Source organism: Pseudolysinimonas yzui (genome assembly GCF_014653215.1).
Taxonomy (GTDB): Bacteria; Actinomycetota; Actinomycetes; order Actinomycetales; family Microbacteriaceae; genus Pseudolysinimonas_A; species Pseudolysinimonas_A yzui.
In genome coordinates, this window is sequence record NZ_BNAI01000005.1 from 110,177 (window position 1) to 163,282 (window position 53,106).

62 protein-coding genes (1 of these 62 running past the window's edge) are annotated in these 53,106 nt (G+C 70.5%); 28 read left to right on the forward strand and 34 right to left on the reverse strand.

Going from position 1 to position 53,106, the window contains the following annotated elements; genetic code table 11:
- The 3 genes in view from IE173_RS12015 to IE173_RS12025 are tightly spaced (each overlapping or abutting the next) and all read right to left on the reverse strand, a layout consistent with a single transcriptional unit that may run on beyond the window.
- Positions 1-252: the 5' portion of a glycosyltransferase family protein gene (locus IE173_RS12015; RefSeq protein ID WP_191283737.1), read on the reverse strand. The gene continues 912 nt to the left of window position 1, outside the view; 252 of the gene's 1,164 nt are visible here — the first part of the coding sequence; it begins with the start codon at positions 250-252; its stop codon lies off the left edge, out of view.
- On the reverse strand, positions 245-1,201 hold the full coding sequence (locus tag IE173_RS12020) for a glycosyltransferase family 2 protein (RefSeq protein WP_191283738.1): 957 nt from the start codon (positions 1,199-1,201) through the stop codon (positions 245-247). The genes IE173_RS12015 and IE173_RS12020 overlap by 8 nt, the downstream gene beginning before the upstream one ends.
- Positions 1,198-1,716, reverse strand: a complete 519-nt coding sequence (locus tag IE173_RS12025) for an acyltransferase (protein ID WP_229842073.1) — start codon at positions 1,714-1,716, stop codon at positions 1,198-1,200. The genes IE173_RS12020 and IE173_RS12025 overlap by 4 nt, the downstream gene beginning before the upstream one ends.
- Before the next feature lie 276 nt (positions 1,717-1,992).
- Between IE173_RS12025 and IE173_RS12030 the strand changes: the two genes are divergently transcribed.
- The 8 genes from IE173_RS12030 to IE173_RS12065 all read left to right on the forward strand — a co-directional run bounded on the left by IE173_RS12030 (position 1,993) and on the right by IE173_RS12065 (position 10,797).
- Positions 1,993-2,898: a YveK family protein gene (locus IE173_RS12030; RefSeq protein ID WP_191283740.1), complete on the forward strand. Its 906-nt coding sequence runs from the start codon at positions 1,993-1,995 to the stop codon at positions 2,896-2,898.
- Entirely contained in the window at positions 2,895-4,451 is a 1,557-nt protein-coding gene (locus tag IE173_RS12035) for an O-antigen ligase family protein (RefSeq protein ID WP_191283741.1), read from the forward strand. The genes IE173_RS12030 and IE173_RS12035 overlap by 4 nt, the downstream gene beginning before the upstream one ends.
- Before the next feature lie 8 nt (positions 4,452-4,459).
- Positions 4,460-5,278, forward strand: a complete 819-nt coding sequence (locus IE173_RS12040) for a glycosyltransferase (RefSeq protein ID WP_191283742.1) — start codon at positions 4,460-4,462, stop codon at positions 5,276-5,278.
- Positions 5,275-6,744: a lipopolysaccharide biosynthesis protein gene (locus IE173_RS12045; RefSeq protein ID WP_191283743.1), complete on the forward strand. Its 1,470-nt coding sequence runs from the start codon at positions 5,275-5,277 to the stop codon at positions 6,742-6,744. Before IE173_RS12040 ends, IE173_RS12045 begins: the two co-directional genes overlap by 4 nt.
- Positions 6,741-7,898 (forward strand): right-handed parallel beta-helix repeat-containing protein, encoded by a 1,158-nt coding sequence (locus IE173_RS12050; RefSeq protein WP_191283744.1) that lies wholly within the window; start codon positions 6,741-6,743, stop codon positions 7,896-7,898. The genes IE173_RS12045 and IE173_RS12050 overlap by 4 nt, the downstream gene beginning before the upstream one ends.
- On the forward strand, positions 7,895-8,788 hold the full coding sequence (locus IE173_RS12055) for a polysaccharide pyruvyl transferase family protein (RefSeq protein ID WP_191283745.1): 894 nt from the start codon (positions 7,895-7,897) through the stop codon (positions 8,786-8,788). Before IE173_RS12050 ends, IE173_RS12055 begins: the two co-directional genes overlap by 4 nt.
- A gap of 112 nt (positions 8,789-8,900) precedes the next feature.
- Positions 8,901-9,464 carry a hypothetical protein gene (locus tag IE173_RS12060; RefSeq protein ID WP_191283746.1) on the forward strand — a complete coding sequence of 188 codons (564 nt, stop codon included), beginning with the start codon at positions 8,901-8,903 and terminating at the stop codon, positions 9,462-9,464.
- A 46-nt stretch (positions 9,465-9,510) separates the two neighbouring features.
- Positions 9,511-10,797, forward strand: coding sequence for an adenylosuccinate synthase (locus IE173_RS12065; protein ID WP_191283747.1), 1,287 nt, complete (start codon positions 9,511-9,513; stop codon positions 10,795-10,797).
- Between the two features lie 212 nt (positions 10,798-11,009).
- On the opposite strand, the gene IE173_RS12070 is transcribed toward IE173_RS12065, so the two are convergent.
- Positions 11,010-11,420 carry a VOC family protein gene (locus IE173_RS12070; protein WP_191283748.1) on the reverse strand — a complete coding sequence of 137 codons (411 nt, stop codon included), beginning with the start codon at positions 11,418-11,420 and terminating at the stop codon, positions 11,010-11,012.
- A 10-nt stretch (positions 11,421-11,430) separates the two neighbouring features.
- Complete coding sequence (locus IE173_RS12075) at positions 11,431-11,883, reverse strand: helix-turn-helix transcriptional regulator (RefSeq protein WP_191283749.1); 453 nt, start codon at positions 11,881-11,883, stop codon at positions 11,431-11,433.
- A 41-nt stretch (positions 11,884-11,924) separates the two neighbouring features.
- Here IE173_RS12075 and IE173_RS12080 point away from each other — a divergent pair, with 41 nt between their 5' ends.
- Complete coding sequence (locus IE173_RS12080) at positions 11,925-12,188, forward strand: hypothetical protein (RefSeq protein ID WP_191283750.1); 264 nt, start codon at positions 11,925-11,927, stop codon at positions 12,186-12,188.
- Position 12,189: 1 nt separating this feature from the next.
- Here IE173_RS12080 and IE173_RS12085 read toward each other — a convergent pair whose 3' ends face one another.
- A complete protein-coding gene (locus tag IE173_RS12085; RefSeq protein WP_191283751.1) occupies positions 12,190-12,843 on the reverse strand; it encodes a hypothetical protein in 654 nt (217 codons plus the stop codon).
- A 32-nt stretch (positions 12,844-12,875) separates the two neighbouring features.
- On the opposite strand from IE173_RS12085, the gene IE173_RS12090 reads away from it, so the two are divergent.
- Genes IE173_RS12090 through IE173_RS12100 form a run of 3 tightly spaced genes read left to right on the forward strand, consistent with a single transcriptional unit; the run spans position 12,876 to position 14,777 of the window.
- Positions 12,876-13,505 carry a GNAT family N-acetyltransferase gene (locus IE173_RS12090; RefSeq protein WP_191283752.1) on the forward strand — a complete coding sequence of 210 codons (630 nt, stop codon included), beginning with the start codon at positions 12,876-12,878 and terminating at the stop codon, positions 13,503-13,505.
- Between the two features lie 10 nt (positions 13,506-13,515).
- Positions 13,516-13,839, forward strand: coding sequence for a chorismate mutase (locus IE173_RS12095; RefSeq protein ID WP_191283753.1), 324 nt, complete (start codon positions 13,516-13,518; stop codon positions 13,837-13,839).
- Positions 13,836-14,777 (forward strand): SDR family NAD(P)-dependent oxidoreductase, encoded by a 942-nt coding sequence (locus tag IE173_RS12100; protein WP_191283754.1) that lies wholly within the window; start codon positions 13,836-13,838, stop codon positions 14,775-14,777. The genes IE173_RS12095 and IE173_RS12100 overlap by 4 nt, the downstream gene beginning before the upstream one ends.
- Here the strand turns inward: IE173_RS12100 and IE173_RS12105 are convergent.
- Genes IE173_RS12105 through IE173_RS12130 form a run of 6 tightly spaced genes read right to left on the reverse strand, consistent with a single transcriptional unit; the run spans position 14,749 to position 21,740 of the window.
- Positions 14,749-17,121 carry an HAD-IC family P-type ATPase gene (locus IE173_RS12105; RefSeq protein ID WP_191283755.1) on the reverse strand — a complete coding sequence of 791 codons (2,373 nt, stop codon included), beginning with the start codon at positions 17,119-17,121 and terminating at the stop codon, positions 14,749-14,751. The genes IE173_RS12100 and IE173_RS12105 overlap by 29 nt on opposite strands.
- 18 nt (positions 17,122-17,139) lie before the next feature.
- Entirely contained in the window at positions 17,140-19,434 is a 2,295-nt protein-coding gene (gene purL, locus IE173_RS12110) for a phosphoribosylformylglycinamidine synthase subunit PurL (protein WP_191283756.1), read from the reverse strand.
- Between the two features lie 11 nt (positions 19,435-19,445).
- Positions 19,446-19,997: a TetR/AcrR family transcriptional regulator gene (locus IE173_RS12115; protein WP_191283757.1), complete on the reverse strand. Its 552-nt coding sequence runs from the start codon at positions 19,995-19,997 to the stop codon at positions 19,446-19,448.
- Positions 19,994-20,626 (reverse strand): GNAT family N-acetyltransferase, encoded by a 633-nt coding sequence (locus IE173_RS12120; protein WP_191283758.1) that lies wholly within the window; start codon positions 20,624-20,626, stop codon positions 19,994-19,996. Before IE173_RS12120 ends, IE173_RS12115 begins: the two co-directional genes overlap by 4 nt.
- Positions 20,623-21,165, reverse strand: coding sequence for a hypothetical protein (locus IE173_RS12125; RefSeq protein ID WP_191283759.1), 543 nt, complete (start codon positions 21,163-21,165; stop codon positions 20,623-20,625). The genes IE173_RS12120 and IE173_RS12125 overlap by 4 nt, the downstream gene beginning before the upstream one ends.
- Before the next feature lie 32 nt (positions 21,166-21,197).
- Positions 21,198-21,740 carry a PadR family transcriptional regulator gene (locus tag IE173_RS12130; RefSeq protein WP_191283760.1) on the reverse strand — a complete coding sequence of 181 codons (543 nt, stop codon included), beginning with the start codon at positions 21,738-21,740 and terminating at the stop codon, positions 21,198-21,200.
- A 53-nt stretch (positions 21,741-21,793) separates the two neighbouring features.
- Here IE173_RS12130 and IE173_RS12135 point away from each other — a divergent pair, with 53 nt between their 5' ends.
- From IE173_RS12135 to IE173_RS12145, 3 genes are read left to right on the forward strand one after another with little or no spacing between them, the layout of a single operon-like run.
- Positions 21,794-22,204 (forward strand): hypothetical protein, encoded by a 411-nt coding sequence (locus IE173_RS12135; RefSeq protein WP_191283761.1) that lies wholly within the window; start codon positions 21,794-21,796, stop codon positions 22,202-22,204.
- 9 nt (positions 22,205-22,213) lie between these two features.
- Positions 22,214-23,134, forward strand: a complete 921-nt coding sequence (locus IE173_RS12140) for an ATP-binding cassette domain-containing protein (protein WP_191283762.1) — start codon at positions 22,214-22,216, stop codon at positions 23,132-23,134.
- Positions 23,131-23,940 (forward strand): ABC transporter permease, encoded by an 810-nt coding sequence (locus tag IE173_RS12145; RefSeq protein ID WP_191283763.1) that lies wholly within the window; start codon positions 23,131-23,133, stop codon positions 23,938-23,940. The genes IE173_RS12140 and IE173_RS12145 overlap by 4 nt, the downstream gene beginning before the upstream one ends.
- A gap of 3 nt (positions 23,941-23,943) precedes the next feature.
- Here IE173_RS12145 and IE173_RS12150 read toward each other — a convergent pair whose 3' ends face one another.
- The gene (locus IE173_RS12150) at positions 23,944-24,255 is read right to left on the reverse strand and encodes a hypothetical protein (protein ID WP_191283764.1); all 312 of its coding nucleotides are present in this window, start codon (positions 24,253-24,255) and stop codon (positions 23,944-23,946) included.
- A 46-nt stretch (positions 24,256-24,301) separates the two neighbouring features.
- Between IE173_RS12150 and IE173_RS12155 the strand changes: the two genes are divergently transcribed.
- Positions 24,302-24,706: a DUF1801 domain-containing protein gene (locus IE173_RS12155; RefSeq protein ID WP_191283765.1), complete on the forward strand. Its 405-nt coding sequence runs from the start codon at positions 24,302-24,304 to the stop codon at positions 24,704-24,706.
- Positions 24,707-24,710: 4 nt separating this feature from the next.
- Here the strand turns inward: IE173_RS12155 and IE173_RS12160 are convergent, their stop codons facing one another.
- Positions 24,711-25,727: a LacI family DNA-binding transcriptional regulator gene (locus IE173_RS12160; protein ID WP_191283766.1), complete on the reverse strand. Its 1,017-nt coding sequence runs from the start codon at positions 25,725-25,727 to the stop codon at positions 24,711-24,713.
- Between the two features lie 153 nt (positions 25,728-25,880).
- Here IE173_RS12160 and IE173_RS12165 point away from each other — a divergent pair, with 153 nt between their 5' ends.
- From IE173_RS12165 to IE173_RS12180, 4 genes are all read left to right on the forward strand, one after another.
- Positions 25,881-27,227 carry an ABC transporter substrate-binding protein gene (locus tag IE173_RS12165; protein ID WP_191283767.1) on the forward strand — a complete coding sequence of 449 codons (1,347 nt, stop codon included), beginning with the start codon at positions 25,881-25,883 and terminating at the stop codon, positions 27,225-27,227.
- A 123-nt stretch (positions 27,228-27,350) separates the two neighbouring features.
- Positions 27,351-28,481: a carbohydrate ABC transporter permease gene (locus tag IE173_RS12170; RefSeq protein WP_191283768.1), complete on the forward strand. Its 1,131-nt coding sequence runs from the start codon at positions 27,351-27,353 to the stop codon at positions 28,479-28,481.
- A complete protein-coding gene (locus IE173_RS12175) occupies positions 28,478-29,413 on the forward strand; it encodes a carbohydrate ABC transporter permease (protein WP_191283769.1) in 936 nt (311 codons plus the stop codon). Before IE173_RS12170 ends, IE173_RS12175 begins: the two co-directional genes overlap by 4 nt.
- On the forward strand, positions 29,413-30,213 hold the full coding sequence (locus IE173_RS12180) for a hypothetical protein (RefSeq protein ID WP_191283770.1): 801 nt from the start codon (positions 29,413-29,415) through the stop codon (positions 30,211-30,213). The genes IE173_RS12175 and IE173_RS12180 overlap by 1 nt, the downstream gene beginning before the upstream one ends.
- 12 nt (positions 30,214-30,225) lie before the next feature.
- Here the strand turns inward: IE173_RS12180 and IE173_RS12185 are convergent, their stop codons facing one another.
- Genes IE173_RS12185 through purD form a run of 12 tightly spaced genes read right to left on the reverse strand, consistent with a single transcriptional unit; the run spans position 30,226 to position 38,330 of the window.
- On the reverse strand, positions 30,226-30,450 hold the full coding sequence (locus IE173_RS12185) for a hypothetical protein (RefSeq protein ID WP_229842075.1): 225 nt from the start codon (positions 30,448-30,450) through the stop codon (positions 30,226-30,228).
- A 21-nt stretch (positions 30,451-30,471) separates the two neighbouring features.
- Positions 30,472-30,927, reverse strand: a complete 456-nt coding sequence (locus IE173_RS12190; protein WP_191283772.1) for a DUF3817 domain-containing protein — start codon at positions 30,925-30,927, stop codon at positions 30,472-30,474.
- On the reverse strand, positions 30,924-31,622 hold the full coding sequence (gene purQ, locus IE173_RS12195; protein WP_191283773.1) for a phosphoribosylformylglycinamidine synthase subunit PurQ: 699 nt from the start codon (positions 31,620-31,622) through the stop codon (positions 30,924-30,926). Before purQ ends, IE173_RS12190 begins: the two co-directional genes overlap by 4 nt.
- A complete protein-coding gene (gene purS, locus IE173_RS12200; protein WP_191283774.1) occupies positions 31,619-31,864 on the reverse strand; it encodes a phosphoribosylformylglycinamidine synthase subunit PurS in 246 nt (81 codons plus the stop codon). The genes purQ and purS overlap by 4 nt, the downstream gene beginning before the upstream one ends.
- 42 nt (positions 31,865-31,906) lie before the next feature.
- The gene (locus IE173_RS12205; protein ID WP_191283775.1) at positions 31,907-32,482 is read right to left on the reverse strand and encodes a nucleoside/nucleotide kinase family protein; all 576 of its coding nucleotides are present in this window, start codon (positions 32,480-32,482) and stop codon (positions 31,907-31,909) included.
- Positions 32,479-33,141 (reverse strand): SGNH/GDSL hydrolase family protein, encoded by a 663-nt coding sequence (locus tag IE173_RS12210; protein ID WP_191283776.1) that lies wholly within the window; start codon positions 33,139-33,141, stop codon positions 32,479-32,481. Before IE173_RS12210 ends, IE173_RS12205 begins: the two co-directional genes overlap by 4 nt.
- Positions 33,138-34,265 (reverse strand): serine hydrolase domain-containing protein, encoded by a 1,128-nt coding sequence (locus tag IE173_RS12215; RefSeq protein WP_191283777.1) that lies wholly within the window; start codon positions 34,263-34,265, stop codon positions 33,138-33,140. The genes IE173_RS12210 and IE173_RS12215 overlap by 4 nt, the downstream gene beginning before the upstream one ends.
- A 48-nt stretch (positions 34,266-34,313) precedes the next feature.
- Positions 34,314-35,150, reverse strand: a complete 837-nt coding sequence (locus IE173_RS12220) for a VOC family protein (protein WP_191283801.1) — start codon at positions 35,148-35,150, stop codon at positions 34,314-34,316.
- A 43-nt stretch (positions 35,151-35,193) separates the two neighbouring features.
- Complete coding sequence (locus tag IE173_RS12225) at positions 35,194-35,709, reverse strand: GNAT family N-acetyltransferase (RefSeq protein WP_229842076.1); 516 nt, start codon at positions 35,707-35,709, stop codon at positions 35,194-35,196.
- 34 nt (positions 35,710-35,743) lie between these two features.
- Entirely contained in the window at positions 35,744-36,193 is a 450-nt protein-coding gene (locus IE173_RS12230) for a GNAT family N-acetyltransferase (protein ID WP_229842077.1), read from the reverse strand.
- Complete coding sequence (locus tag IE173_RS12235; protein WP_191283778.1) at positions 36,190-37,071, reverse strand: phosphoribosylaminoimidazolesuccinocarboxamide synthase; 882 nt, start codon at positions 37,069-37,071, stop codon at positions 36,190-36,192. Before IE173_RS12235 ends, IE173_RS12230 begins: the two co-directional genes overlap by 4 nt.
- Entirely contained in the window at positions 37,068-38,330 is a 1,263-nt protein-coding gene (gene purD / locus IE173_RS12240; protein ID WP_191283779.1) for a phosphoribosylamine--glycine ligase, read from the reverse strand. Before purD ends, IE173_RS12235 begins: the two co-directional genes overlap by 4 nt.
- A 52-nt stretch (positions 38,331-38,382) precedes the next feature.
- On the opposite strand from purD, the gene IE173_RS12245 reads away from it, so the two are divergent.
- Genes IE173_RS12245 through IE173_RS12255 form a run of 3 tightly spaced genes read left to right on the forward strand, consistent with a single transcriptional unit; the run spans position 38,383 to position 39,787 of the window.
- On the forward strand, positions 38,383-39,141 hold the full coding sequence (locus tag IE173_RS12245; RefSeq protein ID WP_191283780.1) for an HtaA domain-containing protein: 759 nt from the start codon (positions 38,383-38,385) through the stop codon (positions 39,139-39,141).
- Positions 39,138-39,512 (forward strand): sterol carrier family protein, encoded by a 375-nt coding sequence (locus IE173_RS12250; RefSeq protein WP_191283781.1) that lies wholly within the window; start codon positions 39,138-39,140, stop codon positions 39,510-39,512. Before IE173_RS12245 ends, IE173_RS12250 begins: the two co-directional genes overlap by 4 nt.
- Entirely contained in the window at positions 39,509-39,787 is a 279-nt protein-coding gene (locus IE173_RS12255) for a potassium transporter Trk (protein ID WP_191283782.1), read from the forward strand. Before IE173_RS12250 ends, IE173_RS12255 begins: the two co-directional genes overlap by 4 nt.
- Positions 39,788-39,796: 9 nt before the next feature.
- On the opposite strand, the gene purF is transcribed toward IE173_RS12255, so the two are convergent.
- Positions 39,797-41,254 carry an amidophosphoribosyltransferase gene (gene purF, locus IE173_RS12260; RefSeq protein WP_191283783.1) on the reverse strand — a complete coding sequence of 486 codons (1,458 nt, stop codon included), beginning with the start codon at positions 41,252-41,254 and terminating at the stop codon, positions 39,797-39,799.
- 118 nt (positions 41,255-41,372) lie between these two features.
- Between purF and purM the strand changes: the two genes are divergently transcribed.
- Positions 41,373-42,479 (forward strand): phosphoribosylformylglycinamidine cyclo-ligase, encoded by a 1,107-nt coding sequence (gene purM / locus IE173_RS12265; protein ID WP_191283784.1) that lies wholly within the window; start codon positions 41,373-41,375, stop codon positions 42,477-42,479.
- A 49-nt stretch (positions 42,480-42,528) separates the two neighbouring features.
- On the opposite strand, the gene IE173_RS12270 is transcribed toward purM, so the two are convergent.
- Positions 42,529-42,738 (reverse strand): DUF3073 domain-containing protein, encoded by a 210-nt coding sequence (locus IE173_RS12270; RefSeq protein WP_191283785.1) that lies wholly within the window; start codon positions 42,736-42,738, stop codon positions 42,529-42,531.
- 114 nt (positions 42,739-42,852) lie between these two features.
- On the opposite strand from IE173_RS12270, the gene IE173_RS12275 reads away from it, so the two are divergent.
- Both IE173_RS12275 and IE173_RS12280 read left to right on the forward strand, forming a co-directional pair.
- A complete protein-coding gene (locus tag IE173_RS12275) occupies positions 42,853-43,977 on the forward strand; it encodes an NAD(P)-binding domain-containing protein (RefSeq protein WP_191283786.1) in 1,125 nt (374 codons plus the stop codon).
- A gap of 90 nt (positions 43,978-44,067) precedes the next feature.
- A complete protein-coding gene (locus IE173_RS12280) occupies positions 44,068-45,222 on the forward strand; it encodes a glycosyltransferase family 4 protein (protein ID WP_191283787.1) in 1,155 nt (384 codons plus the stop codon).
- Here the strand turns inward: IE173_RS12280 and IE173_RS12285 are convergent.
- From IE173_RS12285 to IE173_RS12300, 4 genes are read right to left on the reverse strand one after another with little or no spacing between them, the layout of a single operon-like run.
- Complete coding sequence (locus tag IE173_RS12285) at positions 45,129-47,036, reverse strand: amylo-alpha-1,6-glucosidase (protein WP_191283788.1); 1,908 nt, start codon at positions 47,034-47,036, stop codon at positions 45,129-45,131. The genes IE173_RS12280 and IE173_RS12285 overlap by 94 nt on opposite strands.
- Positions 47,037-47,082: 46 nt before the next feature.
- Positions 47,083-47,433 carry a fluoride efflux transporter FluC gene (locus IE173_RS12290; RefSeq protein ID WP_191283789.1) on the reverse strand — a complete coding sequence of 117 codons (351 nt, stop codon included), beginning with the start codon at positions 47,431-47,433 and terminating at the stop codon, positions 47,083-47,085.
- Entirely contained in the window at positions 47,430-47,837 is a 408-nt protein-coding gene (locus IE173_RS12295) for a fluoride efflux transporter FluC (protein WP_191283790.1), read from the reverse strand. Before IE173_RS12295 ends, IE173_RS12290 begins: the two co-directional genes overlap by 4 nt.
- The gene (locus tag IE173_RS12300; protein ID WP_191283804.1) at positions 47,834-49,843 is read right to left on the reverse strand and encodes an APC family permease; all 2,010 of its coding nucleotides are present in this window, start codon (positions 49,841-49,843) and stop codon (positions 47,834-47,836) included. The genes IE173_RS12295 and IE173_RS12300 overlap by 4 nt, the downstream gene beginning before the upstream one ends.
- Positions 49,844-49,979: 136 nt before the next feature.
- Between IE173_RS12300 and IE173_RS12305 the strand changes: the two genes are divergently transcribed.
- The gene (locus IE173_RS12305) at positions 49,980-50,618 is read left to right on the forward strand and encodes a hypothetical protein (protein ID WP_229842078.1); all 639 of its coding nucleotides are present in this window, start codon (positions 49,980-49,982) and stop codon (positions 50,616-50,618) included.
- A gap of 11 nt (positions 50,619-50,629) precedes the next feature.
- On the opposite strand, the gene IE173_RS12310 is transcribed toward IE173_RS12305, so the two are convergent.
- Complete coding sequence (locus tag IE173_RS12310) at positions 50,630-51,256, reverse strand: PadR family transcriptional regulator (RefSeq protein WP_229842079.1); 627 nt, start codon at positions 51,254-51,256, stop codon at positions 50,630-50,632.
- Positions 51,253-52,086 (reverse strand): DUF4097 family beta strand repeat-containing protein, encoded by an 834-nt coding sequence (locus IE173_RS12315; RefSeq protein WP_191283792.1) that lies wholly within the window; start codon positions 52,084-52,086, stop codon positions 51,253-51,255. The genes IE173_RS12310 and IE173_RS12315 overlap by 4 nt, the downstream gene beginning before the upstream one ends.
- A 118-nt stretch (positions 52,087-52,204) precedes the next feature.
- Between IE173_RS12315 and IE173_RS12320 the strand changes: the two genes are divergently transcribed.
- Positions 52,205-52,978 (forward strand): MerR family transcriptional regulator, encoded by a 774-nt coding sequence (locus tag IE173_RS12320; RefSeq protein ID WP_191283793.1) that lies wholly within the window; start codon positions 52,205-52,207, stop codon positions 52,976-52,978.
- Positions 52,979-53,106: the final 128 nt, after the last annotated feature.

A 53,106-nucleotide genomic window follows, 5' to 3' on the forward strand; every position in this document is an offset into this window, starting at 1 on the left:
GTCGACGCTTCGCCAGCTGACCGGGGTGACGTGGGAGCGCCCCGGGCTGGCCGGGAACGGGGCATCGTGCCGGCCGAGCAGGCGCTTCGCGAGACGGCGCGCGGCGTTGCGGGGCGGGTCGGCGACGAGCAGCTTCCGCACGTCGGGGTGCTCGAGCAGCGTGAGGGCGAGCCGGTCGGGCGGGCGCGCCATGCCGCGGGCGACGGCATCCGACCAGGTCTCGAAGGTGAAGGTGAAGACCACGTCACGCATGGGTGGCCTCCTTGCCGAAGATGAGCTCTCGTGCCGCGGGGTAGCCGGGCAGCCACTGGTTGCGGTGCCGCCAGGCGTGGGCCCACATCCGGTCGCGCCGCCGCGTGAGGGTCTCGAGCCCGGCGCGCAGCAGCACGCCTGCCCCGAGCATCCCGACCCCGATGCGGGCGCGCAGCGGCGACCAGGCCGACCGCAGCAGGGTGACCTTGCCGGCGAGCACCATCGTCATCTTGCGGCCGCGGGCACCCGTCGACGCGCCGACCGCGTGCACGATCGCGGCGTCGGGCACGATCACCGGGCGCATGCCCGCGCGGGCTGCGCGCAACGAGAACTCGGCGTCCTCGCCGTACAGGAAGAAGCGCTCATCCATGCCGCCGATCCGCTCGAAGTCAGCGCGGCTGACGAGCAGTAGGCATCCGGTGACGACCGGCACCTCGCGCACCGTGTCGCGCGGCCAGCGGCCGAGCGACTCGGGGTCGAACACCGGCGAACCGGCGAATGCCGTCGAGAGTCCCGAGGCGAAGCAGGCGAGCGACCACAGGGTCGGGGCGCCCCAGCACGACGACGGGTCGAGCTCGCCGTCTTCGCGGAAGGTGCGCCCGCCGTAGACGCCGTGCTCGGGATGGGCCCGGGCGAACGCGAGCAGCGCGGGGAGGGCTCCGGGCCGCACCACGGTGTCGGGGTTGAGCAGCAGCAGGTAGTCGGCGGTACTCGCCTCCGCCCCGAGGTTCACCGCGCGCGCGAAGCCGAGGTTGCCGCCGGAGCGCAGCACCGTCACGGCGGGAAACTCGAGCTCGAGGGCATCCGCCGATCCATCGGCCGAGTCGTTGTCGACGACGACGATCTCGGTGTCGGCCGCGGGAGGATGCGCGAGCACCGACCGCACGCAGTCGAGGGTGCGCTCCCGGGTGTTGTAGCTGACGATCAGCACCGCCACGTCGGCGTTCATCCGCTGGTCTCCTCGGGTTCGGGCCGCATCCCGATCACCTTCGCGGGGATGCCGCCGGCGATGCAGTCGGGCGGCAGGTCGCGGGTGACGACCGCGCCGGCGCCGACGACCGCCCCCGCGCCGATCGTCACCCCCGCCGTCACGACGACGTTGGCGCCGAGCCAGACCCCGTCGCCGATCACGACGTCGCGTTCGACCTTCGGCTGGTCCATCACCGGGGTGCCGCGCACGATCCCGTAGTTCGACGCGGTCACGACGACCCCCGGGGCGAGCAGGCACTTCTCGCCGAAGACGATCCGCCCCGTGGAGTTGCCCGCCCAGATCACCGAGTGCTCGCCGATGTGGGTTCCGGCGCCGATCTCGATGCGCTCCGCGTTGCGGAACGAGACGTTCGGCGCGAAGGTGACCCCCGGCCCGCGCCGCAGCAGGGTGCGGGGCCGGGTGTGGCTGTACGCCGTGAAGTGCGCAAGGCGCAGTTGATGCAGCCACGTTCTCGGATCGAGAACTGAGCGCACGGCTCTTCCGAGCGACGCCATGAAGGACCCCCATCACCCCATGCCGCTCGCTGCGGCCGTCGTCTCTAGCGTCACCCGTTCGGGGGGTCTGCGCACACCTGATGGGGTGGATGTCCAGCAAGTTCCCAGTTGACATCGCACCCGCCCGCCTGCCTACGGTGAGTGCAGGGGTGGCCCCCGTCCGGGGGATAGGGGCCTGCCGGCAAGGACGCCGATTCGCTGAAAAGTCCAGGGGTGCATCGCACTCGAATCGACAGTTCAACCGGGGGTAACACCATGAATCTCACCAACATGTTCCGCGTCATCGGACGGCATAAGGCTCTTCTGATCTTCGGAATCCTCATCGCGCTGGCTGCGGCGATGTTCACCGCATTCAAGCTGGAGACCGGCACGTTCCTGCAGGGAACGCTCGAGCCGCGCACCCAGATCGAGTACCGCGCCTCGACGAACATCCTCGTCAGCGACCCGGTCTCGGTCTTCTCGTCGCGCAACGCGACGCAGGTCGTCCCCGATGGCGCGACCGCCGCGAGCGCTCGTGATCTGGCATCGCTCACCGTCGTCTACGCGTACCTCGCGTCGAGCGACGAGCTGCTCGCCCAGGTCGAGGAGCAGGTCGGCCCGCTCGGCCCCGACGAGTCGCTCACCGCGCAACAGCGCACCACCCAGCCGACCGCCCAGACGAACACCGGCACCTACCGGCTGCCGATTCTCGACATCATGGGCACCTCGTCCGACCCGGCGCGCGCCGAAGAGATCTCGCGCACCGCGGCGGCCCTGTTCCAGGAGTACGCGGCGGCGCAGCAGGATGCCGCCGGAGTCGCGCCGGAGTCGCGGGTGCAGCTGCCCATCATCGATGAGCGGTCGGCGCAGCCGGTCGACGGCACCAACCCGGCCCTGCCGGTCGTCGCCGTCGGCATCGGCGTGCTGCTCGGATTCCTCGCCCTGATCTTCGCGGTCGACAACGCCCAGGCCGGCCGCCGCGACGCCGCAACGGTGTCGCCGGCGCGCGAGCCGATCCCGTCGCCGATGCCCGCATCGGCCGTGCGCCCCGGACCGACGCCCGTGTTGCAGCCGACTCCGGTCGCGCAGCAGTCGACACCCGTCGGCGCCGGTCAGGTGGCCTATCGCCCGGCACCGCAGCCGCAGGCACAGCAGGCGCAACAGGCTCCCCAGCGCTGGTGAGCACGCGACCCGAGCGCGTCGACGACCGCCGTGCCGAACAGCGGGTGCGGGCGATCGCCGGCACCGCGCTGCTGCTGATCGCGGCGGGGGCGGGGATCTTCTTCGCCGACCCCCTCACCGCGGGTGCCCTCATCGGCATCGTCGCGTGCCTCTACCTGTTCCGGGCCACGGTCTTCAGCTGGCCGGGTGCGGTCGTCGCGCTCGTCGTCGTGATCTGTCTCGTGCCCGCCCGTCGGTACACGCTGCCGGTCAGTCTGCCGTTCGCCGCCGAGCCCTACCGGATCGTCATCGTGCTGCTGCTCGTGATCGTCGTGCTGGCCCTGTTGCTCGACCCGGCGTTCCGCTGGCGCCGCCTCGAGTTCGGAGGCCCTGTCGGCTTCTTCTTCGCGACGCAACTCGTGTCGATCGCCGTCAACGTGCCCGGTCTCGTCGACCTCGGGCTCGCCCCGAACGCGGTCATCAGCCTGTTCAGCCTGCTCGTCATCTGCGCCGTGTTCGTCGTCGCGCGCCAGATCTTCCGCTCCCGCGCGATCGTGCGGTTCACCCTCATGGTGACGGTCGGATGCGGTGCGCTCGTCGGTGCGCTGGCGAGCGTCGAGCGCGTGACGCGGCAGAACTGGTTCCTCGACTTCTTCTCGGCGTTGCCGCTTCAACGGCTCTCCGAAGAGGACTCGCTGTTCGTCAAGGAGGGCACCGCGCGGGCGTTCGCGTCGGCGCAGCATCCGATCGCCCTCGCCGTGTTCCTGTGCCTGCTGATCCCGCTCGGCATCTATCTCGCCCGCCACGCGAACTGGCCGCGCAACCCGGTGTCGCGCGAATTCTTCTGGATGGGCTGCACGATGCTCATCGGGCTCGGGATGGTGTCGGCCGTATCGCGCACGGCGTTCGTCTCGCTCGCCGTGATGCTCGTCATCGCGATCCTGCTGCGTCCCCGGCTGCTGCCGAAGGTGGCGCTCTACGGTGCCGTCGCGGTCTGCGCGGCGCTGCTGGTGTCGGCACGCAACGTGCTCGCGATGATCACCGAGCTGCTCGACCCGCAGGCCCTCATCGAGTCGCAGATGACGTCGCCCGGCTGGACCGGCTCGGGGCGGCTCGCCGACCTCGGCCCGAGCCTGGAGGAGGCGGCGGCCCGGCCGTTCACCGGCAGCGGGCTGGGCAGCCGGGTGACGATGGGCGAAGGCGCGAACGCCTTCATCCTCGACAACCAGTACCTCTCGACGCTGCTCGAGTCGGGAGCGCTCGGCGTGCTCGGGATGCTCGTGCTGTTGCTCGTGCCGGCGGTGCGGCTCGCCCTGTTCTCGCGGTGGCCGGCCGAGCGGATCGGCGGGGTCGCACCCGACGAGCGCCGTGACCTCGCGGCCGCCGTCGCGGTGTCGATCAGCGGCTACGTCGTCGCGCTGCTCTTCTTCGACGGCTTCTCGTTCATCCAGACCCTGCTCACCTTCTTCCTGCTGCTCGCCGCCGGGTCGTGGGCGCTCGCCGGGGAACGCCTGCCGCGCTGGGAGGAGCGCCGCGCCCGGCGCGTGCTCGAACGCGAGGTGGAGCCGGTATGAGCGCCGAGATGAGTGTCGTGATTCCGGCCCACAACGAGGAGCGGGTGCTGCCGCGCCTGCTGGCGAGCCTCGCCGACGAGCGGCTCGAGATCATCGTGGTCGCCAACGGCTGCTCGGATGCCACGGCCGACGTCGCGCGCGCGGCCGGGGTGCGGGTCGTCGAACTCGCGGAGGGCTCGAAGGTCGCGGCGCTCGACGCCGGTGACGAGGCCGCCTCGGTGTTCCCGCGCGCCTACGTCGATGCCGACATCGAGATCGACGCGGCAGGCTTGCTCGCCGTCGCCGCCCGGCTGCGCGACGGGCCGGAGCTCGTCGCTTCCCCCGGGCTGCGCCTCGACCTGAGCGGAGCGTCGTGGCCGGTGCGGGCCTACTACGCCGTATGGGAGGTCAGCTCGTTCCGACGACGTGGCCACATCGGTTCCGGCGTCTACGTGCTGTCGGCCGAGGGCCGTCGCCGCTTCGGCGCGTTCCCGCCGGTGATCGGTGACGACCGCTTCGTGCAGGGGCTGTTCGGGCACGCCGAGCGTGCCACCGTCGACGATGCCGAGTTCGTCGTGCGGCCGCCGCGTACCCTTCGGGCGCTGCTCGCCCGCGGTGCACGGATCGCGGCGGGGAACCGTCAGCTGCAACGGGCCGGACTCGCCGGGCACGCCCCCACCCGGGGCGCGTCGCTGGGCGAGCTCGTCGGCACCGTCGCGCGACGCCCCGCCCTGTGGGGCCCCTTCCTGATCTACGTCGGGGTGCAGCTGCGCACCGCCGCGCTCGCCGACCGCAAACTCCGGATCTCCGACGAGGTCTGGGACCGCGACGAGACGAGTCGGCGATGACCACGACGACCGCGACCCCGGATCTCGCGCACCGCGCCAGCCGCGGCACCCTGATGACCGTCGGGGCGCAGTGGTCGCGCACCGCGCTGCAGCTCGTCTCGACGGTCGTGCTCGCCCGGCTGCTCGCGCCCGCCGACTTCGGCCTGATCGCGATGGTCATGGCGATCGTCGGTGTCGCCGACCTCATCCGGGAGTTCGGGCTGAGCGGCGCGATCGTGCGGCTGCGTGAGATCGACGCGGGGATGTGGGCCGCCATCCACCGCTTCTCGCTCGCCCTCGGCATCCTCGCCGGCGGACTCGCCGCGGCATCCGCCCCCCTCGTCGCGATGCTGTACGGCGAGGAGCGGCTCATCGCCCTGACGCTCGCGATCGCACCGCTCGTGCTCGTCAACAGCGTGGCCATGCCGCTGCAGGCGGCCCTGCAGCGCGACCTGCGCTTCGGCACGATCGCGATCGTCGAGATCGTCGCCGCGGTGGTCGGCGTCGCCGCCGCGATCACGGCGGCCGCGCTCGGCGCCGGGGTCTGGTCGCTCGTGCTGCTGCCGGGCGTCTCGGCCCTCGTGCGGCTCGTCGGCTTCGTCATCATCCGCCGCCCGCCGCTCGCGCACGCCCGGCCGTGGCGGGAACTGCGCCCGGTCATCGGCACCGGCGGCAGCATCTTCGGCGTCGAGTTACTCAACTACGCGGCCCGCAACCTCGACAACGTGCTCGTCGGCCGCGCCCTCGGCCCCGCCGTGCTCGGCGTCTACACCCGCGCCTACGCGCTGCTCATGCTGCCGATCAGCCAGCTCAACGGGCCGCTCGCCCGCGTCGGGCTGCCGGTGCTGTCGCGGCTGCGGGATGACGAGGATGCCTACCGCCGTTACGTGCGCGCGGCGATGCTGATGATCGCGTACGCGGCCATCCCGACCTTCGCGCTGCTCGCCGCCCTCGCCGGGCCGCTCGTGCTCGTGCTGCTCGGCGACGCGTGGACCGAGGCGGCGCCGATCTTCGCCCTCCTCGCGATCGCCGGAGCCGCCCAGGCCCTCGGAAACGTGTCGGGCTGGCTGTACGTGTCGCTCGGGCGCGCCCACCGCCAGCTCGCGTACTTCGCCGCGACGAAGCCGCTCGTGATCGCCGCCTTCGTCGTCGGCTTGATGTGGAACGGGGTGCACGGGCTCGCCCTGCTCTACGGCCTCGTCTCGTGCGCGTTGCTCGTGCCCGGTTTCCTGCTGGCGATCCGTGGCACGTTCGTCACCGCCGCGGATGTGTTCCTCCCCGTGCTGCGGCCGGTGTTGCTCGCGCCGTTCGCGTTTGCGGCGGCGGCCGCGGTGTCTGCGCTGCTCGATCCCACCCCGTTCCTGGCTCTCGGGGCGGGGGCGCTCGCTGGGGTCGCGGTGTTCGCGGCGGCTCTGCTCATTCCTGCGTATCGGCGTGACGCCGCACGGATCGTCCATGTGATCTCCCGGGCGAGGAGGACTCGATGAACCCGACTGCTGCGCTTCTCGCCCTGCCCGTGACGCTCGGGGTGGTGGTGCTCGCCGGCTGCGCCGCGCCGCCCGCGCCCCGCGACGACGCGCCGGGCGTCACCCGGTATGCCGCCGTCGACGGAAGCGGGTCGACCTGCTCGGCCGAGGAACCGTGCGCGGTCGCCGACGCCATCGCCCGGGCCGAGGGGGGCACGGTGCTGCTCACGGCCGGCGACTACGGCGACCTCGAACTCGGGGGTGGCAGCTCTCAGGCGGTCGTGCGCACCGACGAGGTGGTGCTGGAACCGGCGGACGGGGCCGAGGTCGTCGTCGGCAAGCTCACGCTCGACCTGCCCGCGACGACCTGGCGCGGGGTGACCTTCACCGGCGGGATCTACCTCGACACCGCGGCGGGTCGCACCGTGCTCGACGGCATCCACGTCGACGGCTCGGGCGTGTTCGTGCACGCCGTCGACGTGACGATCAGCGACTCGGTCATCGAGAACGGCACGTCGATCGACGGCATCCAGATCGCCGGGGCACGGAAGGTGACGATCGAGAACTCCACAATCCGCGGCTTCGGGCAGGGCCCGGGCAGCGATGTGCACTCCGACTGCGTGCAGATCTTCGACAGCTCGGAGGTGGTGCTGCGCGGCAACTACCTGGGCAACTGCGACAACGCCGGCCTCATCTTCTCGCCGGGGGGCGGCGACGGCATCAGCGACGTTCTCGTCGAGGCCAACCGCATCCAGGGTTGCGTCGTCGAGACGGAGCGCTGCAGCGGCGGCACCGCCTTCGATCTGCGCGACGTGACGACGATCACCGACGTCGTGGTGCGCAACAACACGATGCTCGACGGGTCGGTCATGGTCGACCCGCTCGACGGTCTCGTGTTCGACCGCAACATCGTCGACTACGTGTCGAACTGCGCGATGCCGATGACGAACTCGATCGTCGCGTCCTGGAACACCGGGAACTGCGACCGTCCCGACGCGCTCGGACGGGACGGAAACCGTCAGGGGGAGGTGCGAGTGCGGGATCGACAGAGCGGTGATCTCGCACTGGTGGATCCCCAGGACGCGGCGATCGACCCCACGGGAGCCGGGGCTCCTGCCTCGGTCGGGTTCGATGGGGAACCCCTGCCCGCCGATCAGGCGGGAGCCGGCGGGTGACCCGCCGCGACGGGCAGCTCGAACTCGTGGACGTCGCGGGCGTCGAGGTCGCCGCGTGGAATCCGGTGCGCGACACCGGACGCTGGGGCCGACGGGCGCTCGTGTCGCGGCCGGTCGGCAACTTCGGTGACCTGCTCGGCCCGGTGATCGTACGAGAACTGGTCGCGCAGCTCGGGCTCGGGGCCGCTCGCGTCCCGGGGCGACGGCTGCTCGCGGTGGGGTCGGTGCTGCACTTCGGCCGCCCGGGCGATGTCGTCTGGGGCGCCGGCCGCAACGCGAAGGCCGGCCCGCCGCCGGACGGCCTCGACGTGCGCGCCGTGCGCGGGCCGCGCACGGGGGTCGACTACCCCGGCGCGGTCGTGGGCGGCGACCCGGCTCTGCTGCTCGGCGGCCTGCGCCCCGACCTGCTCGTCGAACCGGCCGCGCGATCCGGGGTGGTGGTCGTGCCGAACCTCAACGAACTCGCCCGGCTGCGCGATCGCCGCGGGGTGTTGTCGCCGCGCGCCCCGCTCGCCCGGGTGCTGCGCACCATCGCGCGCAGCACGCTGGTCGTCGGCTCGTCGTTGCACGGGGTCATCGTCGCCGAAGCGCTCGGCGTGCCGGCCCGCGCGGTGCGCGCGGTCGAGGAGCCCCCGCTGAAGTACGAGGACTACTACCTGGCGACGGGGCGTGACCCCGACGAGGTCGTCGCGGCCAGCGTCGAGGAGGCGCTCGAGCGCGGGGGTGCGCCCGCGCCCGCATGGGATCCGAATCCGCTGCTGGGGGCGTTCCCGGCGGAACTGTGGGCCGGGGTTCCGGTCACGGGCGCGGTCGAAGGGGTCGCGCAGCGAACCCGTGAGGCGGCTGGGCATTGGCGGCGTGACCCCCGAACAGGGGTGATCGCCGGATGAACCGGGCGTAGCGTCGAAGACAGGTTTCGATACGCGTCCGCCGACCGGCGGGCGCTACTCAACCCAAGGGTTTCACGAACGACGGGGGAGGTCACTCGTGGGAAAGCATGTATTGACGGGTCCGCGCCGCCGCGCGCGGGCACTCGCGCCGGCCGCGACGGCGCTCGCGATCGGGATCGCGGTCACCGGTGCCGCCGCGGCACCGGTGTTCGCGCACGGTCCCGGCGACGGCGGCGACATCTACGGCGACGGCGGCTACGACGACGGGTGGGACCGCGGCGGCTGGGATGGCGGCGGCTGGGGCGACGGCAACTGGGGAGACCACAAGGACGATCCGCCGGTCGCGCCCGCCCCTCCGGCACCCGAGCCGGCAGCGCCCGCACCGGCACCTCCGGCACCTCCCGCACCAGCGCCCCCGGCACCTCCCGCGCCGGCACCGGCGGAACCCGCCGCACCGGCGCCCGCCCCGGCCGCGCCGACCACCGTCGTCGAGCCCGCGGTGGCACCGCTGCAGCCGACCACGGTCAGCGCGGTGAAGAGCGCCTCGCCCTCGACGGCGGCCCCCACCCAGGACGAGACGGATGCCGCCGCAGCGATCGCCACGGGCGTCGGCCTCGCGGCCGCGGCCGGCTTCGGTCTGCTGCTGGTGCGTTCGCGTCGCGGCGGTGTCGCCTAGATAGGATGGGGTGTAATCCCTCCGTTACTTTCTAGGGAGTTCCCGCATGCCCGCCATCGTGATCGTCGGCGCCCAATGGGGCGACGAAGGCAAGGGCAAGGCGACCGACCTGCTCAGCAGCCGGCTCGACTACGTCGTCAAGTTCAACGGCGGCAACAACGCCGGTCACACCGTCGTCATCGGCGACGAGAAGTACGCGCTGCACCTGCTGCCGTCCGGCATCCTCACCCCCGGCGTCGTGCCGGTGATCTCCAATGGAGTCGTCGTCGACATCGAGGTGCTGTTCGAAGAGCTCGACGCCCTCACCGCGCGCGGGCTCGACGTGTCGAAGCTCGTCGTGAGCGCGAACGCCCACGTCATCACCTCCTACCACCGCACGATCGACAAGGTCACCGAGCGGTTCCTCGGCAAACGCCAGATCGGCACCACCGGCCGCGGCATCGGACCGGCGTACGCCGACAAGATCAACCGCGTCGGCATCCGCATTCAAGACCTCTTCGACGCGAACATCCTGCGCCAGAAGGTCGAAGGCGCCCTGCACCAGAAGAACCACCTGCTGGTGAAGGTCTACAACCGCCGCGCGATCGCCGTCAACGAGGTCGTCGACGAACTGCTCTCGTACGCCGAGCGGCTGCGCCCGATGGTCGCCGACACCTCGCTGCTGCTGCACCAGGCGCTCGAGGCCGGCAAGACGGTGCTGTTCGAGGGCGGCCAGGCGACCATGCTGGATGTCGACCACGGCACCTACCCGTTCGTCACCTCCTCGTCGGCGACTGCCGGCGGCGCCGCGACCGGATCGGGCATCGGCCCGGCCAGGCTCGAGCGCATCATCGGCATCGTGAAGGCCTACACGACCCGCGTCGGGTCGGGGCCGTTCCCGACCGAGCTGTTCGACGCGAACGGCGACTTCCTGCGCGAGACCGGCAACGAGTTCGGCACCACCACGGGCCGCCCGCGCCGCGTCGGCTGGTACGACGCCCCGATCGCCCGGTACGCCGCGCGCATCAACGGCATCACCGACTTCGTGCTCACCAAGCTCGACATCCTCACCGGTCTCGAGCAGATCCCGGTGTGCGTCGCCTACGACGTCGACGGGGTGCGCTTCGACGAACTGCCGGTCAACCAGAGCGACTTCCACCACGCCACCCCGATCTACGAGACCTTCCCCGGCTGGGCCGAAGACATCACCGGCGCCCGCACCTTCGACGACCTGCCGAAGAACGCGCAGGACTACGTGCTCGCCCTCGAGAAGATCAGCGGCTCGCGCATCTCGGCGATCGGCGTCGGCCCCGCCCGCGACGCCATCGTCGTCCGCCACGATCTCATCGGCTGACCCCGCCTTCGGTGGTCGAGTAGCCCGCGCAGCGGGCGTGTCGAGACCACTCTCGGGGTTGTTCCGGGGCGACGTGTCGTCGATGGGTGACGGATGCTGCGCCGTGCCGATGACGCACCGTCGCCTCCGGCATCCGTCATCCCAAAGCGACGACGGCGACACCCCGCTCGGTCTCGACACGCGCCTTCGGCGCTACTCGACCGACGAGGGAGTCAGGCGGCCTTCTCGCCGACGCGCACCATGTTGCCGGCGGGGTCGCGGAACGCGCAGTCGCGCACGCCCCAGCCCTGATCCATCGGCTCCTGCAGCACCTCGCCGAGGCCCGACGCGCGGGCCTTCTCGAACGCGGCGTCGAGGTCGTCGGTGTCGAACACGATCGGGCCGAACGCCCCGAGGGCGACGAGGGATGCGATCTGGTCGCCCTCCTGTTCGCTCCGGCCGGCGTGCGGCTGGCTGATCACGATCTGCCCGACGCTCGAGCCGGGGGTGGCGAGGGTCACCCAGCGGAACTCGCCGTAGGGCACGTCGTTCACCACCTCGAGGCCGAGGGCGTCGCGGTAGAAGGCGACGGCCGCATCGACGTCGGGGGCGGTCACGGGGAAATGGGAAATGGAGATCGTCATGCCGAAAACGCTACGCGCGGCCGGCATCCATCGCTTCTCGAATCCTGCTCGGCTGCGACGCGGGTTGGCGACTCGGGCGCGTGCCGACCATCACCGTCTTCGGCGGCAGGTTCTCCCAGCCGGAGTGGTCGAGCGCGCGATAGGCGGATGGCGTCATCCCGACGATCTCGGTGAAGCGCGAGCTGAACGAGCCGAGTGACGTACAGCCGACCGCGAGGCACACCTCGGTCACCGACAGGTCACCGCGGCGCAGCAGGTCCTGCGCCCGCTCGATGCGCCGCGTCATCAGGTAGGAGTAGGGCGTCTCGCCGTAGGCCGCGCGGAACCGGCGGGCGAAATGCGACGGCGACATGAGCGCTCGCTGGGCCATCTCGGGCACGTCGAGCGGCCGGGCGTACTCGCGGTCGATGAGGTCGCGGGCTCGGCGCAGATGCGCGAGGTCGGCGAGCTCCTCCGGGGTCATGCGGCCTCCCCGTTCATGCACAGAAGCGTACGCTGCTGCTCATGCCCGACCTCCTGTGCCGCTCCTGCGGTTCGAGCAACGTCATCCCCGACGCCGTCGTCAACGATCACGACGCGGTGTCGTGGCGTCCGCTGGGGGTCACCGTGAGACTCGCGCATCCCGAGCAGACCGACATCCTCGGGCTGGTGACCGCGACGCGCGACTCGGTGACCGTGCCGCTGCACGCGCGGGTGTGCGGCGACTGCGGTGCCGCCGACCTCTACGCCGACGACCCCGCAGCGCTCTGGGCGGCGTACCGGGGCTGACTCAGGCCGAGGTCGCGAGCGCGTTGAACGCCGTGACCGACAGCCATGAGCCGAGGGCGACCGACAGCACCCACAGCCCGAGGGCGATCGCCCAGTCGGTCGGGGTCGGCGCCGTCACCTCTTCGGCTTCGGTCGGGGTGAGTCCGAAGTAGCGACGTGCCTTCCCCTCGTAGGCGAACCGCGCGCCGACGACGTTCACCGAGCCGACGAGCGTCGGGGTGAGGGCTTTGCTGCTGATCACGAACCAGACCGGCACGAGACCCATCACGATGAACATCACGCCGACGACGATGTTGCTGATGATGCCGACCCCACCGACCGCGCCGAGGATGAACTGGATGCCGAGGCCGACGAACAGGATCGGCCAGGCCCAGGCGACGAGCGACACCCCGAACCCGCGGGCGAAGAACAGCGCGACGCCGGCGGCGGCGAACATCCCGAAGATGCCGATCGGGGCGAACACGATCACCGCCTCGGGGCACTCGGTCTCGATCACATAGGGCCCGCCCGACGCGCAATACCCGCCGAGCCCGATGACGACGGCCGCGGCCTGGTAGAGCCCGAGGAAGAAGAAGGCGAACATCGCCCACGAGACGATGGCGCCGGCGAACCGCCAGCCGGGCGCGTCGAAACGACCGGATCCGTGCGAAGTCATGGCGACAACGTAGCGCCTGGGAGGATGTCGGGGTGACTGCCACTCGCCCCGAACGTCGTGTGCTCGACGGCCGGTTCATCCGCCTCGAGCCGTTCACGCCCGAGCACCTGCCCGGGCTCTGGGCCGCGCTCGGGCATCCCGAGGTGTTCGCGGGCGGGTACGGCGGCGGCCCGGCGGGTCTGCCCGCCGACGAAGCCGCTTTCGCCGAATGGGCGCCGAGTCACTTCCCGCACGAGCACGGCATCACCTACGTCGCTCGGCTGGTGGCGGGCCCGGACGCGGGCACGATCGTCGGCGCATCGAGCCTCGCCGATCTCGACCTCGAGAACGAGCACGCGCACATCGGCTGGACCGGCTGGGACCCGCGGGTGTGGGCGAGCCCGGTGAACCCGGAGGCGAAGCTGCTCATGCTCGGCACGGCGTTCGACCACGGGTTCGGGCGGGTGAGGTTGCAGGCGGATGCCCGCAACGAGCGGTCGCGCGGGGCGATCCTGAAACTCGGGGCGACGTTCGAGGGGATCAACCGTCGCGACAAGCGTCGAGCCGACGGGAGCTGGCGCGACACGGCGGTCTACTCGATCCTCATCGACGAGTGGCCGGGCGTGCGGGCGGGGCTGGAAGCGCGGCTCGCGACCGCTGTGCCGCCGATTCTCGCTCGGTAGGCTGTGGCCCATGGCCGAGATGGATGACGAGACCCGTGCGGAGCTCGCCGAGCTGCGGCAGAGCATCGACAACATCGACGCCGCTCTCACGCATCTGCTCGCGGAGCGGTTCAAGGCGACGCAGCGGGTCGGGCGCCTCAAGGCGAAGCGCGGGCTGCCGCCGTCGGATCCGGAACGCGAACGGGTGCAGACGGCCCGGCTGAAGGCGCTCGCGATCGAGGCGCAACTCGATCCGGCCTTCGCCGAGAAGTGGTTCAACTTCGTCGTCGCCGAAGTCATCCACCACCACGAGCAGATCGCGTCCACCGGAACGATCACGACGCCCCAGCCGTGAGCTGGGATCCGCGCAACCTGCCGTCGCAGGCGGGTCGCACCGTCGTCGTGACGGGCGGCAGCACGGGCATCGGCTACTGGGCCTCGGAGCAGCTGGCGCGCGCCGGGGCGCGAGTCATCATCGCCGCCCGCTACGCCCCGAAGGCGGCGGAGGCGATCGCCTCTATTCGCGCCCACGTTCCGGGCGCCGACGTCACGCACGTTCCGTTCGACCTCACCTCCATCGCCGCCGTGCGAAAGACGGCCACCACGATCGCCGAACTCGGCGGCGCCGACGTGCTCGTCAACAACGCCGGACTCGTCTTCCCACCGCCGCGCCGGAAGACCACCGAAGACGGACTCGAGTTGCTCGTCGGCGGCAACTTCGTCGGACACTTCGCCCTCACAGCCCTCGTCTTCCCCGTGCTGCGTGACCGGGTCGTCGGCCTCGGCTCGTACTCGACGAGGATGGTGCGTGTCGACCTCGACGACCTCATGTCCGTGAAGAAGTACCGCCCGTTCCGCGCGTACGCGTTCTCGAAGCACGCGGTGCACGGGTTCGCATTCGAACTCGATCGACGGCTGCGTGCCGCGGGGGATGCCCGCAAGTCGTTGCTCGCCCATCCCGGGTATGCGATGAACGAACTCTCCGAGAAGCGGCCCGGCGTGATCACCGACTCCTCGTGGTGGGTGCGCCTCGGCGGGCACCTGTCGGCACCCGTCGGGCAGGGCAAAGACCACGGCGCGTGGCCGGTGGTGCGCGCGGCGATCGATGCGGATGCCGAATCCGGCGAGTTCTACGGCCCGCGCGACATGTTCGGGTTGCGTGGCGCTCCCGTGGTCGGCCCCGCCGTCGCGTCGAGTGCCTCCCCCGAGTTCGGCGCCAAGCTGTGGGCGCTCGCCGAACAGTGGTCGGGCATCCCGTTCTCCCTCACCCAGCGGGGCGGGGCGGTTTCGTGAGGCGGTGGATGAGCTCCAGCGTCAGGGTGCCCGCTGCGGCGGCGCCGAGTGCCACGACGAGCGAGCCGGGTGAGGGCAGGGCGATCGCGAAGAAGTCGGTGACCAGGGGCACGGCGAACAGGATGCCGAGCCCGAGGTAGCCGGCGATCACCACGAGCAGCCGCGGGAGGTCGAGCGGCCGGCTGAGGATCGCGAGCACCCACAGGCCGACGAGAGTCAGGGTGATGACGGCGGCGGAGGGTACTTCGGCGTCGCGTCCCGATGCTCGCAGGACGAGCACGACGACGGCGACCGTCGCCGCGACGACGAGGCCGGAGGGGATGCAGAAGCGCGCCGCACGGGCGAGGAACCCCTCCCGGTAACGGCTGGTGTCGGGGAGCAGGGCCAGCACGAGGGCGGGCAGTCCGATGGTCAGGCCGTCGACGGCGGAGAGCTGCCGGGGCAGGAACGGGTAGGGCCAGAGCAGGCTTCCGAACAGCACGGCGAAGGCGACGGCGTAGACCGTCTTGGTGAGGAACAGTTTGGCGAGCCGTTCGACGTTGGCGATGACCCGGCGCCCTTCGGCGACGACGAGCGGCAGCTCGGCGAACTGCCCGTCGAGCAGGATGACGTCGGCGGCGGCGCGGGTGATCGCCGCGCCGGAGCCCATCGCGATGCCGAGGTCGGCGTGCTTGAGGGCGGGGGCGTCGTTGATGCCGTCCCCGGTCATCGCCACGACGCGGCCGCGCGCCCGCAGCGCCTGGATCATGAGGTTCTTCTGGTCGGGACGCACCCGGCCGAAGACGGAGTGCGTCTCGAGCACGGCATCCAGTTCCGCCGGATCCTCGGGCAGCCGGGTGGCGTCGTATCCGTCGCCGTCGGCGATGCCGGCCTCGCGGGCGATGGCGGCCACCGTCGCCGGGTGGTCTCCCGACAGCACCCAGAGCCGCACGCCTTCCGCGTGGAAGTAGGCGACGGTGTCGGCGGCGTCGGGCCGCAGATGCTCCTGGAATTCCAGCAGCGCGACGGGGGAGAGGCCGTCGGGGGGCGGGCCGCCCGCATCCTCGTCGGCGGTGAGCGGTCGGGCGCGGTGGGTCAGCACGAGGGTGCGACGACCGGCCACGGCCGAGATCTCGGCACGACCCCGCACGGGGGAACCAGGCGGCAACAGGGTGTCGGGCGCCCCGAGCACCCAGGCGCCCGCGGCGGGACCTGCCGCGAAACTCGCCGCGCTCCACCGGAACGACGATGAGAATCCGACGGTGCGCTCGGGAGCCTCCTCCGGGGCGCCGGTGAAGCGCTCCCGAAGCGCCCGGGCGGTCGCGTTGGCGCCAGCTTGCTCGCCGAACCAGGCGAGCACGGCGGCCCACCCCGGGCGCTCCTCGATGGGCGACACCTCGCGCAGCACGATCGACCCGTCGGTGAGGGTCCCGGTCTTGTCGAAGCACAGGGCATCGACGCGGGCCAGCACCTCGACGGCCGGCAGCTCTTGCACGAGCACCCGGCGGCGGGTGAGGGTGAGCGCCCCGACCGCAAGGGCGACGCTCGTCATGAACACGAGCCCCTGCGGCACCATGCTGACGATGCCGGCGACGGTGAGCAGCGCCCCCTCGCGCCAGGTACCGGTCGAGAAGGCGTGCTGCCATCCGCCGAGCGCCTGCAACTGCCCGTTGAACACCAGGAGCGCGACCGGCAGCAGGATCCAGCTGATCCAGCGGATGACGCGCGCGAGCCCTCGCCGCAGTTCGGAGTGCACGAGGGTGTACGACCGCAGATCCGACGCGACCCGGTTGGCGTACGAGTCGGCTCCGACACGGGTCACCCGGGCGAGCCCCTGCCCGCCGATGACGAACGACCCCGACAGCAGCTCGCGGCCGGGCTCGGCGTTCACGGCCTCCGCCTCGCCGGTGAGGAGGGATTCGTCGATGCCGAGTCCGGTGGTCTCCAGCACGACGGCGTCGGCGACGAGTTCGTCACCCGCCCCGAGCACCAGGATGTCGTCGAGCACGACGTCGGTCACCGGCACGGTTCTGACCGAGCCATCCCGCAACACCCGGGCTCCGGGGGCGGTCAGCACAGTGAGCCGGTCGAGGGTGCGCTTGGCCCGCACCTCCTGCACGATGCCGATGGTGACGTTGGCGATCACGAACACGCCGAACATCGCGTCCTGCCAGTAGCCGAGCACGAGCAGCAGGGTGAAGGCGCCGCCGACGATGAGGTTGAACAGGGTCAGCAGGTTGGCCCGCAGGATGTCGACGAGCGCGCGGCTGACCGGCGGGTGGTAGCCGTTCCCGAGCCCGGCGGCCAACCGCTCCGCAGCCTCGGCGGTGCTGAGGCCGGCGGAGGCGGGCGGAAGCCGGTTCATCGATCCGGACGCCGTCGATCAGACGGCGGGATACCCGACGACGGGGCCGAAGTGGGCGGCGAGGGTGTCGCGCGAGGTGCTCTGCAGCTCCTCGAGCGGGATCGCGAACTGGTCCTGCACCTCGAGCGCACCGCCGGTGTCGGTGACCCCGATGCGCAGCACCGGATAGCCGCGACCTTCGCACAGGCGCATGAACTTCACGTCTTCTTCGCGCGGCACGGCGACGAGCACGCGGCCGGTCGACTCCGAGAACAGCGCGGTGGCGAGGTCGACCCCGTCGCGCTCGAGCACCTCGTCGAGGAACACCCGGGCACCGACGCCGAACCGCAGCACCGCGTCGGTGAGGGCCGTCGCGAGTCCGCCGTCGGCGAGGTCGTGGGCCGCGTTGAGCAGCCCTTCGTGCGCGGCGGCGGCGAGCAGCTCACCGAGCGCCTTCTCGCGCCCGAGGTCGACGGCAGGAGGGCGCCCGCCGAGGTGGCCGTGGATGACGCCGGCCCAGGCGGAGCCGTCGAGTTCGAGCGCAGTCGTGCCGAGCAGGTACAGGTTGTCGCCGGCATCCTGCCAGCCCGACGGCACGCGCCGGGCGACGTCGTCGATCACGCCGAGCACCGCGACGACGGGGGTCGGGTGGATCGGCACCTCGCCCGTCTGGTTGTAGAACGACACGTTGCCGCCGGTGACCGGGATGCCGATCTCGAGGCAGCCGTCGGCGAGGCCGGTGACCGCGCGTTCGAACTGCCACATCACCTCGGGGTTCTCGGGGCTGCCGAAGTTGAGGCAGTCCGAGACGGCGACCGGGGTCGCACCGGTGACGGCGACGTTGCGGTACGCCTCTGCGAGGGCGAGCTGCGCCCCGTGGTACGGGTCGAGGTAGCAGTAGCGGCCGTTGGCATCCGTCGCCACCGCGAAGCCGAGCCCGCTCGTCTCGTCGACGCGCACCATGCCGCCGTCGTCGGGGTACGAGAGCGCGGTGTTGCCGAGCACGTACTTGTCGTACTGGTTGGTGATCCAGCTCTTGTCGGAGAGGTTCGCACTGCCGACGAGCTTCAGCAGGTCGGCGCGCAACTCGTCACCCGACGACGGGCGGGAGAGAGCGGATGCCGTGTCGGCGTTGAGCGCATCGATCCATGCCGGTCGCGACATGGGTCGGTCGTAGACGGGCCCGTCGATCGCGACCGTGGCGGGGTCGACATCCACGATCGTCTCGCCGCGCCAGGTGATCGTGAGTCGGCCCGAGTCGTTGACCTCGCCGAGCACGCTGGTCTCGACGTCCCACTTCGCGGTCACCGCGAGGAACCCCTCGAGCTTCGACGGGTGCACGATCGCCATCATGCGTTCCTGGCTCTCGCTCATCAGGATCTCTTCGGGCGTGAGCGTCGAATCGCGCAGCAGCACGGCATCCAGCTCGATCGCCATGCCGCCGTCGCCGTTGCTCGCGAGTTCCGAGGTGGCGCACGAGATGCCCGCGGCGCCGAGATCCTGGATGCCCTCCACGAGGTCGCCCGCGAAGAGTTCGAGGCAGCACTCGATGAGCACCTTCTCGGCGAACGGGTCGCCGACCTGCACGGCGGGGCGCTTCGTCGGGCCGCCCTCGGCGAAGGTGTCGGAGGCGAGGATGGATGCCCCGCCGATGCCGTCGCCGCCGGTGCGGGCGCCGAACAGCACGACCTTGTTGCCGGCGCCGCGGGCGTTCGCGAGGTGGAGGTCCTCGTGGCGGAGCACGCCGACCGCGAGCGCGTTGACGAGCGGGTTCGCCTGATACACCGGGTCGAACCAGGTCTCGCCGCCGATGTTCGGAAGTCCCAGGCAGTTGGCGTAGAACGAGATGCCGCTCACCACGCCGGGCACGACGCGGGCGGTGTCGTGGTGGTCGATCGCGCCGAAGCGCAGGGCGTCCATGACGGCGACGGGACGCGCGCCCATCGAGATGATGTCGCGCACGATGCCGCCGACGCCGGTCGCGGCGCCCTGGAACGGCTCGATGTACGACGGGTGGTTGTGGCTCTCGATCTTGAAGGTGACCGCCCAGCCCTCGCCGATGTCGACGACGCCGGCGTTCTCGCCCATGCCGACCATGAGGTTCTTCTTCATGTCGGCGGAGACCTTCTCGCCGAACTGGCGCAGGTGCACCTTGCTCGACTTGTAGGAGCAGTGCTCGCTCCACATCACCGAATACATGGCGAGTTCACCCGACGTGGGGCGACGGCCGAGGATGTCGCGGATGCGCTGATACTCGTCGGCCTTCAGGCCGAGGGCCGCGTAGGGCTGCTCTCGCTCGGGAGTGGTGGCGGCGTTCTCAACCGAGTCGATCATCACGGTCGAGTTTAGCCGCGAGCGGGCGGGCGGAGCGTCCGGTCGACGGCAGCGCGCAGCTCCCCACCGTCGGGGTGTTCACCGCGCAGGACGGCGAGCATCCCGTGACCTTCGACGAGCGCGACCACGTCGGCGGCGCAGGCCACGGGGTCGGGGTGTCCTTCGCGCTCGAGGGCGTCGGCGAGCAGCGTCGTCGCGGCGGAATAGGCCGCGCGCAGGGCGTCGCGAGCACGCGGGGCGACGGCAGTGAGGAAGGCGTAGTACGCGCCGGGCGACGCGAACGGGGAGATGGCGTCGAGCCCGGCCAGGTAGTCGCCGACGAGCGCGTGTGCGAGGTCGCTGGAGCTCGCCGCAGGGTCGGGCTCGGTCGAGATGGGGGCGGTGAAGAACCGGTGGATGACGGCGTCGAGCACCGCCTCTTTGCTCGCGAAGTGGTGGTAGAAGGCGCCCTTCGAGTAGGGCACCTCCGCGAGGATGCGCGCGACGCTGGTGCCGTCGTACCCGCGTTCGATGAACAGGCGGAAGGCGGCGTCGAGGATGACGTCGCGGGCGTCGGAACTCACGGCGTCTCGCCGCTGGGGATCGTCGGTCGGAACATCCCCCACACGGTAACGCTCCCCAGCTGCTGGATGCCGCGCTCGAGGAAGCCCCAGCGGCGGTAGCGCTCGACATTCCCCTCGTTCTCGGTCTCCAGCCGCACCCCGGCGGAGGTCGAGGCGCGGGCGATCGTCGCGTCGACGAGCAGCCTTCCGATGCCCGCACCGCGCAGCTGTGCGGCGACCCCGACGACCAGCAGCACGTGGTGGCGCTCGCTCGGAGCGAATCGTCGACCCACGAGATCGGCGTCGTTGAGCAGCCGCATCCCGTTGACCCCGACTGCCGTGAGGAGCGGCAGGAAGCGCACTCCGTCGACGACGCGGCGAACGATCCCGTGAACGGCGGAGGGTAGGGGGTCGTCGATCAGCGCGGCGCCGACGATCCGCCCGTCGAGTTCCGCCACGAGCACTGCGCCGTGCGCGTGCGCCGACCGTGCCGTGATGGCGAAGATCGCGCGGCGGGCCGCGGCGGCATCCGCTGCGTCGGCCACCGCCGCGACGACGAGCGGGTCGTGCTCGAACGCGTTGCCGAGCAGCTCCGCGACGGCCGGCAGCTCGGTGAGGTGCGCGGCGCGCACGGTGGCGGGCGTCGTCATGAGGCGCGGGTGTGGTCGACCGCGAACGCGTAGACGACCTTGAAGGCGAAGAGGATGCCGACGATGGCGAGCGCCCGGACATCGGTCACCAGCACCGCGGCGGCGGCGATGGCGATGAAGAACGTTCCGCCGATCACCCGCTGTTCGGGATGCGTCCGTAGCAGGTTGACGACGACCGCCCCTCCGATCGTCGCCGTCCACACGATGAGGGCCGGCACGAGCGGCAGGTCGAGCAACAGCGCCACCGCAACGAGGTGCAGGTGCACCGCGATGAACACCCAGCGAGCCGTGGGACGTGTCGAGTAGTGGTCGTTCGTGCCCGCCGTCAGGTTGGCGACCGCTCCGGCGGCGATGTCGGCGACGAGCAGCGCGGCGATCGCCACCCGCCACGGGGCGACGGCGGTCACCAGCTGCGGTTCGGCCGTCGCCACCGCGATCGGCACCGCGAGCGCTGCCGCCACGATGAGCACGATGGCGAGTGGACGTTGTCGGGCACCGAACACATCGTGCAAGGGCGAGGGGATGTCGAGGAGGACCATCTAGAAACCATACCAACCGGTCGGTCTGGTTCTCAATCCGGAAGCGCGTCAAGCGTCGCGAGGGTCTCGTCGGCCCAGGCGATCGCGGCGCGGGCGGAGTGCTCCCCGGCGGAGATGGTCATCAGCCAGTAGGGCCGCTGCGGCAGGTGATCGGGCTCCGCCTCGGTCGCGCGACGGGCGGTCGCCAGGTGGTCGAGCATCGCGAGGGCCTGGCTGCGGGCGTCGGCGACGAGCTCGCGGCAGGCCGCCGCCCCGAGCACGCTGCCGAAGAACAGCCGCAACAGCATCCCGTTGCGGGGCGGCGTCGATGTGGGGGTTTCGCGCATCAGCTCGACGAGACGCGCGCGGCCTGCGGCGGTGAGGGAGTGCACGTTCGACCCGCTGCGGTCGCCCTCGTCGGCAGCGACCAGGCCGTCGGCGCGCAGCCGGGCGAGCGCGGGATAGATCTGCCCGAAGCTCTCGCTCCAGAAGGCGCCGAGATGCACGCGGATCGCGTCGCGCAGGGCGTATCCGGTCATCGGCTCGATGCTCAGCGCCGCGAGCACCGCGAGGTCGGTCTGGGTCGAACGTGGCATTCCGCCATCATATCTGGTAGAGATAGTCATATATCTCCCAGAGAGGCCCCGTCATGTCTGACCCCACCGCCATCACGCGCGTCGCGGCGACCGTCGCGCTCGTGCTCTTCGCCCTGCTCATCGTCTTCCAGCTCGCGCTCGCGCTTGGCGCGCCGTGGGGCCGCGCCGCTTACGGCGGGCAGAACACCGGGGTGCTGCCGATGCAGTTCCGCGTCGCGAGCGCCGTCGCAGTCGTCGTCTGGGCCGCCATCGCCCTCGTCGTCGCCCGGCGGGCGGGGCTGCCGGTCTGGTCGCCGCTCCCCGTCGCGTGGCTGCCGGTCGTCGTGTGGATCGTTGTCGGGCTGCTCGTAGTCGCGGTCGTGATGAACGCCATCACCCCGAGCGGGCTCGAACGCGCGATCTGGCTGCCCTTCACGCTGCTGCTGCTCGCTTCCACCCTGACGGTGGCCATCACCGCCCGCTAGCGTGGGCCTGTGAGCACAGGACAAACCCTCGTCTTCGACGGGGTGACCAAGCACTTCGGGCCGGTCGCGGCCGTCGAAGGTCTCGACTTCACCGTCGAGCCGGGGCGGGTCACCGGATTCCTCGGACCGAACGGCGCCGGCAAGACCACGACGCTGCGGATGCTGCTGGGCCTGGTCGCGGCGACGAGCGGCACGGCGACCATCGGCGGCAAGGCCTACCGCGACCTCGAGAACCCGATGCGCGTCGTCGGCGCTTCCCTCGAAGCCGCGTTCCACCCCGGCCGCTCGGGCCGCGCCCACCTCGCGGTCACCGCGGCGGCGGCCGGCATCCCGCGCGACCGGGTCACCGCGGTGCTCGAACAGACCGGCATGGCGCCGTACGCCGACCGCCGGGTGGGTGGGTACTCGATGGGGATGCGGCAGCGGCTCGGGCTCGCGACCGCGCTGCTCGGTGATCCGGGCGTGCTCGTGCTCGACGAGCCCATCAACGGCCTCGACCCGGAAGGCATCCGCTGGATCCGTTCCTTCCTGCAGGCGCTCGCCGCCGAGGGACGCACCGTCCTCGTGAGCTCGCACCTGCTCAGCGAGGTGCAGCAGACCGTGGATGACGTTGTCGTCATCGCCGGCGGAAAGCTGCGCTACGTCGGCACGCTCGCCGCCCTCGAAGGCACGTCGACCGCCAACGGAAGCGTCGTCGACACCCCTGACCGGGCCGTGTTGATCGCCGCGCTCGAGGCCGCCGGGCACGACGTTCGCGTCGAGGCCGAGGGTCTCGTCGTCGAACTGGCCCCGGTCGAGGTCGGCCGGATCGCCCTCGCCGCCGGCGTCGCGCTGAGTGCCCTCGCGGCATCCGGTGCCGGACTCGAGGACGAGTTCCTCGCGCTCGTCGCCGATCCCGAGCGCGCCGCGGAAGGAGGGCGGCAGCGATGACCTTACTGCGCGCCGTCTCGGCCGAGTTCCTCAAGATCCTCACCACGCGCCTGTGGTGGGTGCTCGCGCTCATCCTGTTCGGATACGTCGGCTTCAGTGCCGCCGCGATCGCCTTCTTCCTCAGCATCACACCGGAACAGCCGGGCATGGTGATCCCCGACGACTTCCTCGCCCCGCTCGTGTACAGCATGGCCACGGCGACCGGATACGTGTTCCCGATCATCTTCGGGGCCATGTCGATCACCTCCGAGGTGCGTCATCGCACGATCGGCACGGTGTTCCTGGCGACGCCGACCCGTTCGGTCGTGCTCGCCGCGAAGGCGGTTGCGGGCCTCGTGCTCGGCGCGGTGTACGGCGTCGTCGGGCTCGCCGCCTCGGTCGGTCTGGGCGCACCGGTACTCGCCGCGACCGGTCAGGAGACCCTGCTCGCCGACGGCGACACCTGGCTCATGCTGGGTCGCATCGTGCTCGCGATGGCCCTCTGGGGCCTGGTCGGCGTCGCGCTCGGCGTGCTGATCCCGAGTCAGATCGGCTCGATCGTCACGATCATCGCCTTCACCCAGTTCGTGGAACCGATCCTGCGCACGGCCGCCGCGTTCGCCGACTGGCTCGGCGAGGTCGCCAAGTTCCTGCCGGGATCCGCGGGAGACGCCCTGGTCGGGGCCAGCTTCTTCTCGGTGTTCGCCGGCACGAGCGGGGGTGTCGCTCCGCTCGAGTGGTGGCAGGGCGGCCTGGTGCTCGCCGGCTACGCCGTGCTGTTGGGCGCGATCGGCGCGGCGACCACGTGGCGGCGCGACGTCACCTGAGCGTCAGAACGGGATGCGCACCGTGACCGCGACCGGTCCCGAGCCCGCGGGTTCGACCGGATCGACGGCGACGACCTCGAAGTCGACGAGGGTCGGAGGCGTCGCCTCGAACTCCGCGTCGGTCATCTCCCAAACGAACTTGCCCTCGAAGGCATCCATGAAGTCGAACGCGTCGCCCGCCTTCGGATACACGCCCTTCTGATCCTCGAGTTGGCCGAGACGGTAGGCGATCACCGTGGCGAAGCGCTCCCGCAGCCCGGGTTCGGGGCCGCCGTCCTCGGCGGCGACGTCGACGGTGTACGCGTAGGCAGACATGACGACGAGGGTACCGACGCGCGGCGCTCGCGGGTACCCTCCGAGCATGGCGATCCAGACGAAGCCGACGGATGCCGACGTCACCGCCTTCCTCGACGCGGTGCCCGATGAGCGACGCCGGGCCGAAGGCCACGCGATGCGCGACCTCTTCGAGCGGGTCACCGGCGAGAAGGCCGTGATGTGGGGCCCGTCGATGGTGGGATTCGGCTCGTACCACTACCAGGGCAAGTCGAGCAGCGGAGACTGGTTCGTCGTGGGGTTCTCGCCCCGCAAGGCCGCGCTCACGATCTACGGCGTGTACGACGACTACGGCCCCGTCGAGCCGCTGTTCGCCGACCTCGGCCCGCACGAGACCGGCAAGGGATGTCTCTACCTGAAGCGTCTCGACGCGGTCGACGGCGACGTTCTCGAACAGCTCGTGCGTCGAGCCTGGGAGAAGCGCACGGCCTGAGACGTCAGGACGGCGGTGGGGCGGTGGTACTCGTGCGCACCACCAGATCGATCGGGATGTCGATCGCGCGCGGTGGCAGGTCGGCGTCGACATCCGTCATCGCCCGCATCACGAGGTCGACGGCCTGCTCACCCTGTTCGCCGGGCCGCTGGCGCACCGTGGTGAGACCGAACATCGCGGCGTAGGGGTGATCGTCGATGCCGACGACCGACAGTCCGGACGGCACCACGATGCCGAGTTGACGCGCGGCGGTGATCGCCCCGATCGCGATCTCGTCGCACCCCGCCACGATCGCCGTGGGGCGAGACTCCGGATCGGCCAGCAGAGCCATCGCCGCCTCGTAGCCGCCAGGCACGCTGAAGGTGGTCGGTCGGAAGTCGTCGGGATGCTCGATCCCCGCGTCATCCAGCGCGGCCCGGAAGCCGGCGAGCCGACGGGCGTGGACGTGGAAGTCCAGCTGGGCGTCGAGGTCGCCGCCGACGTGCACGATGCGGGTGTGGCCGAGACCGATGAGGTGCCGGGTGGCGAGCCTGCTGGCCTGCTCGTCGTCGATGCACATCGTGGTGATGCCGGGGATCGCTCCGCCGATGCCGACCGCCGGCCGCCGGAGGGCCTGGATCAGTTGCACCTCGCTGGGGGCCAGCTCGACGCCGACGCAGACGATCGCGTCGACGCGTTTGCGCACCAGGAAGTAGTGGAACAGTCGGCTGCGTTGTTCCGGTTCCGAGGGGAGACGGAACAGGGTGAGGTCGTAGCCGGCCTTGATCAGCGCGCCCTCGATCCCTTCGAGCACCTCGGCGAAGAACCAGCGGTTGATGAACGGGGTGATCACTCCGACGTTCTTGGTGCGTCCGGTGACGAGGCTGGCCGCGGTCGACGAGACGACGTAACCGAGTTCGGCCGCGGCCGCGGCCACCCGTTCTTTGGCCGCGGGTGAGACGTGGGCCGCTCCGCTGAGCGCGCGCGAGGCGGTCGCCTTCGACACGCCGGCGCGTCGTGCGACTTCTGCGAGCGAACTCATGGTCTCTTCCCGATGCGGGTTGGAATCGATTGCAGCATAGCGGACACCCGCAACCGAATCGAGAGCAGAAAACGCTTGCACCGGGCTCACATGTCGCTTACCGTGGTGCTGGAATCGGTTGCGAAGCCGGTTTCACATCCCAGCACCACTTCAATGTCAACCCTCAATGAGGAGGAAACAGTGCGTTCACTTTCGAACCGTCGTTTGCTCGCCACCGCTGTCGCCCTCGGCACCACGAGCCTCGTGCTCGCCGGCTGTTCGGGCGGCGGAGGCACGGCGACTGGCCCCGGCGACTACGGCGATGCCGACGGCGTCGTCACCATCTACGGCACCATCGCCGACACCGAGGCCGACCTTCTCAACGAGTCCTGGGCGGACTGGGAAGAAGAGAACGGCATCGACATCCAGTACGAATCCTCGAAGGAGTTCGAGGCTCAGATCGGAAGCCTGGCGCAGGCGGGCAACCCGCCGGACCTCGCGATCTTCCCGCAGCCCGGTCTGCTCGGCGATCTCGCCAGCCGCGGCTATGTGCAGCCCGCGCCCGACAGCGTCGCCGACAACGTGGCCGAGGGCTGGAACGAAGACTGGGCCGCCTACGGCACCGTTGACGACGTGCTGTACGGCGCGCCGCTCATGGCCAGCGTCAAGGGCTTCATCTGGTACTCGCCGTCGCTCTTCGAGACGAACGGATGGGAGATTCCCGAGACGTGGGACGACCTGCTCGCTCTGACGCAGACGATCGCCGACTCGGGTGTCACCCCGTGGTGTGCGGGCTTCGGCTCGGATGCCGCAACCGGCTGGCCGGGAACCGACTGGGTGGAGGACCTCGTCCTGCGCCAGGCCGGCCCCGAGGTCTACGACCAGTGGGTCGCGCACGAGATCCCGTTCAACGACCCGGCGATCGCTGCGGCGTTCGACTCGGTCGGTGACATCCTGCTCAACCCGGAGTACGTCAACGCCGGCTTCGGCGACGTCGTCACCATCAACAGCACCCCGTTCGCCGACCCGGCGACGGCGCTCGTTGACGGCAGCTGCGTCCTGCACCACCAGGCCTCCTTCTATGACGGCTTCATCACCGACGCGGGTGGCACGGTCGCCGAGGATGGCGACATCTGGGCCTTCATCACCCCGGCCGAAGAGGCCGGCGGAACGGCTGTCACCGGTGGTGGCGAGATCGTCGCCGCCTTCAGCAACGACGAAGACACCATCAAGGTGCAGGAGTACCTCTCGAGCGCCGACTGGGCCAACAGCCGGGTCTCGCTCGGCGGTGTGATCAGCGCCAACAAGGGCCTCGACCCTGACAACGCGTCGAGCCTCATCCTGACTCAGGCGATCGGCCTGCTTCAGGACCCGAACACCACCTTCCGTTTCGACGCTTCGGACCTCATGCCCGGCGCCGTGGGAGCTGGAACGTTCTGGACCGGCATGGTCGACTGGATCAACGGCACGCCCACCGAAGAGGTGCTCGACGCCATCGAAGCCAGTTGGCCGAGCGAGTAATCGCTTGACCGTGGCGGGCTGCTCGGTGCAAGCCGGGCAGCCCGCCCCTGTACCCGTGTGCCCGCGAGGCGCACCCGAGTACTGTCGAAACACCGTCGTCAGCGTTGACCACGAAAGGCGATCATGAAAGATCTGCTCGGCTGGATCGGCACTCTCCCGCCACTGGCACAGATCCCCATCGTCGTGGGGCTCTTCCTGGCGGCCGCCGTCGCCATCGTTCTGTTGATCGAGGTCGCACCCCGACCCGGTCGCAAGTTCACCATCATCCGGTTCGCGGCCTGCCTCGTGATCCCGGCCATCGTCTTCCTGCTGCTGGGCTCCGTGTGGTGGGCGGTCGCCGCCGCGGTCGTGCTCGGCGGGCTGTTCTTCCTGCTCGACTACCGCAGCCGCCAGGGCAAGGGCTACCTCTTCGCGTTGGTCGGCTTCCTCGCCCCGGCGGTCGTGCTCCTGCTGATCGGCCTGGTCTACCCCTCGATCCAGACGATCTTGCTGTCGTTCCAGAGCAACCGCGGCAACTGGATCGGGTTCGACAACTTCGTCTGGATCTTCAGCCAACCCCACAACCTCGTGGTCATCCGCAACACGATCATCTGGGTGCTCGTCGTTCCCGCGTTCTCGACGGCGCTGGGTCTCGCCTACGCCGTCTTCATCGACAAGTCGCGCGGTGAGAAGTACTTCAAGATCCTCGTGTTCATGCCGATGGCCATCTCGTTCGTCGGGGCGAGCATCATCTGGCGCTTCGTCTACGCCTACCGCCCCGAGGGCGAGAGCCAGATCGGCGTGCTGAACGGCATCGTGACACTGTTCGGCGGCGAGCCGGTCAACTGGCTGCAACAGGTGCCGCTCAACAGCTTCCTGCTCATGGTGGTCTTGATCTGGGTGCAGACCGGTTTCGCGATGGTGATCCTCTCCGCCGCGATCAAGGGCGTTCCCATCGAGCAGGTCGAGGCAGCGCAGCTGGATGGCACCAACGCCTGGCAGCGGTTCACGAACGTCACCATCCCGGCCATCCGGCCCTCGATCATCGTGGTGCTGACGACGATCTCGATCGCGTCGTTGAAGGTCTTCGACATCGTGCGCACGATGGGCCTGGCCTATCCCGATACCGGCGTCATCGCCAACGAGATGGTCACACTTCTGCAGAAGTTCGAGTCGGGCCGGTCGGCGGCATTCGCCGTCGTGCTGTTCCTTCTCGTGCTGCCGATCGTGATCTACAACGCACGTCAGATCCAGAAGACACGGGAGATCCGATGACCACCTCCATGACGGCCAATCCCGCACTCCCCGAGTCGGCCGTGAAGGCGGTCGCCCGGCGCACCAAGCAGCGGCTCACCAGCCGCGGCGCGACGATCGCCGCCCTCGTCATCGCCGTGCTGTGGACGGTGCCGACGGTGGGGCTGTTCATCACCTCGATCCGGCCCGAGGTGGAGACGCAGCGCTCCGGCTGGTGGGAGATCTTCATCAACCCCACCGTGACGCTCGAGAACTACGAGGCGGTGCTGTTCGGCCGCGACAGCCTGCTCGGGCCGTTCTTCAACTCGATCGCGATCTCGATCCCGGCAACCGTCTTCCCGCTGGTCATCGCCTCGTTGGCCGGGTATGCGTTCGCCTGGATGAAGTTCAAAGGCCGCGACGTCATCTTCGTGCTGGTGTTCGCCCTGCAGATCGTGCCGATCCAGATGGCGCTCGTTCCGCTGCTCTCGCTGTTCTCGCGGGGCATCACGGTCGGCGACGGTGTGCTCTACGAGGGTCTGCGCAACGCCGGCCAGTTCTCGCAGGTGTGGATCGCGCACACCATCTTCGCGCTGCCGTTGGCGATCTTCCTGCTGCACAACTTCATCAGCGAGATCCCCTCCGACGTCATCGAGGCGGCACGGGTCGACGGCGCGAGCCACGGGCAGATCTTCTTCCGCATCGTGTTGCCGTTGTCGATGCCGGCGATCGCGTCGTTCGCGATCTTCCAGTTCCTCTGGGTCTGGAACGATCTGCTCGTCGCATTGATCTTCGCCAACGGGGCGGCGGCTCCCATCACGAGGGCCTTGGCCGAGCTCACGGGTGAGTTCGGGCAGAACGCCGAGCTGTTGCCGGCGGGAGCTTTCATCTCGATCCTGGTTCCGCTCATCGTCTTCTTCGCCCTGCAGCGCTACTTCGTGCGTGGACTCCTCGCGGGGTCGACCAAGGGCTGATGGCGATCGACCTGGCGGCATTCGCGCAAGAGCGCGGATGGCAGTACCTGGCGACCGCGCCGCCACCGACGATCGAGGGGGCGGTGTTCGGGGCCCTGCTGGATGCCGTGGTCACCGACAACGTCGTCGCGTCCGGGCCGATCCCCTTCGAGGTCGGCAACGTCGCAGGCCAGGTCGGCGGCACCCGCACCGAGAAGTTCGGCAAGGTCACCGTCACGATGAGACGACGCACGAGCGCCCGCAGTGACCACGGGTATGTCGGCATCCGCCTGCCGCGCGCGCTGCCGCACTTCGTCGTCGACGCTCACGCCAACGGCTCGAGCCTGCCGATCCCGCTCGACCGCAAGCAGCGGGTCTCCCTCGAGGGCGACTTCGATGAGCACTTCGCGCTCTACGCTCCGGCCGGCTATGAACGGGATGCCCTCTATCTGTTCACCCCCGACGTCATGGCGCTGCTCATCGACGAGACGGGTGACCTCGATGTCGAGGTGGTCGGGGATCGACTGACCATCTACTCACCGCACCTCTTCGACCTGCGCGACCCGGCGGTCTGGGAGCGGCTCGAGCAGATCGTGCGGGTGCTCGGTGCGAAGGCGATCGATCAGGCGGAGAACTACTCCGACCCCCGTGCCGCCGGAACCGACAGCAACGTCGCCCCCGCCGGTCGCCGCCTCGACCAGGGCTTCCTCAGCCGGCGAGGCGTGTGGTGGTCGCTCGTGCTGCTCGTCGCGATCCTCATCGTGAGCCTGGTGATCACCATCGCCGGCATCTTCGGGTCGTTCGCCCTCGGGATGATGTGACGCCGACCGGCGTCAGCCCCGGTCGAGACCGAAGGTGTGCTTGACGAGAGCCTGCACGCCGCGGTCGAGCCCGTCGACGCGCTGCTCGAGCAGGTCGAAGCGGCCGAGCATCTCGCTCCGCAGCCCCCCGATCTCGGAGCGGATCACGCGAATGAAGAGCGTCGAGACGATCGTGAACATCCCGAAGAGTGCCGCCGCGAAGACGCCGATGAGGACCCATACCTGTGGCTCGGTCACGGTCAGCACCCTCCCAGTATCTCAGCGACCGCCGGGCGGGCCGAGGGCGAGCAGGGTCGCGAAGATCGCGACGAGCAGCACCGCGAAGACGGCGATGAGCACCGCGGGGCGCCGCACGAACCAGCGCACGAGCGCGTCGAGCGGGGTGCGATCCGGGGATGCCGGATCGGGCTCGCGCCGCCACGCGCCGTCGAGCTTGCCGCGGCGATCGAGGGCGAGGTCGACCGGAACGGTGGCGTAGGGCACGATCGCGCTCGCGACGGCGAGCACGACCAGACCCGGCTGCCAGCGCCGGTCGATGCCGACGAGCAGCGCGACGCCGGCGTAGGCGAGGAAGACGAACCCGTGGATGCCGCCGCCGATCGTCACCCCGAGCGCCCATCCGGTGGTGGCGCGCAGGATGAGCCCGGCGATCAGCAGCGTCCAGGTGACGGCCTCCGCGATCGCGACGACGCGGAACAGCAGACGAGGCGTCACGCGCGAGCGAGGGTGTGCTGCAGAACGCTCGTGAAGAACGTCAACCCGTCGACGCCCGACCGCATCGCCTCGTCGGTGTCGGGGCCGAAGCCCGGCTCGACCGCGTGCTCCGGGTGCGGCATCAGCCCGACGACGTTGCCGCGCTCGTTCGTCAGGCCCGCGATGTCGTTCAGGGAGCCGTTCGGGTTGAGCCCGGTGTAGCGGAACGCGACGAGCCCCTCGCCTTCGAGGCGCGCCAGCGTCTCGGCGTCGGCGATGAACCCGCCTTCACCGTTCTTGAGCGGCACGGTGATCTCCTGACCCTGCGTGAACCCGTTGGTCCACGCGGTCGAGGCGTTCTCGACGCGCAGCCCTTGGTCGCGGCAGATGAAGTCGCCGTGGTCGTTGCGGATGAGACCGCCGGGCAGCAGGTGCGCCTCGACGAGCACCTGGAAGCCGTTGCAGATGCCGAGCACGGGCATCCCGGAATTGGCCGCGTCGATCACCTCGCGCATGATCGGCGAGCGCGCAGCGATGGCTCCGCAACGCAGGTAATCGCCGTACGAGAACCCGCCGGGCAGCACGATCGCGTCGACGCCCTTCAGGTCGTGGTCGCCGTGCCAGAGGGCGACCGGCTCGGCACCGGCGATGCGCGCGGCGCGCTGGGCGTCACGGTCGTCCAGCGAGCCGGGGAAGGTGACGACGCCTATCTTCACGCGACGGTGACCTTGACGACGTCTTCGATGACCGAGTTGCTGAGCATCTCGTGCGCGAGCTTCTGCGCCTGCTCGAGCACGGCATCCGTCACCTCGCCGTCGACGGTGAGCTCGAAGCGCTTGCCGATGCGCACATCGCTGAACGGGTGCCCGCCTTCGCGACGCAGCGCCCCGGCGACGGCCTTACCGGCCGGGTCGAGCAGTTCCGCCTTGGGCATGACCTCGACGACGATCGTGGGCAACGGAACTCCTTGGCGAGAAGAACGAGTGGGGATGCGGCCAGCTTACGCGGCGCCCTCGCGCACGATGTCGTCGGCACGGTGTGCGGTCCCGCTCACAAGCGCGGCATTCGGGTCGTCGGAGCGGGCGACCCAGGCTTCGGCCTCGGCGGGGGTCTTTCCGAACGCGATGTGCCGGGCGATGAGCCGTTCCCGACGGAGGCGATCGTCGGGGGCGAGGAAGATCACCCGGTCGAGCAGCGGACGCACCCGCTCCCAGCCGTCTCGGTCGTGCAACAGGTAGTTGCCCTCGACGATGACGATGCGGATGTCGGCTCCGATCTCGATCGCGTCGGGGACGGGCTCCTCGATCGTGCGGTCGAACCCGGGGGCGGTGACCGGGCCGGGTTGCCGCAGCCGCTCCAGCGTCGCGACGAACCCGTCGACGTCGAAGGTGTCGGGAGCGCCCATCCGGTCGCGGCGACCGAGGCGCACGAGTTGGGCCTGCGGCAGGTGGAACCCGTCCATCGGCAGCACGCCGACCCGCTCACCGAGGCGGGTGAGGCGCTCCTGCTCGGCGGCGGAGAAGGTGCTCTTGCCCGCACCGGGGGCTCCCGTGATGCCGAGCAGGTACCGGGTCATGGCGTCAGGGTCGCGACGATCGAGGCCGCGATCGACGCGTAGCCGGCACCGTCGGGGTGGAAGCCGTCGGAGGACACCGACCGACCGTCGAAGCCGGGGGTGAAGTCGACGAGGTGCTGGTCGGCGACCTGTTCCGCGATCCGGGCGAGACCGGATGCCTGGGCGCCGAGGGCGCGGCGCAGCGGCTGCGGCAGCACGGCGAAGTCGCCGAAGACCGGAGGTCCGACGACGACCACGCGCCCCTTCGGGCTCACGGCGACGAGGCGGTCGATCAGCGCGCCGAGGTCCCGGGCGAACGCGCGACCCGAGCGGAGCTTCAGCGCGTCGTTCCAGCCGACCATCAGCACGGCGACATCGGCCGGGCCCCCGGCCGCTTCGTCGATGTGGTCACGCAGCACGGCGGCGGCGGTGGCGCCGTTGCGACCGACGACTCGCCAGCGCGCTCCGAGCAGTCTGCCGAGCCGGCCGGGCAGGGCGTCGTCGAGCGAGTCGGCACCGGTTCCCACGGCCGTCGAATCGCCGACGACGATGAGGCGCAGCTTCCCGTTGCCGCCGACGCGCTCGCCGGCGGGTTCCGGCAACAGCGGCGTACTGCGCCGCAACCGGGTCGCCTGCGCGAGCACGATCGGCGCGAGTGCCACCGCCAGGGCGCGGCTCACGGCGACACCGTCTCGGTCGGTGCGGGGGTGGCGGAGCCGTCGGCATCCTCGGTCGGCGCCCAGATCTGCCACAGCGCGTCGGCGAGCCCGAACCGGTTCGCGGCGTGCCCGTTGCACATCACCACGATCGTCGTCTCCCGATCGGCGGACACCGTGAAGGTCGTGATGTAGCCGCCCAGTCGCCCGTTGTGGTTGAGGCTGCCGTCGGCCTCGATGTCCATCCCGGCCGCGTAGAACTCACCGGTGCCCTCGTCGACGGCGCCGACCGCGAAGTCGTCCTGGATGAGGTCGCCGGCACGGTATTGGTCGCCCCACCGCGCCAGCTCCGAGGGTGTGGTGATGATGCCGAACGCGCCATATGCCGTCCACCCCGACGGCTGGAACTGGTCGGTGTCGTCGTAGGACAGCGCCACGTCGGGGGCCACCAGGCTCGGGGAGAGTTCCATGTCGAGGCCGAGCGGCGTGAAGATCCGCTCGGCGAGGAAGGCCGGCAGAGCTTGCCCGCTCACCCGGGCGACGACCTCGGCGAGCAGGACGTAGTTCGAGTTGGAGTAGCTGTAGCCCGATCCGGTCTCGAGCCGCGTCAACTCGCGGATGGCGTCGAGGACACGCCCGTGGTCGGCCGGATCGCTGAAGCCGATCCCGTCTTCGTCGAGCTCCGACCAGTAGTCGGGCACCCGGCTGGTGTGGTGCATCAGCTGGTCGAGGGTGACCGTGCGGCCCCAGGCGGGGAGCCCGTCGACGTAGCGGCCCACCGGGTCGGCGAGCGACAGCGCACCGTCGCGCTGCAGCATGAGGATGGCGGTCGCCGTGAACTGCTTCGCGACGGATGCCATGTCGAACCGGGTCTCGGTGGTCACCGGGGTGCCGGTCGCCAGGTCGGCGATGCCGGTCGCCCCCGCCCAGACGACCTCACCGCGCACCGCGACGGCGCCCGAGCAGCCGGGTCGTTCCGCGTCGACGAGTTCGGTGACCGCGGCGTCGCTCAGCAGGATGCGCTTGTCGGTCGAGAGGCTGTGAAGGCGCGGCCCGATCGTCAGCGTGGGCGGCGTCGCGGCGCACCCGGCGAGCAGCGCGAGGGCCGACAGGCATGCGACGACCGATGCGAGCCGCGAGGTGTGCACCGCACCACGCTACCTGCGACGAGACGGTCTCGACACGCGCCTGCGGCGCTACTCGACCACCGATGTGGTGACGCGGATGAGGTTCGCCCAGGGGTCGTCGAACTCGACGGTGTGCCCGTCGTCGCGAATCGGGATGCCGTAATGCGTCATCCGCTCGCCGAGCGCCCCGAGGTCGTCGGCTGTGGGCAGCTCGATGTCGACCCGACCGAGGCCGAGGGTGCGTTGGCGGCGGCCGGCGCCGCGGGAGTTCCACACGTTCATCGCCATGTGGTGGTGGTAGCCGCCCGCGCTCACGAACACCGCCGACCCGGCAAGCTCCGCGGTGGCCGCGAAGCCGAGGCGCTCGACGTAGAACTCGCGGGCGGTGGCGACGTCGCCGACCGAGAGATGGATGTGGCCCACCCGCGCATCCCCGAGCCCCGGCCCCGCGAGACCCTCTTCCGTGAGGTTCTGCTGCAGAAAGGCGTTCGGGTCGAGGTAGAGGGTGCTCATCTCGATGGTGCCGTGCGTCCAGCTCCATTCGGAGCGATCGCGGTCCCAGTACAGCTCGACGCCGTTGCCTTCCGGGTCGTCGAAGTAGAACGCCTTGCTGACGAGATGGTCGCTCGACCCCGTGAAGGTGCCGGGATGCCGCTGCGCGACCGAGTACACCGCTGCGGCGAGGGCGGCCTCGCTGTCGAACAGGATCGCCGTGTGGAACAGCCCCGCCTCACGGGGTGCCGCGTGCCGCAGTTCGGGGGAGTGTTCGAGCACCACGACCGCGCGTGCGCCGCGACCGAGCGCGACACGCGGCCCGGAGGCGTCGAGCAGGTCGAGGCCGACGGCATCCCGGTAGTACGCCGTCATCGCGTCGAGGTCGGCGACGTTGAGGGTCACCGCCCCCATGGTGGTGTCGGCGGCGAGCAGGTCGGAAGAAGGTGTCACGTCATCATTCAACCGTCGAACCCGCGCCGCGATTCCCCGCCGGCTTCGCGAGGTGCGCGACCCCGTCGACGGATCGCTCGAGCACGTAGCCGGCGTTGCCGTAGATGCGCAGGTTGCGCGAGCTGCGCGCCCCGGTGAAGAGCACGAGCCGCGCTACGCCCGTCGGCGCGTGCTGCTCGATCCAGCCGAGCAGAAAGCGTCCGAGACCCCGGCCGGCGAGGTCCGGGGCGACCATCAGTCGGCCGATCTCCCAGGCGTCACCCGCGACCTTGCCCCGCACCGAGCCGACGAGTCGCGGACCGTCGCGCACCACCCAGGTCTGCTGTTCGGCGATGCCGCGTTCGACATCGTCGAGCGACTCGTGGAGAGCCGGGATGGCGAGGGTGTCGTTGGCGAGGGCCTCGGCCACCCAGCACGCGCGCTGCAGCACGAGGAGTTCGGGTGCGTCGCCGGCTTCGGCACGCGCGATCCGCAACCCGGCGAGCCCGGGGGCGTCGAGGTCGGTCGGCGACTCGTCCACGGTCTCGACGGTACTCGGGCCTCCGGGCGACCGCTCAGAGCCGCTTCTCGTAGCAGCGTGAGAGCGCCGAGCCGGCGTAGTGCCCGAAGTTGGGGATGCGGGTGTACCCCTCACGCTCGTAGAACCGCATCGCGTCGGGCTGCTCCTCGCCGGTCTCGAGCACGAGCCGGTTCCAGCCGCGGGCGCGTGCCGCCGTCTCGAGGGCACGCAGGATCGCGGTCGAGACGCCGGTGCCACGGTGTGCGGGCTCGACGTACATCCGCTTGATCTCGCCGTGCTCGTCATCGAGGGCGCGGAGTCCTCCGCACCCGACGGGCAGGTCGCCGTCGTAGGCGACGAGGAACAGGGTCATGTCCGCAGCGCTCGGCAGGATGCCCGGCTCGGAGTCGGGCCGGCCGTACCGGGCATCGAGCTCCTCGCGTTGCCGGTCGCGCAGGCCGACACCGTCGGCGTGGGCCCACGCGACCTCGCGGATCTCGATCACGCCAGGGTGAACCGGTCGACGAGCTCCTGGTAGCGGGCGGCGGTGCGTTCGACGATCTCCGCGGGCAGCTCGGGCGGCTCGCCCGTGCGGTCCCAGTTCGCGGCGAGCCAGTCCCGCACGATCTGCTTGTCGTACGCCTCCAGGCGGTTCATGCCGCCGGCGGCATACGTCTCGGCATCCCAGTACCGGCTGGAATCGCTCGTCAGCACCTCGTCGGCGAGCACGGGGTGATCGCTGCCGGCGTCGCGTCCGAACTCGAACTTCGTGTCGGCCAGCAGCAGTCCGCGATCCTCGGCGACCGCGGAGGCCGTGGTGAAGATCCGCAAGCTCGTCTCGCGCAGCGCTTCGGCATCCGCGGCTCCGACGATCTCGACCATCCGCTCGAAGGTGATGTTCTCGTCGTGTTCGCCGAGCGGCGCCTTGAAGGCGGGCGTGAAGATCGGCTCGGGCAGCTTGTCGCCCTCCTGAAGGCCGGCGGGCAGCGGGATGCCGCACACGCTCTGCGACGCCCGGTACTCGGCCCAGCCGGAGCCGGCCAGGTAGCCGCGCACGACGCACTCGACCGGGTACATGTCGAGGGTGTGCACGATCATCGTGCGCCCCGCCAGTTCCGGAGGAAGGTGCTGGCCGAGCGAAGGATGCGCCGCCGCCAGGTGGGTCGGCTCACCGAGCCGGCCGAACCACCAGAGGGAGAGCTGGGTGAGCAGCGCCCCCTTGCCCGGGATGCCGGGCGAGAGGATGTGGTCGAACGCGCTCACCCGGTCGGAGGTGACGACGAGAAGCCGCCCGGGGTGCGCGTCGGACTCGTAGAGATCGCGCACCTTGCCGGAGTAACGGTGGCGCCAGCCCAGAGCTTCCAGGCGCGAGTCGATGGTCATGTGACCCTCTCTGCGATGTCGCGACGGTAGTGCCCGCCGTCGAGGTGGATGCCGGCGAGCGCCCGGTAGGCGGCGTCCCGTGCGGCGGTGAAGTCGGTGGCGCGCGCGACGACGCCGAGAACGCGGCCGCCGGTCGCGATCAGCCGGTCACCGTCGCGCCACGTCGCGGCATGGGCGATCGTGACCCCCGGCGGCAGGGCGGCGTCGACTCCGGTGAGCTCACGACCGGTGACCGGCGACTCCGGGTAGCCCTCGCTGGCGAGCACGACGACGACGGCGGCGTCGGGTGAGAACTCGGGGTCGGGCCGGTCGGCGAGCTGCCCCGTCGCCGCGGCGAGCAGCAGCCCCGAGAGCGGCGTGACGAGCCGCGGCAGCACGACCTGGGTCTCGGGGTCGCCGAAGCGCGCGTTGAACTCGATGACCCGGATGCCGCGGTCGGTGATGACGAGGCCGCAGTACAGCAGCCCGACGAACGGGGTGCCTTCCGCCTCGAGGGTGCGCACGGTGGGCAGTGCGATGGTGCGGCGCACCTCGTCGACGAACGCGGCCTCCGAACCGAACCGGTCGGCGAGCCACGGCAACGGGGAGTACGCCCCCATGCCGCCGGTGTTCGGCCCGGTGTCGCCGTCGCCGACGCGCTTGTAGTCCTGAGCCGGACTGAGCGGCAGCACGTCGTGGCCGTCGGCGAGGAAGAACAGCGACACCTCGGGGCCGCCGAGGTACTCCTCGACGAGCACCCGGCCCTGCTGGAGGTAGTAGGCGGCGTGGGCGAGCGCGGCCTCCCGGTCGGCGGTGACGATGACGCCCTTGCCGGCCGCGAGCCCGTCGGCCTTCACGACGTGGGGTGCGCCGAGGTCATCGAGCGCGGCCGCCACCTCGTCGAGCGTCGCGGCGTGCACCGCGCGCCCGGTCGGAACGCCCGCGACGTCCATGATGCGCTTCGCGAAGGTCTTCGAGCCCTCGAGCGCCGCCGCCGCCTTGTCGGGGCCGAACACCGGGATGCGGCGCTTGCGCACCGCGTCGGCGACGCCCGCGACGAGCGGCGCCTCCGGCCCGATCACGACGAGGTCGAACGCGTTGTCGGCGGCGTACCCGGCGACGAGCTTGCCGTCGGAGGCATCGAGGGCGACGGTCTCGACGTCGGCCGCGATACCGGCGTTGCCGGGGGCGGCGACGATCGTGTGCCCGGCATCCTCCGCGAGCAGCGCGGTGACGATGGCGTGCTCACGAGCGCCGGAACCGAGAACCAGGATGCGCACGGTCCCAGCGTACCCACGGCGCCGAGGGCGTCTCGCCGGGCAGGATGGAGGCATGCGCCGCACCTTCGCCGCCCTCGCCGTCGGGCTCCTGACGGCGCTGCCCGCCGGTGCGGCATCCGCGGCCCCCACGCAGGCCCCGGGATGCGACGTCGTCACCGCCGAGCTGACGTGGGGATTCAAGGAGTCGTTCCGCGCCTACATCGACGGCTCGATCGCGAACGGCGAGTGGACGGTCGCCGACGGGGCGACCTACGACACTCCCGACTTCGGGTTCCCGGCCGAGTCGGGCCGCGTCGACCCGCGGCAACCGAACGGATCGATCGCGTTCGCCGGCTCGGTGCGTTTCACCGGGCACGGCGGCATCCTCGACACCACGGTCGCCCGCCCGGTCGTGGTGATCCACCCCGACGGCACCGGCGTGCTCCTGCTCGACGTCAGCGGGCCGACGATGGAGGGCGATCAGGTCTCGGTCGTCGAAGCCGAGTTCCTCGACATCGACCTCACCGGGCAGAACCTCACCCCCGTCGACGGGGTCATCAGGATCGACGCCGCGCCGACCACCCTCACCTCCGACGGAGCCGTCGCCTTCCCCAATTACGAGGCGGGGACGGCGTTCGATCCGATCACCGTCGTCGCCGACGTGGGCGACTGCGACCTCACCGGGCAGCCGATCGGCACGGACACCACCGGCGACACCGACACCGCCGGTGAGGCGGGGATGCCGTGGTTGTTGCCTGCGATCGGAGTCGCCGCGGTCGCGGTGGGTGCTCTCGTCGTCGCACTGATCGTCACCCGCCGGCGCCGGCCGTGAGCATCCGCCGGCGCATCGCCTCCGTCGAGGGGGTGGCGGCCGTCCGCGCCGTGCTCGCGGGCGCCGACGATCGCACGACGGTCGCCACCGCATCCCGCTATCTCCTCGAACAGCTCGCCGACGAGGCCGAGGGGCACACCGTCGAGGTGCGCGTGCCGCCGTTCGGCGCGGTGCAGGCGGTCCCCGGCCCCCGGCACACCCGCGGCACCCCGCCGAACGTCGTCGAGATGGATGCCGCCACCTGGATCGCGCTCGCCACCGGCTCGCTCGGCTGGGACCAGGCGATCGCCGATCTGCGGGTCACGGCATCCGGTCAGCGCGCGACGCTCGCCGAGCACCTCCCGCTGCGGTGGGAGACAATGGAGCCATGAGCGAGTCCGAGGTCAGCATCCGCCGCGCCCCGCGCATCGGCGTCTTCCTCGCGTTCGGCGCGATGCTCGGCGCCGTCGTCACCCTCGTGCTCACGAGCCTGTTCCCGCCCGACCCCGCGGTCGGATTCCTCGCGACGTTCGCCTACTTCTGCCTCTACGGCATCCCGGCCGGGATCGTGCTCGGCGGACTCGTCGGCCTCGTGCTCGATGCCCTCTCGAGGCGCCGCACCCGCACCGTGACCGTCGCCCACGACGAGATCACCGACGGCGAGTAGCGCTCGCGGTCAGGACGCCTGGTTCGACTCGACCCAGGCGAGATACTCGTCGGTCACCGTGCCGGTCACGTAGTCGCCGGTGAAGCACGACATCTCGAGGCTCTCGATGTCGGAGCCTTCGAGGATCGCCGCCTGCATGTCGGCGACCTCCTGGTAGATCAGGTAGTCGGCACCGAGGACGGTCGCGATCTCGGGGATCTTGCGGCCGGCCGCGACCAGCTCGTGGCGGGTCGGCATGTTGATGCCGTAGACGTGCGGGTAGCGCACCGGAGGCGCGGCCGAGGTGAAGGTCACCGAGTTGGCACCGGCCTGGCGGGCCATGTCGACGATCTCCTGGCTCGTCGTGCCGCGCACGATCGAGTCGTCGACGATGAGCACGTTCTTGCCCTTGAACTCGCTCGACATCGCGTTGAGCTTCTGCTTGACGCTGCGCCGGCGCTGCTCCTGCCCCGGCATGATGAAGGTGCGGCCGACGTAACGGTTCTTGTAGAACCCCTCGCGGTAGGGGATGCCGAGCTTCTGCGCCACCTGCATCGCCGCCGGGCGTGACGAGTCGGGGATCGGCATGACGACGTCGATCGCCCCCGACGGGGTGTACTTCGCGATCGTGTCGGCGAGCCGGTCGCCGAGCCGCAGCCGGGCCTCGTACACCGAGATGCCGTTCATCACCGAGTCGGGGCGGGCGAGGTAGACGTACTCGAACGAGCACGGGATGAGCACCGGGTTCTTCGCGCACTGGCGGCTGAACATCTCGCCGTCGCGGGTGATGAAGACCGCCTCACCGGGGGCGACGTCGCGCACGAACTCGTAGCCGTCGGATTCGAGCACGAGCGACTCGCTCGCGACGATCCACTCGTAGCCGACGAGGCCCGCGGGCTTGCGGCCGAGCACGAGGGGGCGGATGCCGAACGGGTCGCGGAAGGCGAGCAGCCCGTGGCCGGCGATGAGCGCGATCGAGGCGTACGACCCTTCGACCCGTTCGTGCAGCCGCTCGATGGCGTCGAACACCTGGTCGGGGTCGAGCGTCGTGCCGCGCACCTGCTGCTGCAGCTCGTGCGCGAAGACGTTGACGAGGATCTCGGTGTCGGAGTCGGTGTTGAGGTGCCGCCGGTCGACGCTGAACAGTTCTCGCGACAGTTCGCGGGTGTTGGTGAGGTTGCCGTTGTGCACGAGCACGATGCCGTAGGGCGCGTTCACGTAGAACGGCTGCGACTCCTGCTCCTTGTTGGCATCCCCGCGCGTCGTGTAGCGCACGTGACCGAGACCCATCGTGCCGAGCAGGCTGCGCATGTCGCGCGTGCGGTACGCCTCGCGCACCTGGCCGCGGGCGCGGTGCATGTGGATGATGCTGCCGTCGGCCGTCGCGATGCCCGTCGAATCCTGCCCGCGGTGCTGCAGCAGACCGAGCGCGTCATAGACCTGCTGGTTGACCGGGTTCGCGGAGACGATGCCGACGATGCCGCACATGGTTTGCGGTGACTCCCGGGAGGTTGCATGAGGTACCGGGCAGGTACGTCTCAGTGTCCCACAGGTGAACGGGTGTCGGCGGGCTCAAGGCCGTCGCGCATCCCGATACCCTGAATCCGTGGCCACCACCTCGACCGACCCCTATGCGGATGCCGGCGTCGACACCGCGGCGGGCGACCTCGCAGTCGAGTTGATGAAGGCGGCGGTGAGCCGAACCCACACCTCCGACGTGCTCGGCGGCGTCGGCGGCTTCGCCGGGCTGTTCGACGCCTCGGCGCTGCTGTCGTTCACGCGCCCGCTGCTGGCCACCAGCACGGATGGCGTGGGCACGAAGGTCGCGATCGCCCAGGCCCTCGACGTGCACGACACGATCGGCCAAGACCTCGTCGGCATGGTCGTCGACGACATCGTCGTGGTCGGCGCGAAGCCGCTGTTCATGACCGACTACATCGCCTGCGGCAAGGTCGTGCCCGAGCGCATCGCCGCGATCGTCACGGGCATCGCGAACGCGTGCGCGGCGACCGGCACGGCGCTCGTCGGCGGCGAGACAGCCGAGCACCCCGGACTGCTCGGCGAGCACGACTACGACGTCGCCGGCGCCGCGGTCGGCGTGGTCGAAGCGGATGCCGTGCTCGGCCCCGAGAAGGTGCAGCACGGTGACGTGGTGGTGGCGATCTCGTCGAGCGGACTGCACAGCAACGGCTTCTCGCTGGTGCGGCACATCCTCGCCGAGCGGAAGCTCGCGTTCACCGACGACGCTTCCGAGTTCGGCGGACCCGTCGGCACGGCGCTTCTGGAGCCGACCCGGCTGTACACCTCACCGCTGCTGCGCGTGATCGACGAGATGCCCCACGCCGTGCACGCGCTGTCGCACGTCACCGGAGGCGGCATCGCCGCGAACCTCGCCCGCGTCGTGCCGCCGGGAGCCTGGGTCGAGGTCGACCGCTCGACCTGGAGCCCGCAGCCGGTCTTCCGCATCCTCGCCGACTGGGGTGGGCTCTCGCTCGAAGACACCGAGGGCACCTGGAACCTCGGCGTCGGCTTCCTCGCCGTGGTGGCGCAGGATGCCGCATCCGCCGTGACGCACGCCCTCACCGCGGCGGGCCTGCCCGCGTGGGTGGTCGGCCGCGTCACCGTCGGCGCACGCGAGCTCGACGGGTTCGTGCAGGGGGCGAAAGGCGTCGACGGCGGCGCCGTACGCCTCGTCGGCGCGTACGCCGGCTAGGGTCTCGACACGCGCCTGCGGCGCCACTCGACCACCGCGGAGCACCGCGTCAGGCGGTCTTGGACTCCGGCTCGTCGAGCTCGTCGTCGTCGGTGTCGACCTCGTCGACGATGTAGTCGGCCCACTTCTCGAGGTCTTCCTCGAGGCGGGGGTTGCCACCGAGCTCCTGTTGCAGAGCGGTGTAGTTCGTGTCAGGACTGAAGTACTTAAGGTCCCGCGCCACCTTGGTGTGCTTCGCCTTCTGACGGCCGCGCCCCATGCGTGACCCCCTCGATCTCAGGTTGCGAATTGGGAAAAAGACTGTCGCGAAGTCTATCACGCAAGGCTTCCTCACCCGTCGGGGCCGCCGCAAGCGGCAGGTAACGTTGACCGGGTGACCGAGAGCGACATCGACACCTCGGTCGTGGTCGTCGGCGCGGGGCAGGCGGGGCTCTCGGTGGCCTACTACCTGCGGCGTCTCGGCCTCGACCCGGGCAACGAGTTCGTCATGCTCGATCGCGGCCCGGGAACCGGCGGGGCCTGGCAGTTCCGCTGGGAGGCCCTCCGGCTCGGCTACGCGCACAAGGTGCACGACCTCCCCGGGATGGATGAACTCGGCGTGAGTTTCGACACCGCCGACAAGTCGCTCCCCGCGAAGGATGTCGTCGCCGACTACTACGCGCGCTACGAGGAGCACTACGGACTGCAGGTCGTGCGTCCCGCGGACGTGACCCGCGTCGAGATGACCGCCGAGGGGTTCGTCGTCGACTTCGAGGGCTCGTACGGGCAGCGCGAGGTCTCGTGTCATGTGCTGGTCAACGCGACCGGCACCTGGGGAGCGCCGTTCGTGCCGTACTACCCCGGCATGAAGGAGTTCCGCGGCCGCCACCTGCACACGGCCGAGTACAAGGATGCCGAGGAGTTCCGCGACCAGAACGTCGTCGTCGTCGGCGGCGGCACGAGTGCGATCGGATTCCTCATGGAACTCGAGGAGGTCGCCGCCTCCCTCACCTGGGTCGCCCGCCGGCCGATCGAGTTCCTCGAGGGGCAGGACCTCAACATCGAGGGCGGCGTCTCGGCCGTCGCTCTGCAGGATGAAGCCGCGCGCGAGGGCCGGGTGCTGCCGAGCATCGTCAGCACCACCGGGGTGCCGCGCAGTCGCCGCATCCAGGCCGCCATCGACCGCGGGCTGCTGGTCGCGCGCCCGATGTTCTCCAGCATCGAACCGGATGGCGTGCGCTGGTCGAACGGCGCGTTCCGGCCCGCCGACGCGATCATCTGGTCGACCGGTTTCCGCCCGGAGCTGCGGCACCTCGCTCCGCTGAAGCTGCGGGAGAAGTCGGGGGGCATCGTCGTCGGCAAGAACGTCTCGTGGAAGAACCCCCGCCTGTTCTTCGCCGGCTACGGACCCACGGCATCCACGATCGGCGCGAACCGCGCCGGCCGGGCCATCGCCCGCCAGGTCGTCGCGACGCTCAGCACCCTCGCCGACGAGCGGCGGCGCACGCCCGGCTTCTGAGGCACCTCGCGGCGCGGGACGAAAGGCTCTTGTTCCGCCGGCACCCCCTTGCTATCCCTGGAGCACCGCAGCCGGACCGGAGGGAAGAGCATGACGATCATCGAGTCGTCGCCACGCGACCCCTCGTCCACGCCCGCCGGCGGCAGCCCGTTGCGCATCGGAGTCGTGGCACCGCCCTGGTTCGAACTCCCGCCGACGGGTTACGGCGGCACCGAGGCGGTCGTGGCGGCCCTCGTCGACCAGCTCGTCGCGTTCGGGCACCAGGTGACGCTCATCGCCAGCGGGCCGGCGAAGACGAAGGCCCAGCGCCAGGTCACGGTCTACGAGAAGCCGCCGTCGCGCCTTCTCGGTCACAGCACGATGCCGGAGGTCATCATCGCCGCGGAGGCCGCCCGGGTTCTGACCTCCGACGACTTCGACATCATCCACGACCACTCGCTCGCCGGCCCGCTTCTCGCCGTCGCACGCACCATCCCGACCGTGGTGACGATGCACGGCCCGGTCACCGGCGACAACGGCGACTACTTCCGTCGCCTGGGAACGGCCGTCGACCTCGTGGCGATCTCCGACTCCCAGCGTCTGCTGGCGCCGACCCTCAACTGGGCGGGCACCGTGCACAACGCGGTCGACGTCGACTCCTTCCCCTACCGGGCCGACAAGGACGACTACGTCCTGTGGATCGGGCGGTTCCACCCCGACAAGGGCGCCCATCTCGCGATCGATGCGGCGCGCGCCGCCGGTCGGCGGATCGTTCTCGCCGGGAAGCTCAACGAACGCGATGAACACGAGTACTTCGACAAGGCCGTGCGCCCGAAGCTCGCCCGGGACGCCGAGTACCTCGGTGAGGCGGATGCGCGGCTCAAGCGCGAATTGTTCGCGGGGGCTCGTTGCCTGGTGTTCCCGATCCAATGGGACGAGCCGTTCGGCATGGTCATGATCGAGGCGCTGGCGAGCGGCACGCCCGTGGTGGCGACCCGTCGCGGCAGCGTCCCCGAGATCGTCGAGGACGGGCGCACCGGGTGGGTCGTCGACGATCTCGCCGAACTCCCCGCCGCGATCGAGCGCGCCGGGCAGCTCGATCCCGCGGAGTGCCGCGCGTCGGCCCGAACCCGGTTCGACCTGCCCGTGATGGGGAGAGGCTACGACCGCATCTACCGCGCGCTCGTCGAGACCCCGTCGAACACGCGCAGAACGGCGATCGACGCCGCCGCGCTCCAGGCCTGGGGGCGGCACGCGGCCGGGTAGGGCAGGGGAGTCGGCGCGTCGGGCAGACCGTCGCCGGAGTACAGCTCCGGGATGCGGAACTCGAACGTCTCCGCGGCGCGCAGCAGGCCCCGGGCGAGTTCGCGGGCATCCTCGGTGAACCCTTCGGCGGCCAGCCCGACGATCGCGATCGCCGTGTCGTGGGTCCACACCGAGCCGCCGTGATACGACAGCGGCCAGTAGCCGTCGGCGCTCGTCGCCAGAGTCCGCAGGCCGAAACCGCTGGAGAGCTCGGGGGAGCGCAGCCGATCCCGCACGAGGGCGGCCTCGTCGGTGGAGAGGATGCCGGTGCCGAGCAGATGCCCGATGTTGCTGGTCAGCGAGTCCACCGCCCGCTTGTCGGTGTCGAGGGCGACGGCGGGAAACGCGCCGTCGGGGTCGTCGACCCAGAATCCGGCGCGGAACGCCGTCGCCAGGGCCGCCGCCCACTCGCGCCAGGGGGTTCCGTCGCCGCCGAACTCGTCGAGCAGATCGGCTCCGCCCATCGCCGCCGCGTAGGCGTAGCCCTGCACCTCGCAGAGCGCCAGCGGCCCCTGAGCCAGTCGCCCGTCACGCCACTGCACGGCGTCGGCGCTGTCTTTCCAGCCCTGGTTCGACAGCCCGTGACCGGTCGGGTCGAAGTACTCCAGCAGTCCGTCGCCGTCGCGATCGCCGAAATCGCGCATCCAGGCGAGCGCGGCCTCGAGGGCGGGACGGAACTCCCGCAATTGCACGAGATCGACCCCCGAGGCGCGGACCTCGACCAGCAGCAGGATCCACAACGGCGTCGCGTCGACCGTGCCGTAGTAGGTCGGGGGAAGCGCGACGCCCTCCTCGGGGATCACCACCTGCCCGCGACGCAACTCGTGCAGGATCTTGCCGGGCTGCTCCGCTCGGGAGATGTCGTGCTCGGTGCCCTGACGACGCGCGAGGACGCGCAGCGTGTCGATCGGCAGGCGGCTGCCGAGCGGCAGCAGAAAGCGGGCCGCCCAGATCGCGTCCCGGCCGAAGAGGGTGAGGTACCAGGGTCCGCCGGCGGCGAGGAACTCCTCCGGGCCGCCCGCGGTGAGACGGAGGGCGTCGAGATCATCCAGCGAGCGGTCGACCCAGCGTCGGAGCCGCGAATCGCGGGTGTCGAGCTTCGGCGGATGCCACGGGATGTCGGCACCGGCCGGTCCGACGACGGCGGCGCGGTCGACGACGCGGAGGTCGAGGGCGAGGCGGGCGCCGCCCCGGGCGGGAACCGCGAGCCGCCAGAGCATCTGGATTCCCGTAGCGGTGCGAGTCATGATCGCGCCCGGCGCGTCGAGGGTGACCCGCGTGACCCCGTCGCCCCAGCGCGCCGACTCCTCGTCGAGTTCGACGACGGGCGATGCCGGCTCGCCGATTCCGTGCTTGATCCGCTGGAGTTCGGTGAGGTCGGTGTCGAGTTTGATGACGATGTCGACCTCGACCGCGTGGGTGAGGCGCGTCGACAGCTCGAACTCGTGGCGCACCCCGTCGGCGCGCGCCACCCGGGTCAGCGTTCCGCGCACGTCGGGGTCGGCGCCTTTCGCGTCGAGGGAACGGTGGGCGCTCCGGAAACGCACGCGGGACGCGGAGTCGGTGAGCGTTCCGACGTGTTCGCCCGGGAGGCCGGCGACGGTGAGCCGGAAGCCGCTGACGACACGCACATCGGAGACCGCGATCCCGTCGATCGGTGCGTTGCCCATCGACCCGTCGGGGCGTGACCAGGCTTGAGCCGGCGCGCGAAGCACGACGACGGCGTCATGGAGGAACGGCTGAAGGGGGCGTGTAGCGAGAACCTGCGACCGCATCGCGGCACCATACACCCGGCGTTCCCGTCGATCAATGACCGCGGGACTAGCCGAGCAGGATCCTCCCGAGCAGCCAGCCCGCTGTCGCGGCGGCGACACCGAGCGCGAGGTTCGCCGCGACGTTCGCCGCCGCGGCGCGCCAGCGGCCGGTGCCGGCCAACTGCACGGTTTCGACGCTGAACGTGCTGAAGGTCGTGAGGCCGCCGGCGAAGCCGGTCACGACGACGAGGGCGAGATCGGTGTGGATGGCGACGCCGGCGATCAGCGACCCGACGACGTTGACCAGCAGCACCGGCCACGGCCACGACGCCTTCCGCCCGACATGACCGATGAGGTAGCGGATGACCGCCCCGAGCGCGCCGGCCACGACGATGGCCAGGGCGAGCAGCGGGGTCATTCGTCGTCCCCGATCGGCGGGGGCGCGGTCGCGGTCGGAGCGCCCAGGCGGATGCCGAGGGCGGCCGCCGCGATGCCGCCGACGAGCGACGCGGCGACGTAGACGACGGCCTCGGCCCCCGCGCCCGCCGAGGTCAGCTCGACCGCCGAGACGGCGAGCGCCGAGAAGGTCGTGAACGAGCCGAGCAGCCCCGGGCCGAGTCCCACGCGCAGCCACTCGGGTGCCACCGGCCACACCCGCGCGACGAGTGCTCCGAGCACGAACGACCCGGTGAGGTTGACCAGGAAGGTGCCGATCGGGAACGCGGCCCCGCCGTGCGGCAGCAGCAGGTCGACCGTCAGCCGCAGTGCGGTGCCGACGGCGCCTCCGGCCAGCACGGCGAGTACGGCGCGCAGCGAGGTCACGGTCGCGGCTTGCGCTTCGGGGGCGCTGCGGTTCTGATCTGCTCCCGCTTCACCGGCCGCGGTCGCACCGGTTCGCCGCGCCGGTCCTGACCGGGAAGCGGACGCGACCGGCGCCCGTAGAGCAGGTCGGAGGAGTCGAGCAGCCACGGAACGAGGGCGACGACGACCCCGTGCACGAGCATGAGCTTGTGCCGCATCCGCCGGGCCTTGTGGTTGTGCAGCAGGTTCTCCCACCAGTGGCCGACGATGTACTCCGGCAGATACACCGTGATCACCTCGGCGCCGTGCGTCGCGCGGCGGGACTTCAGGTAGGAGATCAGCGGAGCGCTGATGTCACGGTAGGGCGATTCGAGGATGCGCAGCGGCACCTTGATGTTCTGCGACGCCCACTCCAGGTCGAGCCTGTCGGCCGCGTCGTCGTCGATCGCCACGTGCACCGCCTCGATGCTGTCGTGACGGGCGGCGATGGCGTAGTCGAGCGCCTTCAGGGTGGGCTTCTGCATCCGCCCGACGAGCACGACCGCGTGGTCGCCCGACGCGCCGAAGGTGGTGTCGGCGTCGACGGCGATCTCCCGGTCGACGTCGCGGTAGTACCGGTTCACGCCGAGCATGAGGAACCACAGGATCGGCATGACGACGAACACGATCCAGGCGCCGTGGGTGAACTTCGTGATCGTCACCACGATGAGCACGCTGAGTGTCATCGTCGCCCCGACGAGGTTGATCGAGAGGCTGCGGATGATCGCGCCCCGGCCGTCCGCGCCGCGGCGCAGCAGCCGGATCCAGTGCCGCACCATTCCGGTCTGCCCGAGCGTGAACGACGTGAACACCCCGATGATGTACAGCTGGATGAGCGTGGTCAGGTCGGCCTGGAACGCCACCAGGATCGCGATGGCGGTGATCGACAGGGCGATCACGCCGTTGCTGAAGATGAGCCGGTCGCCGCGCGTCGACAGCGACTTCGGGGCGTACTTGTCGGCGGCGAGCACCGAACCGAGCAGCGGGAAGCCGTTGAACGCGGTGTTGGCGGCGAGCAGCAGCACCGCCGCGGTCGCGCCCTGCACGATGAAGAACGGCACGGTGAAATCGCCGAAGGTCGCGGAAGCGATCTGCGCGATGAGGCTGCGCTGCGGGTCGGTGGTGCAGGCGGCCGCGTCGCGGTACACCTGCTCGGTGCAGTCGAGATAGCGCACCCCGGTGACGATCGCGACGGCGACGAGGCCCGAGAACAGGGTGATCGCGATGCCGCCCATGATCATCAGGGTGGCCTGGGCGTTCTTGATCTTCGGGCGGCGGAACGCCGGCACGCCGTTCGCGATCGCCTCCACCCCGGTCAGCGCGGCACAGCCGCTCGCGAACGAGCGCAGGATGAGCAGGATGAAGGCCGCCTGCGCGAGGCTCTCACTCTCGAGTTCCAGATCGACGCTCTCGGCGATCGGCGCGTCGCCGAGCAGGACGCGCACGAGCGCCGTGATCAGCATCACCGCGATCGAGCCGATGAAGAGGTAGGTCGGGATGGCGAACGCGGTGCTCGACTCGCGTACCCCCCGCAGGTTGACGGCCGCGAGGATCACGACCGCTACGACCGCGAGCCACACCCGGTAGGGGTCGAGGAACGGCAGGGCCGAGATGATGTTGTCGACGCCCGATGCGACCGACACCGCGACCGTCATCACGTAGTCGACGAGCAGCGCAGCGGCGACGATGAGCCCCGCCTTCTCGCCGAGGTTCTTGCGGGCGACCTCGTAGTCGCCGCCGCCCGACGGATAGGCCTTGATCAGCTGGCGGTACGAGAGCACCACCACGAGCAGCAGCACGACGACCGCAAGCGCCACCCAGGGGCCATACGCGACGAACCCGAATCCGCCGATCATCAGGATCATCAGCAGCTCTTGCGGGGCGTAGGCGACCGACGACAGCGGGTCGCTCGCGAAGATCGGAAGCGCCAGGTGCTTCGGCAGCAGCTGACCCTCGAGCTTGTCGGACGGGAGCGGCTCGCCGATCAGCAGGCGTTTGGCGAGCGGGCTGCTCCCGCGTGACGCCGGTCGGCCGGCGTCGGAAGGCTCCTGGGAGGGCACGAGCGGTCACACTACTCCGACGGGGGACGGTGTCAAGCGACGGCGCGCACCTATGATCATGCGGGTGAGGACTGCGCGGCGACGATGGTGGCCGTGGCTGGTGGCCGCCCTGCTCGCCCTGGTCTTCACGGGCGTCGGCATGGTGATCGTGCCGATCCTCACGCACGTCGATCAGGGCGACGCGAACCAGGTGCTGCCCGACGAGGAGTGGCCGCTCGAAGCGACGGCGACCGGCGATGACGGGCGGGAGCGTCGCATCCAGATCGTCGCGGTCGAACCGGGCACGACCGTCGACACCTCGGCGCTGGCTCCCGGTGACCGGTTCGTCGTCAGCGGCACGGGCTATGACCCGGCGCGCGGAATCTATGTCGCGATCTGTGCGATCCCCGATGACCCGTCGCAGAAGCCCGGCCCCTGCCTCGGTGGGGTGCCCGACCAGGAGGCGGTCGAGGTCGCGGAGGGAACGATCCAGTTCGCCCCGAGCAACTGGATCAACGACGACTGGGCCTGGCGGCTGTTCGGTGCCCGTTCCTACGACGACCGCGACACGGGAACCTTCACCGCCTACATCGAGGTTCCGCCGACCGCCGACGAGAACGTCGACTGCAGCGAGGTCGCCTGCGCCCTCTACACCCGCAACGACCACACCGCGGCGAACGACCGAGTGCAGGATGTCTACATCCCGCTCGGCTTCGTCGGCTGACGGAGTGCTGGTCAGCCCCGAAGTTGTTGCACCAGCCGGCGCCGCAGGTCGTTCAGCCCGTCGGTGAGCAGCGTCACCGTCTCGGCGGTGAGGATGCCCGACGCGGCGGCGGAACGCAGCTCGTCGCGCACGTCACCGCGGAAGTCGGTGACCGCGGCCTCCGCCTCGTGCAGCCGAAGCCGCGACGCGACCCGCGGGTCGTCGGTGGCGCTACGGGTGGCTTCGCGCGCGACGCCCACCGCCTCCGACCGCGCCTCCCGCGCCGCCGCGGCGAGGTCGGCCCGCAGGGTGCGCATCGCGTCGTTGACGGAGGCGCGCACCTCGTCGGCGAGCCGACGCACGGAGTCGGTGAACTCCGTCTCGATGCCGTCGAGTTCCGGCTCGCGCGCGACGAGTTCGGCACGGCCGGCCTCGGTGATGGCGTAGACCGTCTTGCGGCCGTCGGCCTCCTTGGTGACCAGGCCCTCCTCCTCGAGCTTGCCGAGGCGCGGGTAGATGGTGCCCGCGCTCGGCTGGTAGGTGCCGCCCGACTGGTCGGCGAGCGCCTGGATGATCTCGTACCCGTGCATCGGGCGGTCGACGAGCAACCGCAGGAGGTACAGGCGCAGGTGGCCGTGGGCGAAGACGGGCGGGCTCACGACGTGGGCGTCTCGGCGGGCGCGGCGGCGTCGGCGCGGGCGACGTGCATGACGCTGATGTCGCCGCTCACGGTGTTCGCGCGGAAGTCGGTCCAGCGGCCTTCGAGCACGCCGACCTTGCCGGTGAACTTGCCGCGCACCCGCAGGGCGGCGTCGTCGAGCTGCAACCGACCGCTCACCGTGTTGATCGCGTACGAGGTGGGCACGTCGGCCTCGAGCCGTGCGGTGACGGTGCCGCTCACCGAGTTGATCTTGACCAGGTCGGGGGTGTCGGCGAGGTCGAGGAAGACGTTGCCGCTCACGCCGTCGCTCGAGAACGCGAGCACCGCGCCGGTGGCGGTGATGTCGCCGCTCACGGTGTGCGCCACGATCTTTCCGTAGTGATTGCGGGCGCTGAGCTCGCCGCTCACCGAGTTCAGTTGCAGGTCGCCCGAGATGCCGTCGGTCGCGAGGTCGCCGCTCACGGTGCTGAGGTCGGCGTCGGCGTGGAGGCCGCTCACCAGGGCGGTCGCGCTGACGACCCCGAGCTTCAGGGCGACATCGCGGGGAACCAGGATGCTGACGTCGGCGCGGGCCGCACCGGGCCGGAAGTTGCGGAAGACGTCGAGCCAGTTCTCCCAGGAGAGCTGCGCGTGGTCGATGTCGAGGGTCTCGCCGTCGGCGGTGATGCGCAGGTCTTTGCCGCTGACGCTGTGCACCTCGATGCGCGTGACCGGCTCGTCGTGCGCGATGACGTCGATATGGCCGGCGACGAGGCCGACCTTCAGCTTGCGGATGCCATCGACTTCGATCGTCTTGGGTCCGTCCAGGAGCCACTTCTGCTGGGACATCGCCCCATCCTCTCTCGCGATATATCGCGTGTCGGAAAGTCACGATATATCGCGTGTGCCGAGTTCGCAAGCATCGGAGGTTGACATTGACGCTGCGTCAAGTTCTACGGTCGAACGCATGGAGTGGAGCATCCAGGAGATCGCCAAGCTGGCCGGCACCACGAGCCGCACGTTGCGTCACTACGACGACACGGGCCTCGTGCCGCCGAGCCGGGTGGGCGCCAACGGGTATCGGTACTACGACGCCGACGCCCTCGTGCGCCTGCAACGCGTTCTGTTGCTGCGCGAGCTCGGCCTCGGCATCCCGGCGATCGCCGCCCTCTTCAATAGAGAGAGCCTGGCCGGCGAGCGTGACGAGGTGCACGCGTTGACGCTCCATCTGACGTGGCTCCGCGAGGAGCAGCGTCGGCTCGACCGGCAGATCGCCAGCGTCGAGTCCACGATCGACACCTTGAAGGGAGGTGAGAAACCCATGGCAGAGAACATGTTCGACGGCTTCGACCACACGCAGTACAAGGAGGAGGTGGAGGAGCGCTGGGGAAAGGACGCGTACGCGAAGTCCGACCAGTGGTGGCGCAAGCTCAGCGCCGACGAGAAGTCGGCGTTCTTCGAGACGGCGTCGCGGCTCGGAGCCGACTGGATCGAGGCCGCACAGCGTGACGTCGACCCGGCGAGCGACGAGGCGCAGGCCCTCGCGCAGCGGCAGTTCCACTGGTTGCGCGGCATCCCGGGAACCCCGGGCGGTGGTCACGGCGGCCCGACGAAGGAGTACTTCACCGGGCTCGGCGAGATGTACGTCGCCGACCCGCGGTTCGCGAAGAACTACGGCGGCGAGGCCGGGGCGGCGTTCGTGCGGGATGCGATGCGCGTCTATGCCGAACGCAACCTCTAGCTGTACCCGGTCGCACCGTTGGTGACACGGAGGTAGGGAAAAGGCCTCCATTCTGAGTGGTGTCTAACGTCACTCGAAGGAAGGCCTTTTCGTGGTCCACCGTAACGCGAGGCTGGCTGAGGCCGGTC

Excerpts from the sequence above, each read along its gene's own strand:
- IE173_RS12020 (WP_191283738.1), bottom strand. The coding sequence starts at position 1,201 with ATGAACGCCGACGTGGCGGTGCTGATCGTCAGCTACAACACCCGGGAG.
- IE173_RS12030 (WP_191283740.1), top strand. The coding sequence starts at position 1,993 with ATGAATCTCACCAACATGTTCCGCGTCATCGGACGGCATAAGGCTCTT.
- IE173_RS12040 (WP_191283742.1), top strand. The coding sequence starts at position 4,460 with ATGAGTGTCGTGATTCCGGCCCACAACGAGGAGCGGGTGCTGCCGCGC.
- IE173_RS12045 (WP_191283743.1), top strand. The coding sequence starts at position 5,275 with ATGACCACGACGACCGCGACCCCGGATCTCGCGCACCGCGCCAGCCGC.
- IE173_RS12050 (WP_191283744.1), top strand. The coding sequence starts at position 6,741 with ATGAACCCGACTGCTGCGCTTCTCGCCCTGCCCGTGACGCTCGGGGTG.
- IE173_RS12065 (WP_191283747.1), top strand. The coding sequence starts at position 9,511 with ATGCCCGCCATCGTGATCGTCGGCGCCCAATGGGGCGACGAAGGCAAG.
- IE173_RS12070 (WP_191283748.1), bottom strand. The coding sequence starts at position 11,420 with ATGACGATCTCCATTTCCCATTTCCCCGTGACCGCCCCCGACGTCGAT.
- IE173_RS12075 (WP_191283749.1), bottom strand. The coding sequence starts at position 11,883 with ATGACCCCGGAGGAGCTCGCCGACCTCGCGCATCTGCGCCGAGCCCGC.
- IE173_RS12080 (WP_191283750.1), top strand. The coding sequence starts at position 11,925 with ATGCCCGACCTCCTGTGCCGCTCCTGCGGTTCGAGCAACGTCATCCCC.
- IE173_RS12085 (WP_191283751.1), bottom strand. The coding sequence starts at position 12,843 with ATGACTTCGCACGGATCCGGTCGTTTCGACGCGCCCGGCTGGCGGTTC.
- IE173_RS12095 (WP_191283753.1), top strand. The coding sequence starts at position 13,516 with ATGGCCGAGATGGATGACGAGACCCGTGCGGAGCTCGCCGAGCTGCGG.
- IE173_RS12105 (WP_191283755.1), bottom strand. The coding sequence starts at position 17,121 with ATGAACCGGCTTCCGCCCGCCTCCGCCGGCCTCAGCACCGCCGAGGCT.
- purL (WP_191283756.1), bottom strand. The coding sequence starts at position 19,434 with ATGATCGACTCGGTTGAGAACGCCGCCACCACTCCCGAGCGAGAGCAG.
- IE173_RS12120 (WP_191283758.1), bottom strand. The coding sequence starts at position 20,626 with ATGACGACGCCCGCCACCGTGCGCGCCGCGCACCTCACCGAGCTGCCG.
- IE173_RS12125 (WP_191283759.1), bottom strand. The coding sequence starts at position 21,165 with ATGGTCCTCCTCGACATCCCCTCGCCCTTGCACGATGTGTTCGGTGCC.
- IE173_RS12130 (WP_191283760.1), bottom strand. The coding sequence starts at position 21,740 with ATGCCACGTTCGACCCAGACCGACCTCGCGGTGCTCGCGGCGCTGAGC.
- IE173_RS12135 (WP_191283761.1), top strand. The coding sequence starts at position 21,794 with ATGTCTGACCCCACCGCCATCACGCGCGTCGCGGCGACCGTCGCGCTC.
- IE173_RS12145 (WP_191283763.1), top strand. The coding sequence starts at position 23,131 with ATGACCTTACTGCGCGCCGTCTCGGCCGAGTTCCTCAAGATCCTCACC.
- IE173_RS12150 (WP_191283764.1), bottom strand. The coding sequence starts at position 24,255 with ATGTCTGCCTACGCGTACACCGTCGACGTCGCCGCCGAGGACGGCGGC.
- IE173_RS12155 (WP_191283765.1), top strand. The coding sequence starts at position 24,302 with ATGGCGATCCAGACGAAGCCGACGGATGCCGACGTCACCGCCTTCCTC.
- IE173_RS12160 (WP_191283766.1), bottom strand. The coding sequence starts at position 25,727 with ATGAGTTCGCTCGCAGAAGTCGCACGACGCGCCGGCGTGTCGAAGGCG.
- IE173_RS12165 (WP_191283767.1), top strand. The coding sequence starts at position 25,881 with ATGTCAACCCTCAATGAGGAGGAAACAGTGCGTTCACTTTCGAACCGT.
- IE173_RS12170 (WP_191283768.1), top strand. The coding sequence starts at position 27,351 with ATGAAAGATCTGCTCGGCTGGATCGGCACTCTCCCGCCACTGGCACAG.
- IE173_RS12175 (WP_191283769.1), top strand. The coding sequence starts at position 28,478 with ATGACCACCTCCATGACGGCCAATCCCGCACTCCCCGAGTCGGCCGTG.
- IE173_RS12180 (WP_191283770.1), top strand. The coding sequence starts at position 29,413 with ATGGCGATCGACCTGGCGGCATTCGCGCAAGAGCGCGGATGGCAGTAC.
- IE173_RS12205 (WP_191283775.1), bottom strand. The coding sequence starts at position 32,482 with ATGACCCGGTACCTGCTCGGCATCACGGGAGCCCCCGGTGCGGGCAAG.
- IE173_RS12220 (WP_191283801.1), bottom strand. The coding sequence starts at position 35,150 with ATGGGGGCGGTGACCCTCAACGTCGCCGACCTCGACGCGATGACGGCG.
- IE173_RS12235 (WP_191283778.1), bottom strand. The coding sequence starts at position 37,071 with ATGACCATCGACTCGCGCCTGGAAGCTCTGGGCTGGCGCCACCGTTAC.
- IE173_RS12245 (WP_191283780.1), top strand. The coding sequence starts at position 38,383 with ATGCGCCGCACCTTCGCCGCCCTCGCCGTCGGGCTCCTGACGGCGCTG.
- IE173_RS12255 (WP_191283782.1), top strand. The coding sequence starts at position 39,509 with ATGAGCGAGTCCGAGGTCAGCATCCGCCGCGCCCCGCGCATCGGCGTC.
- purF (WP_191283783.1), bottom strand. The coding sequence starts at position 41,254 with ATGTGCGGCATCGTCGGCATCGTCTCCGCGAACCCGGTCAACCAGCAG.
- IE173_RS12270 (WP_191283785.1), bottom strand. The coding sequence starts at position 42,738 with ATGGGGCGCGGCCGTCAGAAGGCGAAGCACACCAAGGTGGCGCGGGAC.
- IE173_RS12280 (WP_191283787.1), top strand. The coding sequence starts at position 44,068 with ATGACGATCATCGAGTCGTCGCCACGCGACCCCTCGTCCACGCCCGCC.
- IE173_RS12285 (WP_191283788.1), bottom strand. The coding sequence starts at position 47,036 with ATGCGGTCGCAGGTTCTCGCTACACGCCCCCTTCAGCCGTTCCTCCAT.
- IE173_RS12290 (WP_191283789.1), bottom strand. The coding sequence starts at position 47,433 with ATGACCCCGCTGCTCGCCCTGGCCATCGTCGTGGCCGGCGCGCTCGGG.
- IE173_RS12315 (WP_191283792.1), bottom strand. The coding sequence starts at position 52,086 with ATGTCCCAGCAGAAGTGGCTCCTGGACGGACCCAAGACGATCGAAGTC.
- IE173_RS12320 (WP_191283793.1), top strand. The coding sequence starts at position 52,205 with ATGGAGTGGAGCATCCAGGAGATCGCCAAGCTGGCCGGCACCACGAGC.